55 protein-coding genes (2 of these 55 cut by a window edge) are annotated in these 57,671 nt (G+C 46.4%); all 55 read left to right on the top strand.

Annotated features, from left to right (window positions below):
• Positions 1 to 1,251, top strand: partial view of a chemotaxis-specific protein-glutamate methyltransferase CheB gene (cheB, locus tag AC6EJC_RS18020; protein WP_444955178.1) — the 3' portion only. 294 nt of this gene lie to the left of the window's left edge; 1,251 of the gene's 1,545 nt are visible here — the last part of the coding sequence; its start codon lies off the left edge, out of view; it ends in the stop codon at positions 1,249 to 1,251.
• A gap of 33 nt (positions 1,252 to 1,284) precedes the next feature.
• Complete coding sequence (locus AC6EJC_RS18015; protein WP_444955146.1) at positions 1,285 to 3,381, top strand: chemotaxis protein CheW; 2,097 nt, start codon at positions 1,285 to 1,287, stop codon at positions 3,379 to 3,381.
• Between the two features lie 62 nt (positions 3,382 to 3,443).
• On the top strand, positions 3,444 to 3,905 hold the full coding sequence (locus AC6EJC_RS18010) for a chemotaxis protein CheW (RefSeq protein WP_007430046.1): 462 nt from the start codon (positions 3,444 to 3,446) through the stop codon (positions 3,903 to 3,905).
• Positions 3,906 to 3,908: 3 nt separating this feature from the next.
• Positions 3,909 to 4,535, top strand: a complete 627-nt coding sequence (locus AC6EJC_RS18005; protein ID WP_444955145.1) for a chemotaxis protein CheC — start codon at positions 3,909 to 3,911, stop codon at positions 4,533 to 4,535.
• Entirely contained in the window at positions 4,528 to 5,025 is a 498-nt protein-coding gene (locus tag AC6EJC_RS18000; RefSeq protein WP_010346358.1) for a chemotaxis protein CheD, read from the top strand. The genes AC6EJC_RS18005 and AC6EJC_RS18000 overlap by 8 nt, the downstream gene beginning before the upstream one ends.
• A 2-nt stretch (positions 5,026 to 5,027) precedes the next feature.
• Positions 5,028 to 5,441: a hypothetical protein gene (locus tag AC6EJC_RS17995; RefSeq protein WP_444955144.1), complete on the top strand. Its 414-nt coding sequence runs from the start codon at positions 5,028 to 5,030 to the stop codon at positions 5,439 to 5,441.
• Between the two features lie 14 nt (positions 5,442 to 5,455).
• The gene (locus AC6EJC_RS17990; RefSeq protein ID WP_013309911.1) at positions 5,456 to 6,244 is read left to right on the top strand and encodes a FliA/WhiG family RNA polymerase sigma factor; all 789 of its coding nucleotides are present in this window, start codon (positions 5,456 to 5,458) and stop codon (positions 6,242 to 6,244) included.
• Between the two features lie 44 nt (positions 6,245 to 6,288).
• Complete coding sequence (locus AC6EJC_RS17985; protein ID WP_444955143.1) at positions 6,289 to 7,698, top strand: flagellar assembly protein A; 1,410 nt, start codon at positions 6,289 to 6,291, stop codon at positions 7,696 to 7,698.
• Positions 7,699 to 7,777: 79 nt separating this feature from the next.
• The gene (locus AC6EJC_RS17980; protein ID WP_444955142.1) at positions 7,778 to 8,098 is read left to right on the top strand and encodes a hypothetical protein; all 321 of its coding nucleotides are present in this window, start codon (positions 7,778 to 7,780) and stop codon (positions 8,096 to 8,098) included.
• A 41-nt stretch (positions 8,099 to 8,139) separates the two neighbouring features.
• Positions 8,140 to 8,766, top strand: coding sequence for a DUF6115 domain-containing protein (locus AC6EJC_RS17975; RefSeq protein WP_444955141.1), 627 nt, complete (start codon positions 8,140 to 8,142; stop codon positions 8,764 to 8,766).
• Positions 8,763 to 9,410: an endolytic transglycosylase MltG gene (locus AC6EJC_RS17970; RefSeq protein WP_444955140.1), complete on the top strand. Its 648-nt coding sequence runs from the start codon at positions 8,763 to 8,765 to the stop codon at positions 9,408 to 9,410. The genes AC6EJC_RS17975 and AC6EJC_RS17970 overlap by 4 nt, the downstream gene beginning before the upstream one ends.
• A 255-nt stretch (positions 9,411 to 9,665) precedes the next feature.
• The gene (gene rpsB / locus AC6EJC_RS17965; RefSeq protein ID WP_013309916.1) at positions 9,666 to 10,364 is read left to right on the top strand and encodes a 30S ribosomal protein S2; all 699 of its coding nucleotides are present in this window, start codon (positions 9,666 to 9,668) and stop codon (positions 10,362 to 10,364) included.
• 132 nt (positions 10,365 to 10,496) lie between these two features.
• Complete coding sequence (gene tsf, locus AC6EJC_RS17960; protein WP_444955139.1) at positions 10,497 to 11,147, top strand: translation elongation factor Ts; 651 nt, start codon at positions 10,497 to 10,499, stop codon at positions 11,145 to 11,147.
• 120 nt (positions 11,148 to 11,267) lie between these two features.
• The gene (pyrH, locus tag AC6EJC_RS17955; RefSeq protein ID WP_013309918.1) at positions 11,268 to 11,996 is read left to right on the top strand and encodes a UMP kinase; all 729 of its coding nucleotides are present in this window, start codon (positions 11,268 to 11,270) and stop codon (positions 11,994 to 11,996) included.
• Positions 11,996 to 12,550, top strand: coding sequence for a ribosome recycling factor (gene frr / locus AC6EJC_RS17950; protein ID WP_444955138.1), 555 nt, complete (start codon positions 11,996 to 11,998; stop codon positions 12,548 to 12,550). Before pyrH ends, frr begins: the two co-directional genes overlap by 1 nt.
• 84 nt (positions 12,551 to 12,634) lie before the next feature.
• Entirely contained in the window at positions 12,635 to 13,402 is a 768-nt protein-coding gene (gene uppS, locus AC6EJC_RS17945) for an undecaprenyl pyrophosphate synthase (protein WP_444955137.1), read from the top strand.
• 17 nt (positions 13,403 to 13,419) lie between these two features.
• Positions 13,420 to 14,211, top strand: coding sequence for a phosphatidate cytidylyltransferase (locus tag AC6EJC_RS17940; RefSeq protein ID WP_444955136.1), 792 nt, complete (start codon positions 13,420 to 13,422; stop codon positions 14,209 to 14,211).
• A gap of 150 nt (positions 14,212 to 14,361) precedes the next feature.
• The gene (locus AC6EJC_RS17935; RefSeq protein ID WP_444955135.1) at positions 14,362 to 15,501 is read left to right on the top strand and encodes a 1-deoxy-D-xylulose-5-phosphate reductoisomerase; all 1,140 of its coding nucleotides are present in this window, start codon (positions 14,362 to 14,364) and stop codon (positions 15,499 to 15,501) included.
• 108 nt (positions 15,502 to 15,609) lie between these two features.
• Positions 15,610 to 16,881, top strand: a complete 1,272-nt coding sequence (gene rseP / locus AC6EJC_RS17930) for an RIP metalloprotease RseP (protein WP_444955134.1) — start codon at positions 15,610 to 15,612, stop codon at positions 16,879 to 16,881.
• A 51-nt stretch (positions 16,882 to 16,932) separates the two neighbouring features.
• A complete protein-coding gene (gene proS, locus AC6EJC_RS17925) occupies positions 16,933 to 18,381 on the top strand; it encodes a proline--tRNA ligase (RefSeq protein WP_444955133.1) in 1,449 nt (482 codons plus the stop codon).
• 202 nt (positions 18,382 to 18,583) lie between these two features.
• A complete protein-coding gene (locus AC6EJC_RS17920) occupies positions 18,584 to 22,900 on the top strand; it encodes a PolC-type DNA polymerase III (protein WP_444955132.1) in 4,317 nt (1,438 codons plus the stop codon).
• Between the two features lie 312 nt (positions 22,901 to 23,212).
• A complete protein-coding gene (gene rimP / locus AC6EJC_RS17915) occupies positions 23,213 to 23,674 on the top strand; it encodes a ribosome maturation factor RimP (protein WP_444955131.1) in 462 nt (153 codons plus the stop codon).
• Between the two features lie 102 nt (positions 23,675 to 23,776).
• Positions 23,777 to 24,874, top strand: coding sequence for a transcription termination factor NusA (gene nusA / locus AC6EJC_RS17910; RefSeq protein ID WP_444955130.1), 1,098 nt, complete (start codon positions 23,777 to 23,779; stop codon positions 24,872 to 24,874).
• Between the two features lie 23 nt (positions 24,875 to 24,897).
• Complete coding sequence (gene rnpM, locus AC6EJC_RS17905) at positions 24,898 to 25,206, top strand: RNase P modulator RnpM (protein ID WP_007430067.1); 309 nt, start codon at positions 24,898 to 24,900, stop codon at positions 25,204 to 25,206.
• Positions 25,199 to 25,522, top strand: coding sequence for a L7Ae/L30e/S12e/Gadd45 family ribosomal protein (locus AC6EJC_RS17900; RefSeq protein WP_013309928.1), 324 nt, complete (start codon positions 25,199 to 25,201; stop codon positions 25,520 to 25,522). Before rnpM ends, AC6EJC_RS17900 begins: the two co-directional genes overlap by 8 nt.
• Complete coding sequence (gene infB, locus AC6EJC_RS17895; protein WP_444955129.1) at positions 25,515 to 28,070, top strand: translation initiation factor IF-2; 2,556 nt, start codon at positions 25,515 to 25,517, stop codon at positions 28,068 to 28,070. Before AC6EJC_RS17900 ends, infB begins: the two co-directional genes overlap by 8 nt.
• A gap of 20 nt (positions 28,071 to 28,090) precedes the next feature.
• On the top strand, positions 28,091 to 28,441 hold the full coding sequence (rbfA, locus tag AC6EJC_RS17890; RefSeq protein ID WP_010346342.1) for a 30S ribosome-binding factor RbfA: 351 nt from the start codon (positions 28,091 to 28,093) through the stop codon (positions 28,439 to 28,441).
• Between the two features lie 51 nt (positions 28,442 to 28,492).
• Positions 28,493 to 29,470 (top strand): DHH family phosphoesterase, encoded by a 978-nt coding sequence (locus AC6EJC_RS17885; RefSeq protein ID WP_103047857.1) that lies wholly within the window; start codon positions 28,493 to 28,495, stop codon positions 29,468 to 29,470.
• On the top strand, positions 29,467 to 30,402 hold the full coding sequence (truB, locus tag AC6EJC_RS17880; protein ID WP_444955128.1) for a tRNA pseudouridine(55) synthase TruB: 936 nt from the start codon (positions 29,467 to 29,469) through the stop codon (positions 30,400 to 30,402). The genes AC6EJC_RS17885 and truB overlap by 4 nt, the downstream gene beginning before the upstream one ends.
• A 58-nt stretch (positions 30,403 to 30,460) precedes the next feature.
• Positions 30,461 to 31,399: a bifunctional riboflavin kinase/FAD synthetase gene (locus AC6EJC_RS17875; RefSeq protein WP_444955127.1), complete on the top strand. Its 939-nt coding sequence runs from the start codon at positions 30,461 to 30,463 to the stop codon at positions 31,397 to 31,399.
• A gap of 131 nt (positions 31,400 to 31,530) precedes the next feature.
• Positions 31,531 to 31,800: a 30S ribosomal protein S15 gene (gene rpsO, locus AC6EJC_RS17870; protein WP_007430074.1), complete on the top strand. Its 270-nt coding sequence runs from the start codon at positions 31,531 to 31,533 to the stop codon at positions 31,798 to 31,800.
• A gap of 214 nt (positions 31,801 to 32,014) precedes the next feature.
• Entirely contained in the window at positions 32,015 to 34,117 is a 2,103-nt protein-coding gene (gene pnp / locus AC6EJC_RS17865; protein ID WP_444955126.1) for a polyribonucleotide nucleotidyltransferase, read from the top strand.
• 230 nt (positions 34,118 to 34,347) lie between these two features.
• Entirely contained in the window at positions 34,348 to 35,352 is a 1,005-nt protein-coding gene (locus AC6EJC_RS17860) for a polysaccharide deacetylase family protein (RefSeq protein WP_444955125.1), read from the top strand.
• Between the two features lie 66 nt (positions 35,353 to 35,418).
• Complete coding sequence (locus AC6EJC_RS17855; protein WP_444955124.1) at positions 35,419 to 36,684, top strand: M16 family metallopeptidase; 1,266 nt, start codon at positions 35,419 to 35,421, stop codon at positions 36,682 to 36,684.
• Positions 36,662 to 37,108 carry a dUTP diphosphatase gene (dut, locus tag AC6EJC_RS17850; RefSeq protein ID WP_444955123.1) on the top strand — a complete coding sequence of 149 codons (447 nt, stop codon included), beginning with the start codon at positions 36,662 to 36,664 and terminating at the stop codon, positions 37,106 to 37,108. The genes AC6EJC_RS17855 and dut overlap by 23 nt, the downstream gene beginning before the upstream one ends.
• 184 nt (positions 37,109 to 37,292) lie before the next feature.
• The gene (gene dpsA / locus AC6EJC_RS17845; RefSeq protein ID WP_103047852.1) at positions 37,293 to 38,192 is read left to right on the top strand and encodes a dipicolinate synthase subunit DpsA; all 900 of its coding nucleotides are present in this window, start codon (positions 37,293 to 37,295) and stop codon (positions 38,190 to 38,192) included.
• Entirely contained in the window at positions 38,189 to 38,782 is a 594-nt protein-coding gene (locus AC6EJC_RS17840) for a dipicolinate synthase subunit B (RefSeq protein ID WP_444955122.1), read from the top strand. The genes dpsA and AC6EJC_RS17840 overlap by 4 nt, the downstream gene beginning before the upstream one ends.
• A gap of 135 nt (positions 38,783 to 38,917) precedes the next feature.
• Positions 38,918 to 39,955 carry an aspartate-semialdehyde dehydrogenase gene (locus tag AC6EJC_RS17835; RefSeq protein WP_444955121.1) on the top strand — a complete coding sequence of 346 codons (1,038 nt, stop codon included), beginning with the start codon at positions 38,918 to 38,920 and terminating at the stop codon, positions 39,953 to 39,955.
• 36 nt (positions 39,956 to 39,991) lie between these two features.
• On the top strand, positions 39,992 to 41,209 hold the full coding sequence (gene dapG / locus AC6EJC_RS17830; RefSeq protein ID WP_444955177.1) for an aspartate kinase: 1,218 nt from the start codon (positions 39,992 to 39,994) through the stop codon (positions 41,207 to 41,209).
• A gap of 41 nt (positions 41,210 to 41,250) precedes the next feature.
• The gene (gene dapA / locus AC6EJC_RS17825) at positions 41,251 to 42,132 is read left to right on the top strand and encodes a 4-hydroxy-tetrahydrodipicolinate synthase (protein ID WP_444955120.1); all 882 of its coding nucleotides are present in this window, start codon (positions 41,251 to 41,253) and stop codon (positions 42,130 to 42,132) included.
• 351 nt (positions 42,133 to 42,483) lie between these two features.
• Complete coding sequence (locus tag AC6EJC_RS17820; RefSeq protein ID WP_013309942.1) at positions 42,484 to 44,163, top strand: ribonuclease J; 1,680 nt, start codon at positions 42,484 to 42,486, stop codon at positions 44,161 to 44,163.
• 229 nt (positions 44,164 to 44,392) lie between these two features.
• Positions 44,393 to 45,229, top strand: a complete 837-nt coding sequence (locus AC6EJC_RS17815) for a ClpP family protease (protein ID WP_444955119.1) — start codon at positions 44,393 to 44,395, stop codon at positions 45,227 to 45,229.
• Positions 45,226 to 45,438: a YlzJ-like family protein gene (locus AC6EJC_RS17810; RefSeq protein WP_444955118.1), complete on the top strand. Its 213-nt coding sequence runs from the start codon at positions 45,226 to 45,228 to the stop codon at positions 45,436 to 45,438. The genes AC6EJC_RS17815 and AC6EJC_RS17810 overlap by 4 nt, the downstream gene beginning before the upstream one ends.
• A gap of 103 nt (positions 45,439 to 45,541) precedes the next feature.
• The gene (locus AC6EJC_RS17805) at positions 45,542 to 48,217 is read left to right on the top strand and encodes an FtsK/SpoIIIE family DNA translocase (RefSeq protein WP_444955117.1); all 2,676 of its coding nucleotides are present in this window, start codon (positions 45,542 to 45,544) and stop codon (positions 48,215 to 48,217) included.
• A 225-nt stretch (positions 48,218 to 48,442) separates the two neighbouring features.
• Positions 48,443 to 49,279, top strand: coding sequence for a spore cortex-lytic enzyme (gene sleB, locus AC6EJC_RS17800; protein WP_444955116.1), 837 nt, complete (start codon positions 48,443 to 48,445; stop codon positions 49,277 to 49,279).
• Positions 49,280 to 49,422: 143 nt separating this feature from the next.
• Positions 49,423 to 50,703 (top strand): EF-P 5-aminopentanol modification-associated protein YfmF, encoded by a 1,281-nt coding sequence (yfmF, locus tag AC6EJC_RS17795; protein ID WP_444955115.1) that lies wholly within the window; start codon positions 49,423 to 49,425, stop codon positions 50,701 to 50,703.
• A gap of 2 nt (positions 50,704 to 50,705) precedes the next feature.
• A complete protein-coding gene (yfmH, locus tag AC6EJC_RS17790; RefSeq protein WP_444955114.1) occupies positions 50,706 to 51,986 on the top strand; it encodes an EF-P 5-aminopentanol modification-associated protein YfmH in 1,281 nt (426 codons plus the stop codon).
• Positions 51,987 to 52,006: 20 nt separating this feature from the next.
• Positions 52,007 to 52,774 carry an elongation factor P 5-aminopentanone reductase gene (ymfI, locus tag AC6EJC_RS17785; protein WP_444955176.1) on the top strand — a complete coding sequence of 256 codons (768 nt, stop codon included), beginning with the start codon at positions 52,007 to 52,009 and terminating at the stop codon, positions 52,772 to 52,774.
• A gap of 100 nt (positions 52,775 to 52,874) precedes the next feature.
• Entirely contained in the window at positions 52,875 to 53,129 is a 255-nt protein-coding gene (locus tag AC6EJC_RS17780) for a DUF3243 domain-containing protein (protein ID WP_444955113.1), read from the top strand.
• Between the two features lie 228 nt (positions 53,130 to 53,357).
• Entirely contained in the window at positions 53,358 to 54,131 is a 774-nt protein-coding gene (locus AC6EJC_RS17775) for a DUF3388 domain-containing protein (protein WP_013370747.1), read from the top strand.
• 30 nt (positions 54,132 to 54,161) lie between these two features.
• Entirely contained in the window at positions 54,162 to 55,226 is a 1,065-nt protein-coding gene (locus AC6EJC_RS17770) for a RodZ domain-containing protein (protein ID WP_444955112.1), read from the top strand.
• A gap of 84 nt (positions 55,227 to 55,310) precedes the next feature.
• Complete coding sequence (locus AC6EJC_RS17765) at positions 55,311 to 55,475, top strand: hypothetical protein (protein ID WP_444955111.1); 165 nt, start codon at positions 55,311 to 55,313, stop codon at positions 55,473 to 55,475.
• 145 nt (positions 55,476 to 55,620) lie between these two features.
• Positions 55,621 to 56,112: a YajQ family cyclic di-GMP-binding protein gene (locus AC6EJC_RS17760; protein WP_444955110.1), complete on the top strand. Its 492-nt coding sequence runs from the start codon at positions 55,621 to 55,623 to the stop codon at positions 56,110 to 56,112.
• A 210-nt stretch (positions 56,113 to 56,322) separates the two neighbouring features.
• Positions 56,323 to 56,910 carry a CDP-diacylglycerol--glycerol-3-phosphate 3-phosphatidyltransferase gene (gene pgsA, locus AC6EJC_RS17755; RefSeq protein ID WP_013309954.1) on the top strand — a complete coding sequence of 196 codons (588 nt, stop codon included), beginning with the start codon at positions 56,323 to 56,325 and terminating at the stop codon, positions 56,908 to 56,910.
• Positions 56,911 to 57,004: 94 nt separating this feature from the next.
• Positions 57,005 to 57,671: the 5' portion of a competence/damage-inducible protein A gene (locus AC6EJC_RS17750; protein ID WP_444955109.1), read on the top strand. Its footprint extends 602 nt past the window's final position; only the first 667 of its 1,269 coding nucleotides appear in the window; its start codon is at positions 57,005 to 57,007; its stop codon lies off the right edge, out of view.

The raw sequence follows: 57,671 nt of genomic DNA, 5'->3' as shown, positions 1-57,671 counted from the left end.
GCAGGAGCTTTCGATTTTATAAGAAAGCCTTCCATTGCTCATGCGCAAGATATTAAACAGGTGAGCAAGGCACTGCTGGAACAGATGCATACTGCTATGCAAGCAGTGCGCAGCCGCCTGGAGCGTAAGGAAGCTAATGAGCGCAAAGTTGCATTGGAACAAGCGAAAAAAACACCGCTGGAAAAGCCTCCAGGACAGGCTGTGATTGAGAAACGAGCGGGAAGTCAAGCTTCGACAGACAAGACTCCTGTTGTTCCGCTTGCTCCTCCACCTGCTGTATCAGCTCAGCCGAAACGAGATGCTGGCAAGTCCGTCCCGGCAGCAGCCAAGCAGGAAACTAAACGACAGCAGTCAGGAACATCAGCTACGGGTGGTCGTATAGACCAGCCAGCTGCTCAGCCAAGCAAGCCAGTGCAAGCACCTACTGCACAGAAGAAGGAAGACTTGTCTAAGGGTACGGGACGAACGCCGGGGCAACTGAACAGTTCTGATACGGCCACTGGCAAATCGCTGCACGGTAAGGATAAAGCAGGGCTGGTTAAGCCGGAGCCTCGGAAGACGGTAATTCCATCTGCTTCTTCCACTCCTGCGGCTGCTGCGCCTCCAGTAACGGCACCTACAGTTCCGGCCGAACCTAAAGGATTGTCTCTTAAAAAAGGTGTACACACGTCCAGTTTTCGAAAACTGGTGGCGGTCGGATGTTCTACAGGCGGCCCGCGGGCGCTCAAGACGCTGTTGGAGCGCATTCCTGGGGATTTTCCTGCTCCAATCGTTATCGTTCAGCATATGCCGCCCAACTTTACTCGTTCGTTGGCACAACGTCTGAATACGTTGAGTCCACTCCGAGTTGTGGAGGCTGAGCAGGGGATGACGCTGGAGACCGGAACGGCCTACATCGCTCCAGGAGGTTACCAGCTAAGAATTGTGCCAGGAGCTGGTGGTAAATACACCGTGTCGCTGAAGATGGAGGAAGCCCGCAATGGTCACCGTCCTTCTGTGGATACGATGTTCGAATCGTTGCTCTCGTTAACCTCGCTGGAACGGCATCTAGTATTGCTTACTGGAATGGGAAGCGACGGGGCCAAAATGATGAAAAAGCTTTATGATGCTGGGGTACAATCCACATTTGCTGAAAATGAGGAAACTTGTGTAGTGTACGGAATGCCCCGCTCAGCAGTAGAGTTAAAATGTGTGCGTCACCTTCTGCCAATGCAGGAGATCGCCCCCAAGCTTGTACAAGTTGTGAAATAATCGGAGTGTAACTCATGGAGGAGGTGTCTCACAATGGACATGAACCAATATTTAAACATGTTTATTGATGAGTCGAATGATCATCTGCAATCTCTTAACGAAAATATGCTTCAACTGGAAAGCAACCCAACCGATCTAGGCATCGTTCAGGTGATTTTCCGTTCTGCCCATACCCTCAAAGGAATGGCTGCTACGATGGGGTTTGAAGACCTGGCATCGCTCACTCACCAAATGGAAAACGTTCTTGATCTGGTACGTAACAACAAGCTGGCGATGCATGAATTTATATTCGACACCTTATTTAAAGGATTGGATGCTTTGGAGTCCATGGTGCAGCACATTACAGAGGGAGGCGATGGAAAAGCGGATGTCTCCTCTATTGTATCTTCACTGCAATCCATCGTGAGCGGGGATTTCCAAAAGTCCGGCACGAATGCTGTCACTGAGGAGTCTCCATCTAAAAAAGTGGACAAAAACGATAGTGCGGGGCTTGTTTTGGATCAATTCCAGTATTCTGTATTGGAGCAATCTATTTCCGAAGGACATCGTGTTCACTATATACAGGTAACAATCAGCTCAGAGAGCCAGCTGAAGGCGGCACGCGCCTTTATGGTATTTAACACACTGGAAAACTCTGGTGAAATCGTCAAGGCCTATCCATCCGTACAGGATATCGAGCAGGAGAAATTCGAACAAAGCTTCTCGTTATATTACATAACGCAGAAAGAAGTTGGGGAGCTGGAAAAGGAAATCTCGGGTATCTCTGAAATTGACACTGTCTCAGTGGTACAACTGGATCAGGAATCGCTTAAACAAATGAGCGAGGTTACTGCCGGACTGGCTGAAACTGCTGCGGTACAGGAAGCACCTGTTGCCGTGCAACCATCCGCTCCATCCCAGCCGCAGCCTCCAACTGCGGCCTCTGTCGCTAAGCCAGCTGCAGGTAAAGCGCCAGCAGCCAAGGCAGCTGCGCCTACGCATAACCGTACTATTCGCGTAGATATTGAACGTCTGGATGTACTTATGAATTTATTTAGTGAGTTGCTCATTGATCGTGTGCGGTTAGAGCAGTTGGCAAGTGAGGCTTCCAACCCTGCACTGACAGAAACGGTAGAGCACATGAGTCGTGTGAGCAGCGATTTGCAAAACGTCGTTCTTAAATTGCGAATGGTACCAGTAGATACTGTTTTCAACCGTTTCCCGCGTATGGTGCGCGACCTGGCCAAATCGCTGGATAAAAAACTGGATTTGGTTATCACTGGAGCAGAGACTGAAATGGACCGCACTGTTGTCGACGAAATTGGCGATCCTCTGGTGCATTTGCTTCGTAACTCCGTGGATCATGGCATCGAGTCGGTAGCTGACCGGATTGCAGCTGGCAAACCAGAGACAGGAACGGTTCACTTGCGTGCTTTCCATAGCGGAAATAACGTATTTATCGAGATTGAAGATGACGGGAATGGCATTAACCGCGAGAAGGTACTAAACAGTGCTATTTCCAAAGGGATTTTGACAGCAGAGCAGGCAGCCGTTATGACCGACGAGGAGGCCTATCAGGTATTGTTCGCTCCGGGCTTTAGTACAGCTGCGGTCATTTCAGACGTATCAGGACGCGGTGTCGGTTTGGATGTTGTTAAATCCAAAATTACCGCTTTGGGTGGCAATGTTACGGTTCACTCTACATTGGGCCAAGGCACTAATTTCTCTGTACAATTGCCGCTGACCCTATCCATTATTGCAGCCATGATGATACAGATCGGTTCTGAAAAATATGCGATTCCATTGACCTCGATTGTGGAGACTGCGATCGTCAAACGGACGCAAATCCGTTCTGTACATGGCAATAAAATGATTGCTTTCCGCGATTCTCATATCCCGCTTATCTCCTTGAGTCAGCTGTTTGAGGTACCGGACTTCAATGAAGATGAAGAAGAAGAGACAGAGGTCGTGGTCATCCGCAAGGGAGACCGTCTGGCAGCTCTTTCCGTACAAGACTTTTTGGGACAAAGTGAAATTGTCCTTAAAAATCTGGGCAAGTACCTTCCAAACATCCAAGGAATTTCAGGCGCCACGATTCTGGGTGACGGTCAGGTTGCTTTGATCATTGACCCGAATGTTTTCATTAAATAATGTCTTCATTAGAAATGAAAGAAATGTGAAGTTGCTGACATCAATAAGGAGGGTTTTTAGACATGGGAGAAGAAATTAAAGTTATCGTATTTAAGCTTGGTGAAGAGGAATACGGTGTTGAAGTAGAAAAAGTCCAATCTATTGAACGCATGGTGCCGATTACACGGGTTCCAAGAACCTACGATTTTGTTAAAGGCGTATTCAACATGAGAGGCGTAGTCATTCCGGTTATTGATCTTCGTGGCCGTTTTGGATTGCCTGAAGCTGAATATACCGATCAAACCCGAATCATTATCGTTGCAGTGGGCGAGATGCAAGTAGGCTTTATCGTTGATTCAGCGAATGACGTTATTGACCTGAATACAGACAACATTGAGACACCACCGGAAGTGATTGGCGGAGTTAAGGCTAAATACCTTCGCGGAGTTGCTAAAATTGGTGAAGAGCGCCTGTTGATTATGCTGAACTTGTCCGAAGTCCTGAATCGTAGCGAAATGAACCAACTGGAAGGCTTAGAGGATTAACATATGGAGAATCTTGAAAATCTCGAAGACTTCAAGTTGGATGTTTTGAAAGAAGTCGGCAACATCGGCTCGGGGAACGCTGCTACAGCGCTCTCCCGGCTTCTCAATAAACCGGTCGATATGGGTGTTCCCAAAGTACAAATGCTGCCCTTTGAGGAAATTGCCGAGAAAGTCGGCGGAAATGAACAACTTGTTGTTGCAATATTTTTTAGGGTCGAAGGGGAAGCCCCCGGCAATCTATTCTTCATATTACAGCCTCAGGCGGCAAAAGGCTTACTTTCCCGTTTGGCGAGTATCCCTTCGGATGACGAGGACAGCTTTAACGAAATGGAGCATTCAGCCCTGTCGGAGATCGGAAACATTTTAGCAGGCTCATACCTGTCTTCGCTGGCGGATTTCACACGTTTATCCATGTATCCGACGGTCCCTGCGCTAGCTTTGGACATGGCGGGAGCAATTCTCAGCTACGGACTGCTGCAGTTTGGGCAGATGGGGGATGCTGCTTTATTGATTGACACATCGTTTCTGGAAGGGCAGAATCAGATTGAGGGTCAATTTTTCCTGATTCCTGATCCAGAATCGTTCGGGAAAATCTTTAGGTCGTTAGGAGTCCCGATGAACGATGATTGAGGATAAAAGCATCATTAAAGTCGGCATGGCAGACTTAAATGTTACCAGCAACCCGAACTCGATTCGCACGACAGGACTTGGCTCTTGCGTCGGATTGACCCTCTACGATCCTCATTTGAAACTGGCAGGCATGGCACATGTGATGCTACCCTCCTCGGATATTGCACGTGAAGGGCAACTGAATATTGCCAAATACGCCGATACGGCGTTGCCGGAGTTATTTGAGCGGATGTTGAAATTGGGTGCTGAACGACGAAGACTGATTGCCAAAATGGCAGGGGGGGCGCAAATGTTCGCCTTTGCTGGTAGTGGAGACACCATGCGGATTGGTCCGCGCAATGTAGAATCATGCAAGGAAATGCTCGTAGATCTCGGCATTCCTTTGATTGCAGAGGATACGGGTGGCAATTATGGACGAACGATTGAGTTGGACTCTGAAACTGGCGTTTTGAATATTCGAAGCGTACAAAAAGGTGTAAAGGAATTATAAACATGTTATTTGGCAGCTTACGCATTAATCTTTGGTCTGGAGTAGTCGGATATATTCTGACTTTTGTGTTGTCCGTTGGCAGCAATCTGCTGACCACGAGCTTAATTCGTGGCTTGATCGCCTTCGTTTTTTGGTTCCTACTTGCATTTGTGCTGCGCTGGACACTTGGTGTTGTGGCGCGGCCAGATCTGGGGAATGCCCAAAGCCGGGCAAGCTCTCAGGTAGATGGCGTAGGGGGGAATCTGGACCTGACGACACCAGACGAAAATGAAAACCTAAATGAATTGCTGAAACCGAAACCAGAGCAGACGGACGAGGGGAATAATGGTTTCGCACCTTTAAACCCACCTAAGCTGGTTTCCAATAAGGACCCTGAAGAATTGGCCAAGGCCGTTCGTCACCTGACAGACAAATAAGGAGGGTGAAGCCGATGAACGAGCGAAAAGCCGCTCATTTAAACCATTCCGAACTATGGGAGCAATGGAAAGAACACGGTGACAAGGAAGCAAAAAAACAGTTAATTGAAAAGTATCTCCATATTGTGGAGTATGTGTCGGGCCGTCTTGCAGTAGGCTTACCTAAAAATGTATCCAAGGATGATCTGGCGAGTAACGGCGTTATGGGTTTGATTGATGCTTTAGAGAAGTTTGACTATGAGCGTGGTTTACAGTTTGAGACTTATGCTTCTTGGCGTGTTCGCGGAGCGATTTTGGATGGTCTTCGTCAAGGGGACTGGGTTCCTCGTTCAGTTAGGGAAAAAGCGAAGAAAATCGAGGATGCCTACCAGCATTTGGAACAAAGATATTTACGCACGGTAAGCGACGAAGAGATGAGCCATTATTTGGACGTCTCCGAAAAAGAGTTTCAAAATATGATCCAGGAGGTCGCCGTTATGTCGATTGTCTCACTGGAGGACCCGATCCGCGAAGAAGAGTCGGAAACACGGCTTTCCCTTTTAGTGGACGAGAAGGCGAAAAATCCAGATCATAAGGTCAATGAATTTACACTTCGTGATGCCCTTGCACAAGGCATTGATAAATTGACTGAAAAAGAGCGTATCGTTGTTTCTTTATTGTATTACGAGGATTTGTCACTCAGCGAAATTGCTGAGGTCATGTCGCTTTCTCCTTCGCGAATTTCACAGTTGCATTCCAAAGCAATATTACGTCTAAGAGCGACATTGGACAAACAACGGGATTTGCTAATGCGTAAAGATTAACGTACGGGAGGTTACAGTAACAGTTAGACGGAAGGAGCACCCTTGTGGAGAAGCAATATGCTTTGGACCAGTTTTTAAAAGTGGTTGTCTCACCTGACAAACAAACCGCCTACTTGGAGTTTGCCAAACGTGAAGAAGGCTTTGCCTGTTCTGTGGAAGAATTAGAGCGTTTTCTAAGCAACCAAAAAATATCCTACGGCTTAATTACCGATGCAATTCGCACATTTGCGGCAAGTCCGGAAGATCATTTCTTTGGAAAATTACTGATTGCTCAAGGAAAGCAGCCGATCCATGGCACAGACGGAAAAATTAATCTGGCTGATATTGTGACCGGCGAAGATGCACATAAACCGCTTGAAACCGTGGATGGACGGGTGGATTATAAAGAATTAACTCGTTTAAGGAATGTAAAACGTGGACAACTGATTGCCGAACGGGTTGATCCTCTGCCGGGTGTACCGGGTATTGCTGTAACCGGAGAAGAGATTCCTTTTCTTCCAGGTAAAGAGGCGCGTTTTAAAGTTGGAAAAAATGTAGTGATCCATCCGGAAGGCGTTGCGATGTATGCGGCTATTGACGGCTTGGTGACTACGACTGAAAAGGGCAAACTTAATGTATTTCCCGTATATGAAGTGAACGGGGACGTCGATTATAGTGTCGGTAACATTGATTTTGTTGGAACCGTCGTCATTCGTGGGAATGTCTTGACAGGTTTTCGCGTTCGGGCGGCTGGCGACATTCGTGTCATCGGCGGTGTGGAAGGCGCTGAAATTGAGGCGGAAGGTTCAGTGGAAATCAGTGGCGGTATTATCGGATACCATAAGGGATTCGTGAAAGCTGCACAAAATGTGAAATGCTCATTCATACAAGATGGTAACGTGATCGCGGGAAGCGATATACTTGTATCCCAGAGCATCATGCATTCCCAGATCAAAGCGAGTAAGAATGTACTCTGCGAGGGGACAAAAGGGCTCATCGTGGGTGGCAGTGTACAAGCTGGTCAAAAGGTAGTGGCTCGTACCATCGGTAATACGATGTCCACAGTTACCATTATCGAAGTGGGTGTGCTTCCCGAACTGCGCGATGAACTGACAGAACTCCGCGCACGTTTGAAGCAACAGATAGACAGCCAGGATAAAACGAATAAGGCCCTTACCATATTGGATCAGCTTGCTGCCGCCGGACAGCTTGCACCTGAAAGAATGGCTATGCGAATCAAGTTGACATCTACTAAAAAATCTAATGAACAGGAGCTTTTGGAAACCAAGTCCAGAATGCTTGAAATTGAACGAACATTAGAAGATACGAGCCGCGCACGTGTAGAAGTAAAAAATGTGATTTACGGTGGCTCTAAAATAGTTATCGGCAGATATACAAAATTTATTAAAGATTCAGTGGAAAGAATAGCGTTTTATTATCATGAGGGAGACATCAGCATGTCCTCCTTCGTGTAATTCGGCACACTGATAATAATTCAACATTGTATTCCTCGGAAGACAGATACGGATGCCCAATCGGAAAGGGTGTGTTCCAATGAGCTTGAAGGCTGTTGAATTGCAAATTGCTGTACCTCGCACTAGTGAAGCAGGGAAATACCAAAGTGAGTCCCAGCAGCGGCCAATGAATGACCAGGCATTGCTTGGACAAAAGACCGTGCTGGAGACGGAAAACATGCGTCAGCGAAGCAGTGCCGTAGATCAGTCTGCGGAAACATTCGTCGGTGAGCGGCAAACAGGAGAGCAGAGCAGAGATACTTCCCAGCAGAGCCGCTCCCGGTCAGGCGAGACTGAGCTGCCTAGGGAGCATCCGGCAGAGCATCCGTACAAGGGACACCATATTGATTTTTCGCTCTGATCCGACAGGTGGAGAAGCGTTATTAAAGGAGACGATGGGCAGTGGATCAACCATGGATTTATATTGTTCTGCTGGGCACCGCAGCTGTTGTCTACGCCTGGCTTCTGCCTAAGCGTCAGCCAGGCCGGGGAACAGAAGAGGCCGTCGTCCAAAAGGTCGAGGCCACATTGGAGCAATATATGGCCGATATTGAAAATGACAATGACGAGCTGATTGAGCTTGTATCTGGTATGAAGCAGGAGCACGTGGTTAAGCAGGCAGCATTACAGGAGCAAGTAGCTGAGCTTCGGAACCGTATCGTGGAGCTTGAGCGCCAGGCTGTGCTTGCTACTGTCTCTATGCAAACGGAGTCTATATCTAAGGAAATGCACTATACAGGTATTCCTCATCAGGTAGCGGCCGCATGCGGTCAATTTCACGGTTCGCAACCCGGAATGTCTGTACAGGAAGGGTATTCTGAAGCTCCCCACGTAACTGTGGAGGAGCGGACGGCATTGCAAGAGCCTGAAACTGAGCAGGAACCAGAGTCCATCCGTGATCGTTATCAAGAGTTGTTCGCGCTGCATGAGCAGGGCAAGTCCGTGGATTATATAGCCAAGCAATCAGGCATCCAGCGTGGCGAAGTACAGCTCATATTGCAACTCGCGGAACGGGAGGATGTGACGTGATCAAAAACCGTTCATTTATGTTAGGCATGGGTACTGGTCTTATAACGGGGGCACTGCTGCTGCAATTGGCAATAATCGGTCAGGGACAATCTCAGCAATCCTCAACAGACCCGAACAACATGACGCGTGAGCAATTAGTAAAGGCAGCAGCCAAATTAAATCTTGAGATCAGTGACAGTGCTGATCCGAAAATGACAGAAGAGGAATGGCGTAACAAGGTGATCAAGGAAGGCAACAAAACTCCGGTTGCACCCCAAAAGGCTAAACCGGCGCAAACGCCATCAACACCAAAGGTACCTGCAAACAGCACATCCTCGGCTGCTTCTAAACCTTCGACCAGCGCATCCGTACCACAAAGTCCGAATAAGCCGCAAACTCAAGGATCTGATACTACAACCACTCCGGTTATCCCTAAGCAGCCTGCCACCCCACAAGTGCAATATAGCATTGCATCCGGAAGCAACTTGAGAAGTGTGGCATCAGGGTTGCAGCGGGTGGGCGTCGTATCGGATGCTAGTGCATTTGAGGCTGCAGCTAAGGCTCAAAAAATCAATACCAAAATTCGTACCGGTACCTATCAGTTTGCTAAAGGTGAGGATTTCAGTTCTATCATTACTAAAATTACGAAGAAGCCGTCCAACTGACCAGACCGGGAAGTGGACGATTTTTATTTTTTCCTAACAAGTTCGATGGAAGGTGTAAAACGTCACATTTTACGTTGATCCAACTATTGTCGAAAAGTTGGTTGCAACGATGCAAGCGTTATGGTATATTAATTGACGGTGTTAAAAACGCACGTCGGTTAATTTTATAAAGGGTGCTTTCCAATGGAAAGTCTTTATGAAAAATGATGTCGGCGGAGGACACACAAAAAAACCAAACTTAGGAGGTGCGTGAAGATGGCAGTAATCTCCATGAAACAGCTTTTGGAAGCTGGGGTTCACTTTGGTCACCAAACACGTCGCTGGAACCCGAAAATGGATCGTTATATCTTCACTGAAAGAAACGGTATTTACATCATTGACTTGCAAAAGACAGTGAAAAAGGTTGAGGAAGCTTACAACTTCGTAAAAAGCATTGCAGCTGAGAATGGTACAATTCTGTTCGTAGGCACGAAGAAACAAGCACAAGATTCCGTTAAAGAAGAAGCAGCACGCGCTGGTCAATTCTACATTAACCAACGTTGGTTGGGTGGTACGCTGACTAACTTCCAAACGATTCAAAAACGTATTGATCGCTTGAAACAACTGGAAGCTTGGGAAGAAGACGGTACATTCGCTGTTCTTCCTAAAAAAGAAGTTATCATTCTTCGCAAAGAAAAAGATCGTCTTGAGAAATTCTTGGGCGGTATCAAAAATATGAAGGGCCTTCCAAGTGCTCTGTTCATTATTGATCCACGCAAAGAACGTATCGCGGTTGCTGAAGCTCGTAAATTGGGTATCCCAATCGTAGGTATCGTTGATACAAACTGCGATCCAGATGAAATCGACTATGTTATCCCAGGTAATGACGACGCGATCCGCGCTGTTAAATTGCTGACAGGTAAAATGGCTGATGCAGTTATGGAAGCAAACCAAGGCGAAGAAACTACAGCGTAATATTTCCATTAGGAATTACCTATATGAATTAAATGAAAAGGGTGGTTGGCAGGTGTATAACCTCTCACTACCCTTTTTTTAAGGAATAAAGCACGATATACCAATTGAAAATCAAATTTGGAGGGAAATAATATGGCAGTTAATGCTAGCGCAGTAAAAGAGCTTCGTGAAAAAACAGGCGCAGGAATGCTGGATTGTAAAAAAGCGCTTGAAGAAGCAAACGGTGATTTGACAAAAGCGGTTGAAGTTCTGCGTGAAAAAGGACTTGCGGCTGCAGCCAACAAAGCAGGTCGTATTGCTACTGAAGGCGTTGTTGAATCCTACATTCATGCTGGCGGCCGTATCGGCGTACTGGTAGAAGTGAACTGCGAAACAGACTTCGTAGCTAAAACAGACCAGTTCAGAGATTTTGTACGCGACATCGCAATGCATATCGCTGCATCGAACCCTCGTTATGTTCGTCGTGAAGAAGTGCCACAGGAAGAGCTCGAAAAAGAAAAAGAAATCCTGAAAGCACAAGCGTTGAACGAAGGTAAACCAGAAAAAATCGTTGAAAAAATGGTTGAAGGCCGCATCGGTAAGTTCTATGAAGAGTTCTGCTTGTTGGAACAATCTTTCATCAAAGATCCGGACAAAACGATCTCTACGCTTATCAACGAAAAAATCAGTACAATTGGCGAAAACATCTCCCTGCGTCGCTTTGTTCGTTTTGAACTGGGTGAAGGTCTGGAGAAAAAAGAAGACAACTTCTACGAAGAAGTTATGTCTCAAGTGAAACAATAATTACCAACGAACGGTAATTGCATATGAAAAAACGGGAATGGAACACATCAGTGTTCCTTTTCTTGCAACAGGACACCTATCCTGTTACATAAAGTATAAATGATATTGGAGGGTGATCATTTGGAAAAACCTGTGTTTAAGCGTGTTGTCCTGAAAGTTAGTGGAGAGTCGCTGTCAGGTCCTAACGGTTACGGTATTGACGCGGATACGATTGCGTCGATTGCTGAGCAAGTCAAGGACGTGGTGGAACTGGGAGTAGAAGTTGCTATCGTGTGCGGAGGCGGTAATATCTGGCGTGGTATTGCTGGAAGTGCCAACGGAATTGACCGGGCAACGGCAGATTACATGGGGATGCTGGCAACGGTGATGAACTCACTGGCCTTACAGGATGCTTTGGAACAAATTGAAGTGCCTACGCGTGTGCAAACATCTATCGCGATGCAACAGATTGCAGAACCTTACATCCGCCGTAGAGCTATCCGCCATCTGGAAAAAGGTCGGGTTGTTATTTTTGCGGCAGGTACAGGGAATCCATTCTTCTCGACTGATACTACGGCTGCTTTGCGAGCTGCTGAGATTGAAGCAGAAGTGATTCTGATGGCTAAAAATAAAGTGGATGGCGTATATTCCGCTGATCCGTTTAAAGATAGCACAGCCGAGAAATATGAGCAGCTTACGTATTTGGATGTGCTCAACAAAAATCTCGGTGTCATGGATTCTACAGCTTCCTCGCTGTGCATGGATAACAATATTCCGTTGATTGTCTTTGCTATTACAGAGCAAGGTAACATTAAACGTGTCGTGCTGGGTGAAAAAATTGGTACGATCGTCAAAGGGAGTGTAAATTAATGCCACAATCTGTGAAAAAGAGTGCTGAAGAGCGCATGCAAAAAGCAATCCAGGCATTGCAACGTGATCTTGCATCTTTGCGTGCAGGACGGGCAACACCAGCTTTACTGGACCGTGTGCAGGTTGAGTATTATGGAGCAATGACTCCAGTCAATCAGTTGGCGAATGTCAATACACCTGACAGTCGGACCTTGATGATTCAGCCTTGGGACAAATCTTCCTTGGCCGATATCGAGCGCGCTATCCAAAAATCCGATTTAGGTTTGACGCCTTCAAATGATGGTAACACCATTCGTCTGAGCATTCCAGCTTTGACGGAAGAGCGCAGAACTGACTTGGTGAAGCTGACGAAAAAGAACGGTGAAGAAGCGAAGATCGCTATTCGTAACATTCGTCGTGATGCAAATGATGATATCAAAAAAATGGAAAAAAGTGATATTTCCGAGGACGAATCTCGTAAACATCAGGAAGATATCCAGAAAACGACTGATAAATTTATCGCTGAAGTAGATAAAGTTTTAGCTGCAAAAGAAAAAGAAATTATGGAAGTTTAAAAGATTGGCAGCCCCTCCCTTATGGTGGGGTTTGTCTCTTTTCAAGCCTGAGGCACATTTTCAGAGAATGCTGGAGGAACTGGAATGATCAAACGGGTTCGGTCTTGGTGGAACGGGGAACAAAAACAGCAAACACCGGCCATTTCAAAAGACAATATTCCGCAGCATGTTGCTGTCATCATGGATGGGAACGGCAGATGGGCCAAACGGATTGGAATGCCGCGGATTGTAGGGCATCAAAATGGAATGAAGGCAGTGAAACGCACAGCAATTGCGGCGGATGAACTGGGCATTAAGTATTTGACTTTGTTTGCTTTTTCAACTGAAAATTGGACGCGTCCAAAGGACGAAGTTGATTTTCTAATGCGGTTGCCGCAAGAATTTTTGGCAATTGAGCTAGATGAGCTGATTGAAAAAAATGTGCAGGTGCGTATGATGGGGAACAAGGAGCATTTACCTTCTCATACCGTTGAAGCGCTGACTGAAGCGACTCGGCGAACTGAAAATAATACCGGACTTGTTCTTAATTTTGCATTAAATTATGGCAGTCGGTTGGAAATCACAGAATGCATGCAAACATTAGGCCGTCAAATTGAGGCTGGAAAGCTTAAAACGGAAGATATAACATCTGAGCTGATCGGAAACACGTTGCTTTCTAGTGGTATGCCAGACCCTGATTTATTGATTCGAACAAGCGGGGAGCTTAGACTCAGTAATTTTATGCTCTGGCAGCTTGCCTACAGTGAGTTGTGGTTTACTGATATTTATTGGCCTGAGTTTAAGAAAGAACACTTATACGAAGCGGTGATCGAATATCAGCAAAGATCACGACGGTATGGCGGACTGAAGTAAATGGAGGATGAAAGCCGTTGAGACAGAGATTAATTACCGGTATTCTGGCAGGCATATTCTTTTTGGCGATGGTCCTGTGGGGCGGCTTGGCCTACCATTTGCTTATATTGGTGATGGCCCTAATCGGATTTTATGAGTTCTCACGAATGACGCAGGTACCTCCTTTTGGAGGTACAGCAATACTTGGCTACGTAAGCATATTAGCTTTTGTATTCCCGTATCAACCTTTGGGTTTGCACTCACCATTACCCTTTGCCAGTATGCTTTGGCTGGTAATGATAGCTTTTATGATCATCACGGTAGGAACGAAAAATAAAATACCGATTCAAACGGTAGCCATACTATTTCTTGGTACCGTTTATATAGGATTTGGATTTTCGTATATTGCTGAATCACGTCATATGGAACATGGACTTTTATGGACTTTTTTGTTATTGGCTTGTATTTGGGCAAGTGATGCAGGAGCATATTTTGTAGGCAAAATGGCAGGAAAGACGAAGCTATGGCCTGCGATCAGTCCAAACAAAACGGTCGAAGGATCCATTGGCGGAATTATTTTAGCGCTGGTTATAGCTCTGGTGTTCGCTGGATTGTCAGGAGGACTGCTGCCATGGGGCAAAGCCTTCGGTATCGGTTTGTCATGTGCGGTTGTAGGGCAACTGGGCGATTTGGTACAATCTGCATACAAACGAGTGTACGGCATTAAAGATTCCGGTAATCTGCTGCCAGGGCACGGTGGTATCCTAGACCGCTGCGACAGCTGGATTGTCGTTTTTCCATTTGTCCATATGCTGATGCTGCTTCCATGAATTTTGCCTGGTGATACAGTTTATGATCAGGATTAATCTCTATGCTGCTCACACTGTGCCATTAAAAAGGATGAAACTAGTAGCATAGCTGCCTGAACAACAAACAATGAGCTCCTGATAATAGTGATTTTCAGGATAGGAAGGTGCATCATGAAAAGAATTACGGTACTTGGTTCAACCGGATCTATTGGAACCCAAACGCTGGATGTGGTGTCCATGCACCCGGATCAGTTTACTGTTGAGGCTTTAGCGGGTGGTTCTAATATAAAGTTACTTGCTGAGCAGGCGCATCTCTATCAACCCCAAAAAGTGTCTGTCGGTACTCGACAGCTGGCAGATGAAATTCGTCCTTTACTACCTTCTGGAATGGAACTGCATTGGGGAAATGAAGGACTCGTTGAGCTGGCTGCGAATACTGAGGCGGATATGGTTGTGACGGCTGTAATGGGCAGTGTCGGATTGCACTCCACGCTAGCCGCGATTGAGGCTGGAAAACAGATCGGTTTGGCCAATAAGGAAACACTGGTTACTGCTGGTCACCTGGTCACAGCGCGGGCTCGGGCGAAAGGAGTGCCGTTGCTGCCGATTGACAGTGAACATTCAGCTATTTTCCAATGCTTGAATGGTGAGCGTATGAAAGATGTGGCACATATTACCCTCACAGCATCAGGCGGTTCTTTTCGAGATTTGACAAGAGAACAGCTGCGGGAAGTTACCGTGGAAGATGCACTCAAGCATCCTAATTGGTCAATGGGGGCTAAAATTACGATTGATTCAGCAACGATGGTAAACAAAGGGCTGGAAGTCATTGAGGCGCATTGGCTGTTTGGACTTGACTATGAGCAGATTCATGTGTTGCTTCATCCAGAAAGCATTATTCATTCCTATGTTGAGTTTCAGGATACAAGCATTGTTGCTCAACTTGGGAACCCGGATATGAGAGTACCCATTCAATATGCATTGACTTACCCTGAGCGGATGAAATCCCCAGCGAAGCCGCTGTCACTTGCTGAGGTGGGCAGACTCCATTTTAAGGAAATGGATTTTAATCGTTTTCCTTGTTTAAGGCTTGCCTTCGAATGTGGTAAAATGGGTGGTACAGCACCGACCGCATTTAATGCAGCTAATGAGATTGCTGTTGCTCGTTTCCTGCGTGGAGAAATTTCTTTTCTGCATATTGAAGCGATCATTGAACATGTGCTGGAGCGACATATCAATGTGGCTGATCCCGATCTGTCTGCGATTGAAGCCTGTGACCGAGAGACTCGTAGCATAGCTGCGGGGTTGTAGGCTAATGTTGGGGTCAAGAAACGAAATGTGATTCTCTTGTGCGGGGTCGGAGAATAATGATAATCTAGGAAGACAAACTCGATCTCATTGAAAGGGGAACGGAAACGATTGGAAACGATTCAAATAGTGTTGATGACGGTGCTCATGTTTTTCGTCATAGTGACGGTGCATGAATGGGGGCATTATTATTTTGCCAAACGCGCCGGGATTCTGGTACGGGAGTTTGCGATCGGTTTCGGTCCGAAACTGTTTTCTTATAAAAGAAACGAGACGCGATTTACGCTGCGTTTGTTGCCGTTCGGTGGTTTTGCCCGCATGGCGGGAGAGGATCCGGAGGTCAATGAAATTGAGACCGGACAAACGATTGCTGTACGCGTAACGGATGGCGTCGTTAAAACCATTTATCTGGACCAACTGGATAACCGCAAGAATGTAGTGCGCGGCGAAGTGTTGGATATTGATCTGGAGCAGGCGCTAACTGTAAAATTGGATGTGGATGGCGAAGATCAGCAATACACTGTACACCCGCAAGCGATGATGGTAACCAAAGGACAATCCATTCAAATTGCACCAAAGGATCGACAGTATGGGAGTAAAACAGTAGGACAGCGTGCGATGGCTATTTTTGCTGGACCACTGATGAATTTTATTCTTGCCTTTATTCTGTTTGGTCTGCATATCCAGATGGTCGGCATACAAGTGGACAACCCGACTTATGTCCAAATTAGTGAAATTACAGCAGGTATGCCTGCTGCTGAAGCTGATTTGCATAAGGGAGATATCATCGAATCGGTGAATGGAATTGCCATTGGTTCGAATGTTGAAAACATGATCAAACTGATTGCGGATTCTCAAGACAAGCCGATGAAGTGGACGGTTCGCCGTGATAATAAGACCTTTGATCTTACTATTACACCTCGTGCAATGGAAGGACAAAAGGGTGGCAAGGTGGGCATTGTACCTGAACTCCCAAAACGCCAAGCAGGTGTGGGAGAAACGTTCAAATTTGCCGGACAATCCATGGTCAGAACGACCGATATTATTTTCCAAGGATTTAGCCAGCTCATTCAACGTTTTTCTATCAATGACCTGGGAGGCCCGGTACGTACTTTTGAAGTGACGGGACAAATTGCCAAGCAGGGTATTGAGCAGTTGACGTATTGGACTGCTATAATGAGTCTTTATCTGGGAATATTTAATCTATTGCCTATTCCGGCGCTGGATGGAAGCAGACTTGTTTTCCTTGGTGTGGAGGCGGTAAGAGGACGTCCCGTTGATCCGAGCAGGGAAGGAATGGTCCATTTCGTTGGTTTTGCTATGCTATTCCTGCTTATGATTGCGGTCACGTATAATGATATTTTACGCTTAATTAATGGTTAATTAGAGACGGACTTATATAAAACCGGTCTGTATGGGAGGACATGCATTTCTATGTCGAACGATAAACAGTTTGTCGAGGAAATTACGCCGCAGAGCGAAGATTTTTCCCGATGGTATATTGATGTTATTAAAAAAGCAGAACTGATGGATTATTCCCCGGTTCGTGGGTGTATTGTATTCCGTCCCGATGGTTTTGAAATTTGGGAGCATATCAAGGAAGCCATGGACGTGCGTTTCAGAGAAACGGGACACCGTAATGCCTATTTTCCAATGTTCATTCCCGAAAGCTTTTTTCAAAAGGAAAAAGAGCATGTCGAAGGCTTTAATCCTGAGCTACCTTGGGTAACCGAGGCTGGCGGGGAAAAACTGGAAGAGCGTCTTGCAATACGTCCAACCTCGGAAACCATGATTGGTCATATGTACTCCAAATGGATTCAATCTTATCGTGATCTGCCTGTGCTTATTAACCAATGGGCTAACGTGGTGCGTTGGGAAAAACGCACGCTGCCTTTCTTGCGTACAAGTGAATTTTTGTGGCAAGAAGGTCACACAGCACATGAAACAGAAGAAGAAGCACGCGAAGAAACGATGAAAATGCTGGAAGTTTACCGTGAGGTCATCGAGGAAGTTCTAGCTATTCCGGTTATTACTGGACAAAAAACACCTTCTGAAAAATTTGCAGGTGCGAAGGATACATTTTCACTGGAAGCGATGATGAAGGATGGACGGGCGGTACAAGCCGGGACTTCTCACTATATGGGGACTAACTTTGCCGTTGCCTTTGACATTAAATATTTGAGCCGTGAAAACAACCTGGAATTCGCGCATACGACTTCCTGGGGAACAAGTACACGTTTGATCGGTGCACTGATTATGGTCCATGGAGATGACCGTGGCCTGGCATTGCCTCCTAAAGTTGCGCCTACGCAGGTTATTATGGTTCCAATTGGACCACCTAAGAAGCGTGACGCAGTTATCGCCCGTGCAGATGAACTGTTTGCTGAGTTGAAACAAGCAGGTGTGCGTGTGAAAATGGACGACCGCAGCGATGTGAGTCCAGGCTGGAAATTTAACGAATATGAAATGCGCGGTGTACCGGTTCGCCTGGAGATCGGACCTCGTGATATGGAAAACGGTGTCTGTGTGCTCGTATCCCGTATCAGCGGTGAGAAAAAAATTGTACAGCAAGACAATCTGGTTGAAGAAGTCCACGCGATGCTCGCACAGGTACAGCAGGAAATGTTTGATCGTGCGAAGAGTTTCATGGAAGAAAACTTCTATTCCGTCGATACGCTGGATGAAATGAAGACACTTATGGAAGAAAAACGTGGCTTTACTTTGGCAGGTTGGTGTGGATCTGAAGAATGTGAAGATAAAGTTAAAGAAGTGACAGGCGCTACAAGCCGTAACATACCGTTTAAAACAACCGAGCAAAAGACCACATGTCTGTGCTGTGGCAAACCAGCCAAGCATACAGTAGTGTTCGCGCGGGCGTACTAATAAAGAAGTAGGGCAACACCATTATACTCACTTCATTCTCTTCGCCAACAGGATAGCTGTTACGGGACAATGTTCCGAAGGATCTATGTTGTTGTGAGGAGGATTGAAGAGGGCTACGAAAAGCTTTTGCGGTCGGAGATGTTTTAGACGCAGAAGCTTTTCATGTTTTCAGAATGGTAGATTTGAAATTGGGGGGAGAGCCATGGGCGGAGCTGAAGAAAAGAGAAAGCGGCTGGAACTGCTGATGAAGCAGGTTGTGATGCCAGCGGGAGTGGTTGAACCTTATTTTTTGGACGGTTGGATTGATCAGGTGGAGATTAGCCGTACCAATAAGGATTGGAATATCACCATTGCCAAGGAGACACTCGTCCCCGCTCAGGTGTATCGTACGTTCTGTATTCAAGTACAGGAAAAAATGAGTCACATCGCAAAAATTACGTTCCGTTTTCAGTATAGTGAGCAGGTTCAACCTGGTGATATCATCGGTGAATACTGGAAGCTTTTTCTAGAGTGGGTGCATCGTGAAATTCCATCTGTTAACGGTTGGATGAACCGGGCTGTGCATGAGTGGGAAGACGGACTATTATTACTGACGATGAGCGATAGTATGTCATTGGAACTGGCGCGTAAAAAGCAGATAGATCAAGCTATCATCAAATTTTACGATAAATATTTTGGGCTCTCTATGCGCATTAAAGTCCAGGTGGGTGAAAGTAACCAGGAGGCATTACAGCAATTCCAAGAGAAAAAGATGCAGGAAGAACGCGAAGTTATTCAGCAGATGATGGAAAGTATGGAATCTGAAATGCCGCCTTTGGATGAAGAAGAAGGAGACGTACGGCTTCAATTTGGTTATGACATCAAAGAACCGGCTGTTCCGATGCAAGATATTCAGGACGAAGAGAAGAAAGTCACCTTACAAGGAACAATCTTCGGTTTGGACAGTAAAGAATTGCGCAATGGCAGTACGTTGTTTACGTATTATTTGACAGACTTTAGTGATTCGCTGCAAATGAAAATGTTTGCTAAAACCAAAGAAGATCTGAAGATCCTCAGTCTGTTGGCTAACGGGAAATGGGTCAAAGTGCGGGGTCGAGTTGAATATGATCGCTTTATGCAAATTCCCGAGCTGGTTATGATTCCTTCCGATCTAGTTGAAGTACAGGCTCCACCCACACGTAAGGATAATGCAGAGGAAAAACGGGTTGAGTTCCATCTGCACACAAAGATGAGCGCAATGGATGCTGTAAGTTCCATCGACCAATATGTCAAAACAGCTGCTAAATGGGGGCACAAGGCAATTGCAGTTACCGATCACGGTGGTGTGCAATGCTATCCCGATGCAGCAAAAGCAGCAAAGAAAAACGGAATTAAAATGATCTACGGTATTGAGGCTAATGTGGTTAATGATGCGGTTGAGGTTGTAATGCAGTCCCAGCCATTAAATTTGAAAACAGCGACTTATGTCGTTTTTGATATTGAAACCACCGGTTTGTCGGTTACACAGAATAAAATTATTGAGATTGCGGCTGTTAAAATGCATGAAGGCAAAGAAGTTGATCGTTATGCTACCTTTGTCAATCCGCATGAGCGTATACCATACAATATCCAGCAACTGACCAACATTAACGATGAAATGGTCAAGGATGCGCCGGATGTAGAACCTGTTATGAAGGAGTTTGTAGCTTTTGCTGGCGATGCTGTATTGGTTGCCCATAATGCGCGATTTGATGTCGGCTTTATCCAGGCCACCCTTCGAAATATGGGTTTGCCTGAAATGACCAATCCGGTACTGGATACATTGGAACTGGCCCGTTTACTGTTTCCAACAATGAAAAATCACCGTCTGAATACACTGACGGCCAAATATAAAGTTGCACTCGAAAGCCATCACCGAGCCATTGACGATACGGTCGCATTGACTGAAGTGCTATATGGCTTGCTGAATGATGCGGAACAAATTAAGGGTATAAAAATGCTTGACCGTCTGAATGATTATGTAGGTAAGGATTTATCGACCGTTCGTCCTTTTCACTGCTGTATTTATGCTCTCAATCCGATTGGTAAAAAAAATCTGTACAAGCTGGTTTCGATGTCTCATACCGAATATTTCAAGCGTGTGCCTTGTATTCCTAAATCAAAATTGTCAGAAATGAGAGACGGGTTGCTTATTATTTCTGGCTGCGAAAAAGGAGAGTTCTTCGAGGCTGTGTTGAACAAGTCCGAGGAAGAAGCCGAGGAAATTGCACAGTTTTATGATGTGTTGGAGATTCAACCTTTGACGATGTATATGCATCTGGTGGAAAAGCAACTGGTAAGTGGTCCTGATGCTCTGAAAACGGCCATACGCAAAGTATGCGAAATTGGACGGCGACTGGATAAGCCCGTAATTGCCACAGGCAATGTTCACTATTTGGAAACGCGCGATAAGCTGTACCGTGATATTACGATACACGGCATTACGGGATTTAGTCCGCTAAAAGATATCCGTAAGCCAGATGCCCATCTGCGCACAACGGATGAAATGCTGGCAGAATTCGAGTTTTTGGGTGAGGAAAAAGCCTATGAAGTCGTTGTGACGAATACCAGCGAGCTGGCGGAGCGGTTTGAAGAGCTGGAGCTGTTCCCAGACAAGCTGTTTACGCCACTGCTGGATGGGGCGGACGAGGAAATACGCAATACATGCTATGAGACGGCTCAATCCATTTATGGTGAGCCACTACCCGAGGTGGTCGTAGCCCGTCTTGAAAAAGAGCTGGAGCCGATTATTAAATACGGTTTCTCTGCCAACTATCTCATTTCCGAGCGTCTGGTTAAAAAGTCTAATCAGGATGGATACCTGGTAGGTTCACGGGGTTCTGTTGGATCTTCTGTGGTCGCTACTTTCCTCGGTATTTCTGAGGTTAATCCACTGCCTGCCCATTATATTTGCGTTAATCCTGAATGCAGACATAGTGAATGGATCTTGGACGGCAGTGTGCCGAGTGGATTCGACTTGCCAGACAAAAACTGTCCAAATTGCGGTGGGAAGCTCAAGGGTGAGGGACAGGATATTCCATTTGAAACGTTTCTCGGCTTTAAAGGAGATAAAGTTCCCGATATTGACTTGAACTTCTCTGGCGAATATCAGCCTGTCGCACATAACTACACGAAAGTGCTGTTTGGTGAAAAAAGTGTATTCCGTGCAGGCACTATCGGTACGGTTGCCGAGAAAACAGCCTTTGGCTTTGCGAAGAAATATGAAGAGGCTCATCATAAAAAATGGCGTGGGGCTGAGCTGAACAGGCTGGCTTCGGGCTGTACGGGGGTAAAACGCAGTACCGGGCAACATCCAGGCGGAATTGTCGTTGTTCCCGATTATATTGAGGTCGAGGATATTACGCCGGTACAGTACCCGGCCGATGATACGAGCTCGGAATGGAAAACAACGCATTTTGATTATCACGCTTTTGATGCGAATCTACTCAAACTCGATATTCTGGGTCATGATGATCCGACCATGATGAGAATGCTTCAGGATTTGACCGGTGTCGATCCTACGACCATTCCAATGAATGATCCTAAGGTGATGAGCATGTTCAACTCCACGGAGGCGCTCGGTGTAACACCCCAGCAAATCCGAACGCCTGTTGCAACCTATGGTGTACCGGAGATGGGGACGAAGTTCGTACGCCAAATGCTAGTAGAGTCGCAGCCAAGTTCTTTTGCAGATTTACTGCAAATATCCGGACTGTCACATGGCACAGGCGTATGGCTAGGGAATGCACAGGAACTGATTAAGAATAATACCTGCAACATCAAGACCGTAATTGGTTGCCGTGATGATATCATGCTGTTTCTCATTTACAAGGCGGGGATGGACGCAGGACTGGCCTTTAAAATTACGGAGAGCGTACGTAAAGGTAAAGGGCTTAGTGCCGAATGGATTGAGGAAATGAAAAAATGCAAGGTGCCACAGTGGTACATTGATTCCTGTCTGAAAATCCAGTACATGTTTCCGAAGGCGCATGCTGCAGCCTATGTTATTTCAGCAGTGCGCACAGCGTTCTTTAAGCTGTATTATCCGATTGAATATTATGCGACTTACTTTTCAGTACGTGCAGCCGATTTTGATATTGAGCTGTGTTGCCAGGGATATGATGCAATCGCGCGGAAGATTGTCGAAATCGAGCAGCTCGGGTTTCAGGCACCGCCCAAAGAAAAAGGGATGCTTCCGATCCTGGAAATGGCTCTGGAAATGACGGCTCGCGGGTTTAGTTTTAAATCCATCGATTTGTACCGTTCCGAAGCTACACGCTTCAAGGTGGACGGAGATTCACTCATTCCGCCGTTCGGAGCCCTTCAGGGAATTGGAGACAATGCAGCACGTAACATCGCAGCCTCCCGTGAACAGGGTGAATTTTTGTCTGTCGAGGATTTTCAACAAAAATCGAAGGCTAGTAAAACCATTGTCGAAATGTTGTCCCAGATGGGGTGCTTTCGAGGTCTGCCAGAGAGTAATCAGCTGTCTCTGTTTTAATCTGAACCACAGTAGTCAAGCTCTGGCACTTGTCACATAACTATGGTTATGTTATAATTTTTTTGGTAATCATGGAGATAAAACCGTTGCTAAAAGAGTGGGGAAACCCACTCTTTACTGTTTGATATACAGTTACAACGTGAAAAGGTTATTTTTGGGCACGAAACCGGTAAGCCGGTTTATTTGCAGTGAGCCCGAAATGAACATTACATCAAATGAAAATGAAAATGCCGGTGATGGAGAAGCATTGTCCATGGCAATCGGGCGTCTTTTTTTCACCACAGGAAAGTTCACTTTTGGAGGTTATAATCTTTGAGCACACCAAAGATCAAATCAGTAGTAGAAGAAATGGCCCAACCTTACCTCGATGAGCATGGTTTTGAACTGGTCGATGTCGAGTATGTCAAAGAGGGCAGCAATTGGTTTCTTCGCGTTTTTGTAGACAAAGACGGAGGAATTGATCTGGACGACTGTAGTATGATCAGTGAATATCTGGGTCAAAAGTTGGATGAAAATGACCCTGTTTCTACAGCATATTTTCTGGAAGTGTCTTCACCAGGCGCCGAGAGACCGTTGAAAAAAGCGGAGGACGTTGCTAAAGCGGTAGGCAAAAACGTATTCGTTACTACATACGAGCCGATCAACGGCCTGAAGGAATTCGAAGGTCGTTTGCTTTCTTTTGAAGATGGGGAACTCACCGTTCAAAGCGGACAAAAGAAGCATGCTATACCTTATGACAAGGTAGCTGGTGCAAGGCTCGCGATCATATTTTAATTCAGATTTGACTGTTGCCGTTTGACATGTACTACATGTTTTTTTGCCTCGTGTGCCGACCAGTACGCAGGTGCCATCATTTGAAAGGGGGAGCAGTAATCCATGAGTATGGATTTTATTGAAGCAATGAACGAGTTGGAAAGAGAAAAGGGGATCAGCAAGGATGTGCTGTTTGAGGCCATTGAAGCAGCCTTGATTTCCAGTTACAAACGGAATTTCAACACAGCACAAAACGTGCGTGTTGATATGAACCGCAACTCGGGAGTCATTAAGGTATATGCCCGCAAGCTGATCGTTGAGGAGGTATTGGATCCTCGCACCGAGATTTCGTTGCCTGCGGCCCGTGAGATTAACCCGCATTTTCAGTTGGAAGATATCGCTGAAATTGAAGTCACACCACGTGATTTTGGACGGATTGCTGCACAAACAGCGAAGCAGGTCGTAACCCAGCGCATCCGCGAAGCGGAACGGGGACTGATCTACAACAAGTTTGTGGACAAGGAAGAAGATATTGTAACAGGAACTGTACAGCGCCAAGACCCACGTAATATTTATATCGATCTTGGCAAGGTGGAAGCGGTTCTCCCGTTGGGCGAACTGATGCCTAATGAGAAATTCAGTCATCTGGATCGGATTAAGGCTTATATTACCAAGGTAGAGAACACAACCAAAGGACCGCAAATTATGCTGTCCCGATCACATCCGGGTCTGCTTAAGCGTTTGTTCGAACTCGAAGTGCCTGAAATTTTTGACGGTGTTGTAGAGATTCGTTCCGTAGCGCGTGAAGCAGGCTTCCGTTCTAAAATCGCGGTTCATTCCCGTAACGACGAGGTTGATCCGGTCGGCTCTTGTGTGGGGCCGAGAGGAACAAGGGTACAGACCATTGTAAACGAGCTGCGTGGCGAAAAAATCGATATTGTACGCTATTCCGATAATGTTGATGAGTACGTGGCTAATGCGCTGAGTCCTTCCAAGGTGCTTGAAGTTCAGGTATTTGAAGAAGAGAAAATGGCGCGTGTTATTGTGCCTGATTATCAGCTTTCTCTAGCTATTGGTATCAAAGGGCAAAATGCTCGTCTTGCTGCTAAGCTTACTGGCTGGAAAATTGATATTAAGAGTGAAACACAGGCGGAGGAAGAACTCGGCAGACCGAGAACATCCACCGATGAAATGCATCAGGATTCCGTTTCTGTAGATTAAGCGGGGTGTAGGGGGGTTAATGCATGAAACAGAGAAAGATACCTTTGCGCAAATGTGTGGCCTGTCATGAAATGATGCCAAAGAAGCAGTTGATCCGTGTCGTCAAAACCCCTGAAGACGAAGTGTTGATTGACTTGACTGGCAAAAAGTCGGGACGCGGCGCTTACTTGTGCGGCAAAGCCGCCTGCTTCAAGCTGGCTCAAAAGAGCAAGGCACTGGATCGAGCATTGAAGCACTCGGTCCATCCTGATATTTATGAGCAGCTAAGTCGTGATTTTGCTGCCGTCGAGGAAGAATTCCTGGCGGCACAAGGCAGCGTGCAGGATGAATAAGGCGCTGTCTGGATTGGGTCTTGCCATGAGAGCTGGCAAGCTGCTAACAGGTGATGAGATCGTTTATAAAGCGATCAGGTCTTCAGAAGCCAAGCTGGTCATTCTTGCGAAAGATGCTTCAATGAATACTCAAAAGAAATTCCGCGACAAATGCGGGACGTACAAAATCCCCTTATTGATAGGATTTGACCGGGAAAGCTTGGGAAGCAGTATCGGCAAACCTGAACGGGTTGTGCTGGCTGTGACGGATCAAGGATTCGCGAAATTGATCAAGAAACATGCGGGGATAATGTCGGAGGTGGAGTATATTGAGTAAACAAGAAAGCAAAGACAAAGTGCGGGTATACGAATACGCCAAATCGTTGAACATGAGCAGCAAAGAAATTATCACCATTCTTAAACGGCTGGATATTCCCGTGAACAACCATATGAGCGTCATGGAACACGATGCCGTAGGTAAAGTGGAAAATTTTTTTAAGAATATTAAATCCAATGCTGCGGCCAAGCAAGGCGGAGCAGGCACGGCGCAAGTAAGCTCGAATCAGGCCGGTTCAAGCCAGAATAGTAATCATTCAACTGAGCAAACCAAAAATCAACAGGAAAAGCAGGTAAGTATGAATAGGACAAACAACAACCAAAACAGTAACCGAAGCAGCGCTCCAAAAGCGCAAAGTAGTCAGCAGGGCGGTCAAAACCGCAGTCAACAAAGTACTAGTAGACCAAGTGGTCAACAAAGCACCCAGAACCGCAGTAATGGTCAACAACAGGGAGGACAGCAGCGTCCCGGCGGCAACACAGGTTCGCGTCCTCAAGGTAACCAAAGCACTAACTCACGTCCTCAGGGAAGTAGTCAGGGCGGTACGGCAGTAAGAACGTCCTCTTCCACAGGAAGCAACAATGCGAACCGTAGTGGCGGCAACCGTACAGGTAGTAACTCCAACAACAGTGGTAACCGTTCCGGTCAAGGACGTTTTGACGATAACCGTCAAGGCGGCGGACGCGGTGGTAACGGTGGTCGTGGAGGCAATAATCGCGGTGGAAGCAATCGTGGTGGGAAATTCAACAATCGTGGTAAAGGTCAACAACAGGAGCGTCGCGAGAAAATCGACAACACGCCTAAGAAAATTATTGTGCGTGGTGAGATGACCGTAGGCGAAACAGCCAAGCTTCTTCACAAGGATGCGTCAGAAGTCATCAAAAAGCTGATTATGCTCGGAACAATGGCGACCATTAACCAGGAACTGGATATGGATACCATTCTCTTGCTTGCCGGAGACTTTGGCGTCGAGGTAGAAGTGAAAATTCCGGTCGAAGAAGATCGTTTTGAAACTGTGGAAGAAAATGATGATCCTGCGGATCTGAAAACACGTCCACCTGTTGTAACGATTATGGGTCACGTCGATCATGGTAAAACGACTTTGCTGGATGCCATTCGCTCCACTAATGTAACTGGTGGCGAAGCTGGCGGTATTACACAGCATATTGGTGCATACCAAGTTGAAATCAACAGCAAAAAAATCACTTTCTTGGATACGCCGGGTCACGAAGCCTTTACCGCTATGCGTGCACGTGGTGCTCAAGTGACAGATATGACGATTATCGTGGTTGCAGCTGACGACGGTGTTATGCCACAGACGGTCGAAGCTATTAACCATGCGAAAGCGGCAGGTCTGCCAATTATCGTAGCTGTGAACAAGATCGACAAACCGGATGCCAACCCGGATAAAGTGAAGCAAGAACTCACTGAATATGAATTGGTACCTGAAGAGTGGGGCGGCGATACGATTTTCGTCAACGTTTCCGCGAAACAAAGAATGGGTCTGGAAGACCTTCTCGAAATGATTCTGCTCGTAGCTGAAGTGAATGAGTACAAAGCGAACCCAGACAAACGGGCACGTGGTACCATCATCGAGGCCGAGCTGGATAAAGGTCGTGGTTCTGTAGCCCGTATCCTCGTTCAGAACGGTACACTGAAAGTCGGCGATGCTTTCGTAGCGGGTAACTGCTTCGGACGTGTTCGTGCCATGGTCAACGATAAAGGTCGTCGTCTTAAGGAAGCAGGTCCTTCCACTCCAGTTGAAATTACTGGTTTGACAGAAGTTCCACTTGCTGGCGATCCGTTCATGGTGTTCGAGGATGAGCGCAAAGCCCGTGCTATTGCTGACAGACGTGCGATTACCCAACGTCAATCTGACCTGGGCAGTAATACCCGCGTAACGCTGGATGACCTGTTCCAACACATCAAGGATGGTGAGATGAAGGATCTGAACGTCATAATTAAAGGTGACGTGCAAGGTTCCGTCGAAGCGCTGAAAGGTTCCTTGAACAAGATTGAAGTCGAAGGTGTGCGCGTTAAAATTCTTCACAGTGGTGCAGGAGCAATCACCGAATCCGATATTATTTTGGCCGCAGCTTCCAATGCCATTGTCATTGGTTTTAATGTTCGTCCGGATAACCAGGCGAAATCTACAGCGGAAGCTGAAAAAGTGGACATTCGTCTACACCGCGTCATTTACAATGTCATTGAAGAAATAGAGCAAGCCATGAAGGGCATGCTGGATCCTGAGTATAAAGAAAATGTGATCGGGCACGCTGAAGTCCGTAACGTATTCAAAGTTACAAAAGTCGGTACGATCGCTGGTTGTATGGTGACGTCCGGTAAAATTACCCGTTCAGCAGAAGCACGCCTGATTCGTGACGGCATCGTCATTTTTGAAGGTAAAATCGACTCACTGAAACGCTTTAAGGACGACGCAAAAGAAGTTGCCCAAGGTTACGAATGCGGTATTACCCTTGATGGCTATAATGATGTTAAGGAACTCGACATTATTGAAGCGTTCGTCATGGAAACAGTGGAGCGCTAACGGCAGAGAGGTGAGCATCCATGGCTAAAATACGTACAGGTCGGGTTGGCGAGCAGATCAAGAAGGAGCTAAGCCAACTCATACAAACCGAATTAAAAGACCCCCGCATCGGTTTTATCACGGTAACGGGTGTCGATCTCACAAACGATTTGTCCCAAGCGAAAATATACTTGAGCGTACTTGGGGATGAAGAACAAAAAAATTCTTCCCTGAAAGCATTAGACAAAGCGAACGGTTATCTTCGTTCTGAACTTGGCAAACGGATACGGCTGCGCCATATTCCTGAGTTGATTTTCAAAATTGACGAATCTATTGCTTACGGCAGTCGAATTGAAAAGCTGCTGAGTGATATCGACAAGGATGAAAAATAAAACTTTTAGTTTGTCTGAAGGAACCATGAACTGAATGTAAAGGAGAAGGCAATGCATACCTATGAACAGGCGCTTCAACAAGCGAAGGAATTTATTCTGGAGCATGATGATTACCTGATCGTATCGCATGTACAGCCGGACGGAGACGCAGTCAGCTCCACCGTAACGGTGGGCTGGCTTCTCTCATGTCTGGGGAAAAAATTTACCATGCTGAATGAGGGACCTATTCCGAAGCGTATGGATTTTTTATGGCATGCCGATGAGATTATGGATATGAGCCAGCAACCGCCAGAACGTAAATACAACCGGATCATTTGTGTAGATTGTGCGGATTACCGTCGTGTTGGTTTGACAGAGCAGTTTTTTACGGAAGATGCCATTATCCTGAATATTGATCATCATCCTACGAATGATGCTTATGGTACGGTTAATGTGATTAAGTCGGATGCTGCGGCAACAGCGGAAATTCTTTTTGATCTACTGGAAGAATTTGCAGTAACCTGGGACGTTGAAGTAGCAACGGCTGTATATACAGGGTTGCTGACGGATACAGGAGGCTTCCGCTACTCCAACACTTCACCGAAAGTGATGTCTACGGTATCACAGTTACTTGCTTACGGTGTAGATGGTCCATCTTTGTCCGAGAAATTGCTTGAGGAAATGACCTTTCCCCAAATGAAGGTGCTGACAAAAGCATTGCAAACGCTCACGATGTCGGAGGATGGTAAAGTCGCTTGGGTCGTTGTAACACCTGACGATATGACGGAATGTGGCTCTGTAAATGAGGACTTGGAAGGCATTGTGAATTATCCAAGAAATATTCGTGGGGTTGAAGTAGGCATTTTCTTTAAAGTTATTAATGATCAAGCGGTCAAGGCCAGCTTGAGATCGGCAGGGAATGTTGATGTAGCTGCGTTGGCTCAATCATTTGGGGGCGGTGGACATGTGCGTGCGGCTGGCTGCCGGCTAGAGGGTAAGCTGGAAGATATCATTGAGACAGTTGTAGGGCGGGTGAAGTCTGAGCTATGAACCCGATGAAGAAGGAACAGGCAACTTGGGAAGGCGTTCTACCTGTCTATAAACCTGCTGGATTTACCTCTCATGATGTGGTGGCCAAGGCTCGCCGTTTATTGGGTATGAAGCGAATCGGACACACCGGAACGCTTGATCCGCAGGTAACCGGTGTGCTGCCCTTGTGTCTGGGACGTGCTACCCGAGTGGTGGAATACATGCAGGAGCGGCCCAAGGAATACCGGGCTACATTGCGATTAGGTATTGCCACTGATACCGAAGACCTGACTGGGACAATCACGGAAGAGAGTGAACGTCCAGTAGAGGTGACGGAAGTGGAAGCCAAAGCGGTTCTGGAGCGTTTTGTCGGTACAATTTCCCAGGTGCCACCAATGTACTCTGCGCTCAAAGTAGATGGAAAACGTCTATACGAGCTGGCCCGAGAAGGCAAAACCGTGGAACGTAAAAGCCGTGAAGTAAACATTTATGAGCTGGAAATGACAGGATTCACGGAGACGGGATCGTATGTGGATATATCCTTCCGTGCCTTATGTTCCAAAGGCACGTATATCCGTACACTATGTGTTGATATTGGCCGTGAATTGGGATATCCTTCAACGATGGTTAAGCTGGAGCGAACTATGTCTGCGGGAATTCCTGCGGAACGTTGCCTGACGTTCGAAGAGATAGAACGCTTCGTAGCGGATGGCAGTCTTGGAGAGCGACTTATTGCAACCGATCAGGCGATTGACTATATGCCTGAGCATATAGTGGCTGAAGCCAAGGTAGCTGCGGCTCTGCAAGGCCAACGCCTGTCGCTGAGTATGATTTCACCACCTGTGACGGACAGCCAGCCCTTCCGATTGTATAAAGAGGATAAAACGTTTTTAGGGATATATGGGCGGGATGAATCAGGTGCGATCGCCCCAATTAAAGTTTTTTTACCTTGAATTGTGCTATAATTTTGACGAAGTTAGTCAAATGATGTGAAATGCAGGTGAATTAATAATGATTACCGTATCGTTATCTTATCCATTGAGTGATGAGCTTTTGCAGCAGTGGGGACGTCCACAGGTCACGGCGATCGGTCAGTTCGATGGTCTTCATCTGGGACACGCAAGCGTGATATGCAAGGCCGTTGCGCTGGCTCGTGAACAGAAAGTGCCGGTATCTGTCATGACATTTCACCCTCACCCGAAGGAAGTCATGAAAAAAGGCGATTATGAAGGCTATTTAACACCGCTTGCGGACAAGCAGACTATTCTGGCCGATATGGGTGTGGATGTACTTTATATTTTGAGTTTTAATGAAGAATTTTCCAAGGTTAGCCCTGAGGCGTTCATGACTGACGTGCTGCTTCCATTGCAAATTCGAACGGCGGTAGTAGGCTTTGATTTTCGGTTTGGCCACCGGGGAGCCGGGCATGAGGATACACTTCGGAAACTGGGAGGAGAGCTGATGTCTGTCCACACTGTACCACCGTTCGAACTGGATGGGGACAAGGTGAGTAGCTCCGGCATTCGCCGTGCTCTACAGACCGGGGATCTAGCGCATGCCTCTCGTTGGTTGGGACGTCCTTATCGTATCCAAGGTACTGTAATGGATGGAGAGAAGCGCGGGCGCACTATCGGTTTTCCGACCGCTAATCTCAAACTGGATGATACTTACGTGATTCCGGTCAAGGGTGTATACGCTGTACGGGCTTTCGTAGGCCATCGTTGGATAAACGGTGTAATGAATGTAGGGGTTAAACCTACTTTTCATGAAGGTGTGCTGAATCCGTCGTTTGAAGTACATTTATTTGATTTTAATCAGCAAATTTATGGGGAGTCTGTGCTCGTTGAGCTTCACCATTACATCCGCCCTGAACGCAAATTCTCTTCGGTGGATGAGCTGATCAGTCAAATTGGTAATGACGCACAAACGGCTAAAAAGCTGTTAGGCTAATTATTTACATAAGACAGGCGCTGTGTTATACTGACTTATGTTGTGTAAACAACGATGAACCTTAGCTTGGTTGTCCGCTTTCACCGGCGGCTACGAGGCTAATGGCGATTATAATGAAGGAGGTGAACAGGATGGCATTGACTCAAGAGCGTAAACAGCAATTGATCGAGGAGTACAAAACTCATGAATCCGATACAGGATCACCTGAGGTACAAATCGCTATCCTTACTGAAAACATCGTCAACTTGCAAAGTCACTTTCGTTCGCACAAGAAAGACCATCACTCCCGCCGCGGGTTGTTGAAAATGGTCGGTCAGCGTCGTAAACTTTTGGCTTACCTGAAGAAGACTGATGTTAAACGTTACAGTGCGTTGATCGAGCGTCTCGGACTGCGTCGTTAATTTTCAGACATGTAATGAGAAAAGAAGCCTGGTTGTTCACCGCTTGTCCCTGCTAAGGCGACGGCGGACAGCAGCCGGGTTCTTTTTTGAAATGAGGAATCTTTTTTTGAATTACATATCTTAATTTGCCTTCGAGCATCTTATGAATAAGACCTGCGCAGGAAATACTGGATATGTATAGAACTTTTACAATGAAATGAAATGGAGGGATACCATGGAGCAACGCGTAGAAATGCAGCTCGGCGGGAGAAAGCTGGTGCTGGAAACAGGACGTCTTGCGAAACAAGCCAATGCGGCAGTTAAAGTGAGCTACGGAGAAACAGTTGTGCTTTGTACCGTGACCGCTTCCCGTGAACCGAAAGATTTGGATTTTTTTCCGCTGACCGTAAACTATGAGGAAAGATTGTATGCTGTGGGGAAAATTCCTGGTGGATTTATTAAACGTGAAGGACGTCCGAGTCAAAAAGCGATTTTGTCCAGCCGTTTGACAGACCGTCCAATTCGCCCATTGTTCCCGGAAGGTTTCCGGAATGATGTACAGGTGTTAAACCTGGTTATGAGTGTCGATCAGGATTGCGAACCTGAAATTGCAGCGATGATCGGAACCTCGGCAGCACTTAGTATTTCGGATGTGCCTTTTAATGGACCAATTGGCGGAGTTGCTGTAGGACGTGTAGACGGGCAATTTGTGATTAACCCGGATATTGCACAGCAGAATGCAAGCGATCTATACCTGGTTGTAGCCGGAACGAAAGATGCCATCATGATGGTAGAAGCCGAAGGCAACGAGATTCCAGAGGAAGTTATGCTGGAAGCTATTATGTTCGGTCATGATGAGATTAAGAACATTGTGGCAGTTATTGAACAATTGGTGCAAGTAGCAGGTAAAGAGAAAATGCAGGTCAAGCTGCATGCTGTTGATGAAAAAGTGAACAGTGAAGTACGTGCTTATGCAGCTGAGCGTTTAATGGAAGCTGTTAAAATTGCAGAAAAACATGCCCGTCAAGAGGCGATTGATGCAGTCAACGAAGAGACAGTTGCCCATTTTGAAGCACAATACATAGAGACACCTGAGCTTTTGAGCGACGTGAGCGAAGTTCTCTATGATATCGTTAAGGAAGAAGTCCGTCGTCTGATCACGCATGATAAAGTGCGTCCTGATGGTCGTAAGCTTGATGAAATTCGTCCGATTGAAAGCGATACTAACATTTTGCCGCGTACGCATGGTTCGGGCTTATTTACACGCGGTCAAACGCAAGCGCTTAGCATTTGTACACTCGGTGCATTGGGTGATGTACAAATTTTGGACGGTATTGATCTGGAAGAAACGAAACGCTTCATGCATCATTACAATTTCCCGCCATTCAGCGTAGGTGAGGCTCGTCCTTTGCGTGCACCGGGTCGTCGTGAAATCGGTCATGGTGCTCTTGGTGAGCGTGCACTTTCCAAAGTAATTCCTTCCGAAACTGAATTTCCATACACCATTCGTCTGGTTTCCGAGGTACTGGAATCGAATGGTTCGACCTCACAAGCTAGTATTTGTGCAAGCACACTGGCTATGATGGATGCAGGTGTACCGATTAAAGCTCCGGTTGCAGGTGTAGCCATGGGATTGATCAAGGATGGAGATCATGTTTCCGTATTGACTGATATCCAAGGCATGGAAGATCACCTGGGCGATATGGACTTTAAAGTTGCTGGTACAGCGGAAGGCGTAACTGCCATTCAAATGGATATTAAAATTGACGGTATTGACCGCCAGATTTTACAGGATGCGCTAAAGCAAGCTAAAGAAGGACGTTTGTTCATTCTTAGCAAAATGATGGAAGCGATCCAGAAGCCGCGTGAGCAGTTGTCTCCGTATGCTCCAAAAATTATGACGATGCACATTAACCCGGACAAAATCCGTGATGTTATTGGAGCTGGTGGTAAAATCATCAACAAAATCATCGAAGAAACCGGCGTAAAAATCGATATTGAACAAGATGGTCGAGTGTTCATCGCTTCCACAAATCAAGAGATGAATGAAAAGGCGCGTTCCATTATTGAAGGTATCGTAAAGGAAGTCGTGGTCGGTGAGATTTACATCGGTACAGTGAAACGGATCGAGAAATTCGGTGCATTTGTTGAAATTTTACCGGGCAAAGATGGTCTGGTTCATATTTCTCAACTGTCTACTGAGCGTGTAGCAAAGGTTGAAGATGTAATTGCTATTGGGGATACAATTACGGTGAAAGTAACCGAAATTGATCAACAAGGCCGTGTCAATCTGTCCCGCAAGGCTGTTCTGACTGCAGAAGCGCCTGCAAAATCCTAGGTACCTGCATGTTGCAGACTAGAAAGGCAGGAGTAACTCTTCGTATTTACAGAACAAGGGATTTGAATAGCATTATTTAAGCTTTTGGAAAGAGGCAGAGCTACGTTTCTGGCTCTTTTTTCATACATATGCACAAGCTGCATCAAAGTGGGTTGCTAGAAGCTGCTGCGTCATAGTTCTTGTCCTCCCCGCATACAATGTGGACAAACGGGCGGGAGGATGAAGGAATCATGAGTAGGGCAAAAAGAGCAGTGTGGGTGGTAGCCAGTTTAGCCATCACACTGGTAATCGGGCAGTTTAGCGGGGTTCGTGATTACGCTAGTCAATTACGCGATGGAGACGCTACAGGAGTTAGAGAGCCTGAGGCTGCAACAGCGATGGCAATAGCGGCTTTACCCGATAATGCGCTTATGCAGCGACTAAGGACAGAAGCAGCCCGTCAGCGGCGGGAACCAGTTGATGCCAAGATCGACAGGGTGTGGAAGGCTATTCCAGGCTATAACGGACTGGAGGTCGATTTGGATGCTACCTATCGCAAAGCCATTGCAGCTCCGGATCGGCCCATTCAATATGTATATCGGCAATTAGCACCCAAAATACATTTAAATCAGCTTGGTAATGTTCCAATTTACAGGGGGAATCCTGAAAAGCCAATGGTATCCTTCATGATCAATGTAGCATGGGGAAATGAGTATATCGTGCCTATACTGACTACGCTGGATCAGGAAAAGGTCAAGGCCACGTTTTTTCTTGATGGAAGTTGGCTGAAAAAAAATCCTGAACTCGCCAAGGAGATTCAAAAAAGAGGACATGAGATTTCGAATCATGCCTACTCTCATCCGAATATGAGCCGTTTGAGTCGAGCCAGAGCCACACAAGAAATAGAAAAGACGGAATTGCTTCTTCAAGAAACTTTGGGTGTCAAAAATAACTGGTTTGCCCCTCCATCAGGCGATTTTAATCAGCAAACGGTGGATATAGCGGCAGAACGTGGGCTCAAAACAGTGCTGTGGACATTGGACACCGTAGATTGGAAACATCCGTCACCGGAATCGGTGATTAATAAAATCAGCAGCAAGGTTGAATCAGGCTCCCTGATATTGATGCACCCAACAGATTCCTCAACGGCTGCTCTCAAAGGCATGATCCATGCCATTCGTAGTAAGGGACTTGTGCCCGGAACTGTCAGTCAGACGCTTTCCCCTGATCGGCAGCTACCCGCTCCGGTTGAGTGAACGTCTTTTTTCTGTTAGGATTGAACATTATGGCGAAGTATGCAATTCAGTTTAGGAGGGCCAATCGTGGAAAGAATTCAACTCAAAAACGGCCTAAGAGTGGTCATTGAAAAAATTCCAACCGTGCGTTCAGTTTCTTTCGGCATCTGGGTTAAAACCGGCTCTCGGAATGAAACACCAGACAATAGCGGTATTTCTCATTTTATTGAACACATGCTTTTCAAAGGAACAGAGCGTTTTAACGCTAAGGAAATCGCTGAGCAATTCGACGCCATCGGAGGAAATGTTAATGCTTTCACTTCGAAGGAATATACATGCTATTATGCCAAAGTGTTGGATGAGCATCTACCGATCGCAGTTGACGTGCTGTCTGATATGTTTTTTAATTCCAAACTGGATCGGGAAGAACTGGCTAGAGAGAAGAATGTGATTTTGGAGGAAATCTCCATGTACGAGGACACACCGGATGATATGGTGCACGATCTTGTATCTCGGGCGGCCTATGGTGAGCATCCACTGGCTTATCCGATTCTCGGAACCGAAGGGCACCTGCTTGCTATGGATAGCTCACATCTCAGCCATTATATGAAGGAGCATTATACAATCGATAATACAGTTATCAGTGTTGCTGGTAATGTTGACGATCGCCTTGTAGAATTGCTGGAGCGACATTTTGGACATTTTGATAATCATGGAACCGCTTCGCCACTGACAGTACCTGCGTTTAACGGTGAGCTGTTGTACCATGAGAAAGCAACGGAGCAAAATCATATTTGTTTATCCCTGCCTGGATTTGCAACTGGCGACGATCTCCAGTATGCTATGGTTTTGCTGAATAACGCGATCGGCGGCGGTATGAGCTCACGTTTGTTTCAAGAAATTCGGGAAAAGCGCGGGCTGGCTTATTCGGTCTATTCCTATCATAGCTCCCATGCGGACAGTGGTACGTTCACGATTTATGCAGGTACGGCTCCTAAGCAGACAAAGGACGTGCTGGATTTGACGCTAGAGCTGTTACGAGATGTGGCTGTCAACGGTTTGGACGCTAATGAGCTTCGTAAAGGCAAGGAACAGTTAAAAGGAAGTTTGATTTTAAGCCTTGAAAGTACAGGTAGCCGGATGAATCGTCTTGGAAAAAATGAATTAATGCTTGGTCAGCATTATACGCTGGATCAAATGATCGAACATATCGAGCAAGTGACGGCTGATGATGTGAACAAAGTGCTGGACCGGATGTTCTCGGAGCCGTTTGCCCTGTCGATGGTCGGAGCGAGTGATTCAGCGGTTAAGGATATGAGGAGGGACTATTTTGTTAACTTACGTGGAAATTAATAGACTCGGGGGCAATGAAGATATTGAGCTGCCCCGCAAAATGTCAGAGCTTGCATCAGGGTTTGACTTGTATGCAGCAGTACAGGAAAATCTGGTACTGGAACCCGGCAAACGTTGCCTCGTTCCAACTGGATTTGCAATAGCTATGCCAGCGGGATTGGAGGCACAAATCCGTCCGCGAAGTGGACTAGCTCTTAAGCATGGTATTACTTGTCTCAATACACCGGGAACGATTGATGCGGATTATCGTGGGGAGATTAAGGTACTTCTTATTAATTTGGGCGAGGAATCGTTCACGATTACGCGCAATGAGCGAATTGCACAAATGGTATTTCAGGTTGTACCTGAGGTAGAGCTGAAACAAGTAGACCAATTATCTGAAACAGTGCGTGGTGCTGGAGGCTTTGGCCATACAGGACGCTGAGGCTATGGTTGGTTTGCGATGCACGAATGTATATTTTGTAAAAACTTCAATTTACTTACTTAAGAGTAAGCATGCAAATAAAGGTCGCCTCATAAAGGGGCGGCTTTTTTTTGTGTTTTTTCACCCCTCTCCGGGCACTCGCATAGACTAAAAGCATATCGTGTCTCGGAAAGGAGTGATCCGGATGCTAACAGGAATACGCGTCGTTGTTTTGGGTGGCGATGCGAGGCAGCTTGAGGTAATCCGCAAATGTGTGGACATGGATGCTACCGTCAGTGTGGTCGGTTTTGACAAGCTTGAAGTACCACTCAAAGGAGTGACACTAGAACCAATGTCTGTCAAGCTGCTGGAATCGTCAGACGCACTGATTTTGCCGGTGGTGGGATGCGATGAGGAAGGCAACGTAAATGCACTTTTCGGAGCACAGAAGCTCCAGTTTCTAAATGAGCATGCTGCTGCTCTTCCACCGCATTGCGTTGTATATACAGGGATGGCGCGGACGTACTTAAAAGAAATTTGTACCAGACATGAGTTAAAGCTGGTAGAGCTGCTGGAGAGAGATGATGTGGCCATATACAACTCTATACCTACGGCCGAAGGCGCACTGATGATGGCCATTCAGCATACTGATTTTACGATTCACGGTGCAGATTGTATGGTTCTAGGCATGGGACGGACTGGATTTACCATGGCAAGGGCACTACAGGGGTTGGGAGCCAGAGTGAAGGTTGGAGTACGGCGGGCAGAGGATGCAGCGAGAGCCGTGGAAATGGGTTGGAAGCCTTTTATGACAAGGGATTTAGCGCATGAGACAAAGGGAGTTGACTTGATTTTTAATACGATACCCTCTATGATTATCACAGCGCAAATCCTGTCTAAATTGCCATTGAGCACCGTGATTATAGATCTTGCTTCCGCCCCGGGCGGATGTGATTTCCGTTATGCGGAAAAGCGTGGAATCAAGGCTATGCTTGCCCCTGGTCTTCCCGGTATTGTTGCTCCCAAAACTGCTGGTGCCATTATAGCGAATACGCTGGTGCAGTTGTTAATGGAAGATAATCCTGATCGGGGGGATGCACAATGAGTTGGCAAGGGAAAACAGTAGGTTATGCAATTACAGGCTCACATTGCACATTTGAAGAGGTAATGCCTGTTATACAGCGCTTTGTTGATGAGGGGGCAAAGGTCGTTCCCATTATATCCAATACAGTACTGACAACAGATACTCGCTTTGGTACTTCGCAAAGTTGGCAAAAACAGTTGAAAGATATAACGGGGAATGATATCATTTCTACAATTGTGGAGGCTGAGCCACTGGGTCCCTCCCAAATACTCGATGTGCTGGTGATTGCACCCTTGACGGGGAATTCGATGAGCAAGTTAGCGAATGCGATGACAGACAGTCCGGTTTTGATGGCTGCCAAGGCGCAATTACGCAACGGTCGTCCACTTCTTTTAGCCATATCTACTAATGATGGACTTGGTCTAAATGCTGCCAATATCGCCAAGTTATTAGTAGCCAAAAACATCTTTTTTGTGCCGTTCGGACAGGACAATCCAGTTAAAAAGCCCAACTCGCTTGTAGCTAACATGGAGCTGATTCCGGAGGCTGCTTATGAAGCACTGCAGGGCAAACAGCTTCAGCCGATGATTGTGGAACGCAAGATCCCGTGAAGTACTATAGTTAACTGCTGAGCATCCCTCGCCTAGAAGATGATTCGATAATGTATCGGGTCTAATTTCTTGTTGGCGGTGGATGCTTTCAGAATAAAAAAATGGTTTTTTAGTCGAGAAGGGGAGATACACCAGATGAGCAATAGAAAGTTTAATGTAGCTGTCGTTGGAGCGACAGGCGCTGTAGGAGAACAGATCGTAAATCTGCTGGAAAAACGGGATTTTCCTGTGGACAAAGTCAAATTTCTTTCTTCGCCTCGTTCTGCCGGCACGTTAATTAGCTTTAAAGGTCAGCAAATTCCAGTAGAGATTGCTACCCCCGACAGCTTTGAAGGAATCGACATTGCTTTGTTTAGTGCAGGTGGAGACGTAAGTAAGGAACTGGCACCGCATGCTGTTCGTCATGGGGCAGTTTGCATTGACAACACAAACGCATTCCGAATGGATCCGACAGCTCCTCTTGTAGTACCTGAGGTGAACAGCGACAAAATTGCCGAGCATCAGGGAATTATTGCCAACCCGAACTGTTCCACCATCCAGATGGTAGCTGCTTTGAAACCATTATATGATCGGTATGGCATTTCTCGTATCATAGTATCCACATATCAGGCGGTATCCGGGGCTGGAACCCGTGCTATTGATGAATTGAATCGTCAAAGTGCAGCGATTCTTAGCGGTGATGAAGTTCAGCCTGATCTGTTGCCGGTAGGCTCGTTGCCAGTAAAGCATCAAATTGCTTTCAATGCTATCCCGCAAATCGATAAATTCCAGGACAATGGTTATACACTAGAAGAAATGAAAATGGTACGTGAAACGAAAAAAATACTGGGTGACGAATCTGTGGACGTAACAGCAACGTGTGTGCGTATTCCTGTTGTATACGGTCACTCGGAATCTGTCTATGTAGAGCTTAAAAAAGATTATGATCTAGAAGAAATCCGCAATCTGCTTGCTTCAGCACCGGGAGTAACGGTAGTGGACGATCCTGCTGCACAGCTTTATCCGCTGGCATCCGAAGCTGCAGGAAAACCTGACGTATTCGTAGGGCGTGTACGCCGTGATTTGGGCAACAGCCGTGGATTGAATTTGTGGGTCGTATCCGACAATCTGCTCAAAGGAGCGGCATGGAACGCGGTGCAAATCGCGGAAATTATTGCTGCAAATGCGGAGTAACGTTCCTAAAGCAGGGAGTAATATGGGGGAAGAATGATGGGTATTTTAGTACAAAAGTTTGGGGGAACCTCGCTGTCCACACCTGAAGCTCGTCAACTTGTGCTGGGACATGTGAAGCGGGAGCTGAAACAAAATGTTCAACTGGTTGTTGTCGTGTCGGCCATGGGGAGGAAAGGAGAGCCTTATGCCACGGACACGCTGCTCGATTGGGCGGCGTCTAACGGCGACAGTCTTCCGAAGCGCGAACGGGATTTACTGCTGTGCTGTGGTGAAATCATTTCTGCCGCTACATTATGCAGCCTGATGGAAAAGGAAGGCATTCCTGCTACGGTGCTGACTGGGGCACAGGCAGGCTTTATTACGGATGATCAATACGGCAATGCTCGTATTTTGGATATAAAGCCAGACCGTATTGTGGAAGAGCTGAATCAGGGCCGAGTTGTCATTGTGACAGGTTTTCAGGGACAGACAGCAGACGGTGATATGACTACCTTGGGCCGGGGAGGCAGCGATACTTCAGCTACTGCTTTGGGTGCTGCTCTACATGCGGATATGATTGATATTTATACGGATGTGAACGGCATATTGACCGCTGATCCGCGCATTGTGGAAAATGCGAAGCCGCTTGCACATGTTAGCTATACGGAAATTTGTAATATGGCTCATCAGGGGGCAAAGGTTATCCATCCTCGTGCTGTTGAAATCGCCATGCAGGCTAATATCCCGGTCCGTGTTCGCTCTACCTTCTCCGAAGGAGAAGGTACGCTGGTCACCCACCCGGAAGGCTTTAAGGACGTGCAGGCAGACATCGTAGACCGTTTCGTGACCGGTATTGCGTATGTCGGTAAGGTCACTCAAATTACTGTTGAGTTAAAGCCGGGTTTGGAGCACTTGCAATTACAAGTATTCAAATCTATGGCAGAACATGGAATCAGCGTCGATTTCATTAACGTAACTCCATCGGGAGCGGTTTATACCGTGTTCGATAATGATGGAAGCAAAGCGGTTGAAGTATTGAACGGCTTGGGCCTAGAGCCTAAGATTCTGGCCGGGTGTGCTAAAGTTTCGGTCATAGGCGGTGGTATCAACGGGGTACCGGGCATTATGGCGACGATTGTGGAGGCATTGGCAGAGTCAGAGGTACAGATCCTTCAATCGGCAGATTCCAACACGACGATCTGGGTACTTGTTAAAAAAGAAGATATGGTGCAGGCTGTACGCGCATTGCATAATAAATTTGAACTCCATCAATAGGCGCATTTCCGTGCTCGGACTTGCAAAAAAAAGGAGGCAGCATGGTGAACTTCGGCAGACTGATTACCGCAATGGTGACACCTTTTGATCAGCAAGGAGAGATTGACTGGACTGCATTGTCCTCGTTGATTGATTACTTAATAGAAGAACAACGTTCAGAGTCACTTGTTGTATCTGGAACAACAGGGGAGTCTCCTACCCTGAGCGATGATGAAAAAATCAAGTTGTTTGCATTTGTTGTAGAAAAAGCGGCTGGACGATGTAAAATTATTGCCGGGACTGGAAGCAACAATACGCGTCACTCCATTCATCTGACCCGTGCTGCGGAGCAGGCAGGAGCAGACGGTGTGCTACTGGTAGTGCCATATTATAATAAACCGAATCAGGAAGGGATGTATCAGCATTTCGAGAGTATTGCAAACTCAACATCCCTCCCAGCTATACTGTATAATGTTCCAAGCCGTACCGGAGCGAGTCTAACAGCTGAAACGACGTTGCGCCTTGCACAAATTCCGAACATTGTGGGAACCAAAGAATGTGCATCCCTTGCGCAGGTCACACAGATTGCAGCGGCAGCGCCAGAAGGTTTTCTGGTTTATTCTGGGGATGATGCCTCCGGGCTGCCTGCTATGGCTGTAGGTGCTTACGGTATTATCAGCGTAGCGAGTCATGTGGTAGGTGCAGAAATGAAGCAGATGATCGATTCACTTGTAGGGGGACATGCGCAGGAGGCAGCAAAGCTGCATCAGCAGTTGTTCCCGATTTTCAAGGGTTTGTTTGGCTGTCCTCATCCTCTGCCTAATCCGGTGGCAGTAAAATATGCATTGGAATTACGGGGGGTTAAGGTCGGTTCGGTTCGGTTGCCGCTTATTCCTCCTACTGAGGACGAAGCGGAATTTATTAAGAAATTATTTACCCGCTAAAGACAAATAGGGATGTAAGCTATTAATTAATACTAAGGAGTAACCTTGTTAAAGGCAGTCGATAGGTGCTCAACTGACAGGGTTTATGGGCTGACAAGGTCCTCCGGCATGAAGGGCGTTCTTATAGGACGTCCTTTTTTGCTATGCTTCTAACCATGATGTAGATAAAACGACAGATACATAATGGTTTCAGACGGCAATGGGAAACCTAGTGTAACGAACAGGATGACTTGTTTTTTCGTATTTTAATCATGTATAATGAGGTCAAGTGACTGGGTGCGGTATTTTTTTGAAAATTAAATAAACAAATCAAGGTACGACGTCCAACTACCATAGGAGGTTTAGATTCATTTGTCTAAAAAAACAAACAACGATAAATTGATGATTTTCGCTTTGGGCGGCGTCGGTGAAATCGGGAAAAATATGTATGTCGTTCAATACGGCAATGACATTGTCGTGGTGGATTCCGGACTGAAATTCCCGGAAGAGGACATGCTTGGCATCGATATCGTTATTCCTGATATTTCCTACCTTACAGAGAACCGCGACAAAGTAAGAGGCATTGTGCTGACTCATGGTCACGAGGACCATATTGGCGGTTTGCCTTACGTGTTGAAACATTTGAATGTACCAGTATATGGTACCAAATTGACGCTGGGATTGGTGGAAAACAAGCTGAAGGAAGCGAATCTGCTTGGTGAAACCAAACGTATTTTGATCAATGCTGATTCCGAAATCAAGCTGGGTTCGACGCTGAAAGCAACATTCTTCAGAACAAACCATAGTATTCCGGATTCTGTAGGTGTATGCATTGATACTCCTGAAGGCGCTGTTGTTCATACAGGCGACTTTAAATTTGATCATACTCCGGTGAACGGACAATATGCAGATTTGCAGCGTATGGCTGAAATTGGCACACGTGGCGTACTGGCTCTTTTGTCAGACAGTACCAATGCTGAAAAACCGGGCTTTACACCTTCGGAAAAGAGCGTTGGCATTGTCCTGGAAGACATTTTCCGCAAGTCGAGACAGCGTGTGGTCGTAGCCACTTTTGCTTCTAACGTGCATCGTATTCAACAGGTAATTAATGCTGCTGAAGCAACGGGACGTAAAGTAACGGTTATTGGTCGCAGTATGGTTAATGTCGTAGGTATTGCCTCGGATTTGGGCTATTTGGAAATTCCAGATGGAATGCTGATTGAGCCTGAAGAAGTTGGCAAAATGTCAGCGGATCGCGTAGTTATTCTCTGCACAGGCAGTCAGGGTGAACCGATGTCCGCTTTGACAAGAATGGCTCGTTCTACACATCGGAAGGTAGACATTCTTCCTGGGGACTCGGTCATCATCGCAGCTACTCCGGTACCGGGTAATGAAAAATATGTTGGACGCACAATTGATGAACTGTTCCGTCTGGGTGCCAATGTATATTACAGCGCAGCTAATCCTGGTATCCACGTTTCTGGACACGGAAGCCAGGAAGAACTCAAGCTGATGCTGAATCTGATGAAACCAAAATTCTTCTTGCCAATTCACGGTGAGTTCAGAATGCAACGTCGTCACGCTCTTCTTGCTGAAGGAGTAGGTATAGAGCCTGAAAATATCTTCATCACGGATATTGGTGAAGTCATTGAAATTCAGAATGGCGGAGCACGCAGAGCTGGTAAAGTTACAGCAGGTAACGTGCTGATCGACGGACTAGGCGTAGGGGATGTAGGGAATATCGTATTGCGCGACCGAAAATTGCTGTCACAGGACGGCATTTTGGTGGTGGTTGTCACGCTGAGCAAGCAAGACGGCACGATTAAGTCGGGCCCGGATATCATTTCCCGCGGTTTTGTATATGTCCGTGAATCGGAAGGTTTGCTGGATGAAGCGAATCGTATTGTCTCAAGTACACTGCATAAGCTCATGAGTGAAAATGTAAATGAATGGGCTTCCCTCAAGACAAATGTCAAGGATGCGCTAGGTCGCTTCTTGTATGAGCAAACTCGTCGCAGACCGATGATCCTGCCAATTATAATGGAAGTGTGATTCAATTGAAATTTGTTCAAAAACCTGAATTAAAAACTTAAGTCACAGGCACACAGTCGCCTCTCTTCCCGCAGGAAATATTGGACGGTTTCCGCGGGGAGAGGGGCTTTTTTGATTTTTCGGGGCGAGGAAAGGCATGGAGGTGGGTATAAAATATTCCATTCCCACCCCATACTATAGGGTGAATACGGGTCATATAGATGCGTAATACGAAAGGAAGATCACCCATATGGAACAATACAGCAACATATCCTCTGGCAACGAGGAAACGGAAGCGCCAGATCAACCCGAAGTTGGGCAAAGACCCGCTTTACCTGCTATGGAGGCTTTGCAGCAGCTGGGTCAAACCTCCATGCCCGGAAGCGAGTCTAATATTTTTTGCATGACGATTATCGGTCAGATTGAAGGGCATCTCATTTTACCGCCTCAAAACAAAACGACAAAATATGAGCACATTATTCCCCAACTGGTAGCGGCAGAGCAAAATCCTCATATCGAAGGATTAATGATTTTGCTGAATACAGTTGGTGGTGATGTAGAGGCAGGACTGGCTATTGCTGAAATGATCGCTTCCATGAGTAAACCAACGGTGACTATCGTCATTGGCGGAGGGCATAGCATCGGCGTGCCTATTGCCGTGTCATCCACTTATTCCTATATTGCAGAGAGTGCGACGATGACTATTCACCCCATTCGTATGAGCGGCCTGGTCATCGGAGTCCCGCAAACGTTTGAATATATGGAAAAAATGCAGGAGCGTGTCGTGCGCTTCGTCGTTTCCCATTCCCGTATCACAGAAGAGCGATTCAAGGAACTGATGTTCAAAACCGGTGAATTAAACCGCGATATTGGTACAGCAGTTGGTGGAGCCGATGCAGTAAAATATGGATTGATGGATGCGGTTGGTGGCATTGGAGAGGCCCTGAGACAGTTGAACACCATCATTGAGACACGTCGTCAGCAAAACGGGATGGTAGGGACTCAGCAGCAGGCTCCAATTACTCCTTTTTCACCCAATGCTACAGGTAGCCCTACAGGGACACTTCCAGGGGAGCTACCGCAATGACCTTATATACTGTAATGCCAATGGAAATGGTGTGGGAGGGTATGTGGAAGGAGCCAGAGGGACTTGCAGAGGTTCGGGTAGACGGTCTACTTATGCAGGTGCAGCCGCTTGAAAGTCGTCGGGGAATCATTGTACGGTTGTTGGACTGTCCGTTGGAAGCCTACCTGAATCCACGTTATGGACCAGGTCAAGTCATCGAGTGGTCGTAGAAGGTGTCGAATAGTACAGAAATAAGTCGTTTGCTGCTGAAAAAGAACATATGTGCGGATACCGGATGACGTGGTATAATATTCTTCTGGGGGGTGACCTTGTATGTCCAGAAGAAGAAAAAGAAAAAAGAAAGCCGTATTTGGCGGAGTTCTAAAATTTGAAATTTACGGCATTGTGCTAATTACATTGGCGGTCATTGCCTTGTCGGGTGAAGCGGCGGTCGGTCGGTCGCTATCCAAGATGTTTGGGCTCGTACTGGGGAAATTCTATTTTGTTATCCCCCTGATTGGCATTTATTATGGTCTGATGGTGATGATTCACCGCAAGTGGCCGAACCAGTGGAACTCGCGTAAAACGGGTTTGCTGCTGTTGGTATTTGCCTTTACACTTATGAGTTCTATTTCATCTATGGAGCAGCGTTTGGGGCCGATCAACGCGCTTCAGCCGGGCGGAGTAATGAGCCAGATACATATAGATATGCGTGAGCAGTTGCTGTCACCTGACCAGCAAGGCCATACCTCAATGCTGAACAAGGATATTAGCGGGGGCTACGTCGGCGCATTGCAGCTTACCGTTCTGTTGTGGCTGTTTGGTCTCACAGGAGCTAAGCTGATCATGATTGTCATGTTCGTCATTTGTTTCATGCTGATGACCCAACTGTCCTATGTGGATTTAGTGCGGATTGTAAAGACTAAGCTACTGACAGCCGGGGGGAGCATGCGAAAAAAATGGACTGGTAAAGCTACTCCGCTTTCGGCATCTAGCAAAGGTAGTGGAAATAGAAAAATCAAGTCCGAGCCCATTCCTGCCTATGAGGAGGATATGGATGACGACTTTGATGAAATGCAGCCTCCAGCACGCAAGCAGCCGATTTTCTTTCAGTTGTTTGGTCTCAAAAATTCAGATAAAGCGGACAAGGAAGAGCATTCCGTCCATACGGATGAGGATGGTCATGATCTTCCATATGAAGCTGAGGACGCGCAGGCCCGGTGGAGAAACGGCAACGGTGAAGAGCTGTCTGACATGGTCGAACACGCTGAGCAGGAAGCTTCCATTCCAGTAAAAAGATCGCCGATTATTAGGGATTTCTTCGAACAAGTGAAGCATGAGGAAAAAAGAACTGAAGCTGAATTTGAAGAGTCCCTGACAGGGGGAGAGCAGACAGATTCCATTATTGATGAACCGCTGGATGATGATTTTGTGGATACCACTGCGAATACTGATATGGATCATTCGGCAACCATCCAGGGGACATCAGAAGGTGCTCAGGGACTAGCTCAGACGATGGCAACTGGGGTGGCAGGCGAAGGTGCTGAAGGTACCAATACAGCTATTCCGGCTCCGCCGCCGCCTAAACCGTACAAGCTCCCATCGTTTCGTTTGCTTGCTAAACCGCAAAACGTAGGCAAAGGTACGGGGCAAAAGGATTACATGCAAACGGCACGCAAGCTGGAGGCAACGCTGGAAAGCTTCGGTGTTCGGGCAAAGGTGCTGGAGGTTGTTCGTGGTCCTGCAGTGACACGGTATGAAATCCAGCCGGACATTGGTGTGAAGGTCAGCCGGATTGTGAGTCTGACGGATGACATTGCGCTTGCGCTTGCTGCAAAGGATATCCGTATGGAGGCACCAATTCCCGGCAAGTCAGCCATAGGGATTGAGGTCCCGAATAATGAAGTTTCCATCGTAACGATGCGTGAGGTAATGGAGACGACTGTTTTTCAGGAATCGGTTTCCAATTTGTCTATTGCGTTCGGACGTGATATTGCAGGGCAGACGATTGTCGGTAATTTAGCCAAGATGCCCCATCTGCTTGTAGCTGGGGCAACGGGTTCGGGTAAATCGGTGTGTATCAATGGGATCATCACGAGTATTTTGTACAAAGCAAAGCCAGATGAGGTCAAATTTCTGATGGTCGATCCCAAAATGGTGGAGTTGAACGTGTACAACGGAATCCCGCATTTATTGGCTCCGGTCGTGACCGATCCCAAGCGCGCCTCGCTTGCATTGAAGAAAATTGTAGTTGAAATGGAAAAAAGGTACGAGTTGTTTTCCAAATCAGGAACCCGCAATATTGAGGGCTATAATAATCTGATGAAAGATAACCCGGATGCATTTCTGCCTTACATCGTCGTTATTGTGGACGAGCTGGCAGATTTGATGATGGTAGCTGCCGGAGATGTGGAGGATGCGATTGCACGACTTGCCCAAATGGCGCGTGCAGCAGGCATCCACCTTATCATTGCAACGCAAAGACCTTCGGTTGACGTAATTACCGGGGTTATTAAAGCCAATATTCCTTCACGTATTGCTTTCGGCGTTTCCTCGCAGGTGGATTCCCGTACCATACTGGACATGGGCGGAGCCGAGAAGCTGCTCGGACGTGGTGATATGCTGTTCATGCCGATGGGAGCTTCCAAACCAGTCCGCGTTCAGGGGGCGTTCATGAGTGATCAGGAAGTGGAGAACATTGTTAACTATGTACGTGAACAGGGTGAAGCGCAGTATGATGAAACGCTAGTGCCGGAGGTAGAAGAGGTATCGGCTGATGCGGATGAAATGCTGGATGAGCTGTATGATCAGGCTGTCAACATCATTTTAGAGGCTAAACAAGCTTCCGTTTCTCTCCTTCAGCGTCGTATGCGTATCGGTTATACACGTGCTGCCCGACTGATCGACTCCATGGAAGCTCGCGGAGTCATCGGCCCTTACGAGGGAAGCAAGCCCCGTGAGGTACTTATCTCAATGGAGCAATATCAGCAAAATAAAGTTAGCTCCTGAGCATTATCTTTTATCCAGACTACATTAAAACGCTGTTTATACGCCTGGTGGTTGTTCAAATATGACAACCCCGTGCGCACAAACAGCGTTTTTTTGTGATGTTTTTTCAGGTGTGGCGACTGTCTGCTGAAAGAAGATTAAAAGGGTGAATAGCTTCTAGTGGAGCTTGTCATAATAAACGTAGCCATCCTGTTAATCCCACAAAAGAAAGGTAGAGCGCAGCATATGAAAAAGACAATGGTCTGGATTTGCACGGGTATCCTCGTAGCCTCGGCTATTACGTACACAGGGCTTTTTAAAAACGTGTTCGCACAGCAGCAAGCAGAGCCGCTGAGTACACAGCAGGAAGCACAAGCAACACAGCCTTCCCAGCCGACATTCAGTTCCGGTGCAGTAGATTTTGGTTCTCACGGTCAGGATGTATATGAATTACAATCGCGCTTAAAGCTGCTGGGCTTTTTCGGCGGCAAAGTTGACAGCCATTTTGGGAGCAGTACGTTGAAGGCTGTCAAAGGTTTTCAAAAGGAATTTGGTATTAAACCCGATGGAGTGGTCGGAGCGAAAACAAAGTTGAAGCTGGTGAACGCCACTCCTCACTGGAAGCCGACGGAAACTCCTTTACATCGTAAAAATCAAGGTTCAACAGACAATAACGATAAAGCGGATCAAAATGGTGAAACGATGGGATCGGCCAATACGATGGGACTCTCTGAAAATGATCTTAAAATTATGGCCAATGCGGTCTATGGTGAGTCTCGTGGCGAGCCGTTTGAAGGACAGGTTGCTGTAGCGGCGGTCATTTTGAACCGGGTCAAATCGCCCAGCTTTCCCAATACACCTTCGGGGGTCATTTTTCAGCCTGGGGCTTTTACAGCCGTGGCAGACGGTCAGATCTGGTTAACGCCAAATGAGAATGCACAAAAAGCAGTACGTCAGGCGTTAAATGGCTGGGATCCAAGTGGAGGGTGTCTGTATTATTTTAATCCAAGAACAGCCACTTCCAAATGGATTTGGACCCGTCCGCAAGTGAAAACCATCGGGGAACATATTTTCTGCATGTAAAACGCCGAAGCAGCCGGGAGCTTGTCTCCGGTTGCTTCTTGGCTTTTGCATGGTTAGAATAAAGATTGGTACACTTTACCTCTTTACAGGAGGATACTAATCAAAGGCTAGACGCAAATTGACGTCACAAAGGAGTTTTGGACTTGAACAAAACAGGTTTCGAGCGTGGCACACGCAGACAACTAAGAATTCATGTACTGCCGACCAAGCGCTTCAAGACGTTTGCCATATCATTATATGTAGGTACTCCGCTACGTGAGGAAACCGTAACCCGAGTGGGTCTGGTACCTTTTGTTCTGCGACGGGGTACAGAATCGTATCCGCAAACTACACAATTCAGAGAACAGTTAGAGCAATTGTATGGCGCGGGTTTCGGATTCGATGTATATAAACGTGGAGATTATCAGATCGTGCAATTTCGCATGGATACGATTAATGACAGCTTTGTAAACAGTCCGGATAGTTTGCTGGATCGTTCGTTTGCTTTTCTCGGGGAAGTACTGACGAAGCCTGCATTGGAGAACAGTGCATTTCAAACGGGATATGTCCAGCAGGAACGAGAAAATGTGCGTAAGAAGCTTGAATCTATAGTTAACGATAAAATACGTTATGCTGGTGAACGCTGCATGGAGGAAATGTGCAAAGATGAGCCTTATCGTCTGCATCCTCTTGGTCAACGATCCGATCTGGATAGCATAGATGCACAGAGTTTGTATCAGGCCTATGGAGAATGGCTGAATAATGCCAGCATGGATTTATACGTTGTGGGAGATACGACGCTGGAAGAAGTTGAGAAGTTTGTTGATCGCTATTTTCAATTGAACCGTTCAGCGGAAACGGGGTATGTTCCCGAACAGCCCAAGTCGGTAGAGCGTGATGTTCAAACCGTAGTAGAGCGTCTTGATGTAAATCAGGGCAAGCTCAACATGGGATTGCGCACCTCTATTACGTATGGAGACGATCGTTATGCTTCCGCTCTGATGTACAATGGCATTTTGGGCGGGTATCCGCATTCAAAGCTGTTCGTCAATGTGAGGGAGAAGGAAAGTTTGGCGTATTACGCTTCATCTCGGTATGACGGACATAAGGGTATTGGCACGATTCAATCTGGTATCGAAATTCCGAATTATGAAAAAGCGGTTACTATTATCCGCAAGCAACTGGAAGATACGCAAAATGGAGCGATTACCGAGCTGGAAATGACCCAAACGCAGGCGATGATTCGCAACTTGCTAAAGGAGATGCAGGATTCCGCTTTTGAAATGATTGCCTATGATTTTAACAGACAGCTTTCCGGCAAAGAGCGGACGGTAGATGAGCTGCTGAGCCAGGTGGAGGCAGTCAAGGTGCAGGATGTTCAGGATGCCGCCCGGACGTTCCGACTGGACACTATTTATTTCTTGAGAGACCAGAAGGGGGAATAGCGGTGGAGCATATACCTTATGAGCATTTGCAGGAAACGCTGTACTATGAAGTAATGGATAACGGCTTACACGTCTATGTGTTGCCCAAACCGGGTTTTCAGAAAACATACGCCACATTTGCGACTAAATACGGCTCGGTTGATAATCATTTCCGCGTAGAAGGTCAACAGCCAGTCAAGGTGCCGGATGGCATAGCTCATTTTTTGGAGCATAAAATGTTTGAAGAGCCCGAAGGCGATATTTTTGCTACCTTTTCCTCTAATGGGGCATCGGCGAACGCATTTACGAGCTTTGATCAGACGGTATATCTGTTTTCGGCAACCGAACGTATTCAAGAAAATTTGACCACACTGGTCAATTTTGTGCAGCATCCTTACTTTACTGATGAAAATGTAGAGAAGGAAAAAGGCATTATCGGCCAGGAAATCAACATGTATGAGGATAACCCGGATTGGCGGAGTTACTTTGGTCTGATTGAGGCGTTGTACAAGGTCCATCCGGTGCATATTGATATTGCAGGTACTGTTCAATCCATAAGTACGATTACAAAGGAAACGCTGTACAGTTGCTATGAAGCTTTTTACCATCCGAGCAATATGATTCTTTTTGTAGTGGGCGGAGTGGATCCAGCTGAAGTAATAGAGCTGGTACGTAACAATCAGGCGAAAAAGGACTATAAGCCGCAGGGAGAGATCGAGCGAATTTTCGATGATGAACCCACTACAGTTGCAGAACCGCGGCGTGAGGTGAAGCTGGCGGTTTCTCTGCCAAAGCTACTGTTTGGATTCAAGGAGGCCGAAGTAGGTCTGACGGGTGAAGAATTGCTCCGTCATGATCTGGAAACCAAGTTGATGCTTGATCTCCTGTTTGGTTCCAGTACACAGCTATATCAAAAGCTCTACGATGAGGATCTGATTTCGGACAGTTTTGGTCATGAGTACAACAGTACGCAGCAGTATGCATTCTCTGCGATTGGTGGGGATACCAAAGACCCGGATCGGCTGTTGGCGCGGATACGTGAAGAGGTAGAGTCCATTCAAAAGCAGGGTTTTGCTTCAGAACATTTTGAACGGGCGCGCAAAAAGAAAATCGGTGGTTATCTGCGTACACTCAATTCACCCGAAAATATTGCGCATGAATTTACAAGACATCGATTCCGGGGCAGTGATTTTTTCCAACTGCTTCCGGTTTATGAAAGTATCACACTTGAGGATGTAAACCGCCGTCTAAAAGATCATATCCAGTGGGATCAACTGGCAATATCACTGGTGGTGAGTCCGTAATGTCCAGGGAGAGGGAACCGATGACCACCGAGGGCGGAGAATTAAAAGCTATTGGCGATACGACCGTGCTGATTACTGGAGCGAGTGGTGGAATTGGTGCGGCTATTGCCGAGCGTTTTGCAGCTGTAGGGATGAATGTAGTCATTCACTACATGAATTCCCATGAAAAAGCAAATGAAGTTGCCCGTCGTTGCATGGTTTATTCAGGCAAGGTAATGACCGTGTCAGCGGATCTGCGGAGCAAGGAGCAGATTGAACGCATGCGGGAAAAGCTGGATAATCACGGGATGAAGCCGGATATTCTTGTGAACAACGCCGGATTATCTCATTATGGGCTGCTGACAGATGTTTCGGAAGAGGAATGGGACGAAGTGATGGCCGTGAATGTTAAGGGAACCTTTCTGTGTACGCAGGTTTTTATGCCACATATGATTTCCCAACGCTATGGTCGTATTGTGAATGTTTCATCCGTGTGGGGGATATGTGGCGCTTCGTGCGAGGTATTGTATTCCACTACCAAGGGAGGCATTAACGCTTTCACTAAAGCTCTGGCTCAAGAGGTTGCACCTTCCGGGGTGACAGTGAATGCTGTAGCTCCGGGTGCAGTGGATACTTCGATGCTGGATCATTTGGATGAAGGCGAAATTACCAGTTTGGAAGAAGAAATCCCTGCCGGACGGTTGGCTCGGCCTGATGAAATTTCGTCTCTAGTTTATTTTCTCGCGCTTCCTGAGTCAGGTTATATTAACGGCCAGATCATAAGTCCTAACGGGGGATGGGTGACTTAAAAAACAGCGCTTGGAGGAATCCACCAGTATAGTAAGCGTCTGAGAAGAGCATATTACAACTGTTGATTTTAAATCTGAATCATCTAAGGAGGATTTAAGTATGTCAACAGTTGTTCAGAATTTTGATGTTTGGAAAAAGTTCCTCGGTCAGCGTGTAGAGCAAGCGGAGAAGTTGGGAATCAGTCAGGATACCATTTCAGAGCTTGCTTATGAAATCGGTGATTTTCTGGATGAGAAGGTCGATCCAGCCAACCACTCCAACCGCGCACTGAAAGAACTGTGGGGAGTTGCCGATGAGGACGAACGTCACACCATCGCCCGACTAATGGTCAAATTAGCCAAGAGCAACGTATAAGTAGGAACCAACATGAAAAGCTCCCTTTTGGGGGGCTTTTCTGTAATGGTTACAGAGCTGTTCTTGTAATTCCATTGTAATTTATATATCATAAACGTGATTGAGGCTTACAACACAATGTAGCCTTTTGATTTTCAATAATTGGTTTTGTCGATTGATGTTATTTTATGTTACAATAATGCTTTGATTTGGAATTGTTGACGGTTTGAATGTGAATGAGGTGCTAACGTGACGGAAGAAACGAAACAGTGGTACATGGAGTACAAGATACATAAAAATCGACCCGGACTGCTGGGGGACATTGCTTCCATGCTTGGTATTCTGGGGGTTAATATACTGACGATCAACGGTGTTGAAGGCGAAAGACGGGGGATGTTGCTCGAAACGGACGATGACGAGAAGATACGCATTCTTGGAGATACGTTAAAAAAAGCAAGCAACATTACAGTCACGGCCTTACGTGCTCCGAGACTGGTCGATATATTGGCAGTAAGACACGGTCGTTACATCGATCGGGATTCGGATGATCGTAAAACATTCCGCTTTACACGCGATGAGCTTGGGTTGCTGGTCGATTTTTTGGGTGAAGTATTAAAGAGGGACGGCAATCAGGTGATCGGTCTTCGCGGGATGCCACGTGTGGGTAAGACGGAATCCATTATTGCCAGTAGCGTATGCGCAATGAAGCGTTGGACTTTTGTGTCTTCGACGTTACTACGACAGACGGTGCGCAGCCAGCTCTCTGAAGAAGAAATGAACCCAAACAATGTGTTTATTATTGACGGCATTGTGAGTACTATTCGATCAAATGAAAGACATTATCACCTGCTTCAGGAAATCATGAGCATGCCAAGTACCAAAGTGATTGAGCATCCTGATGTATTTGTGCGTGAATCGGGATACAGCTTTGACGATTTCAATATCATTATTGAACTTCGCAATAATCCGGCTGAGGAAATTATTTATGATACCTTTACAGCCAGTTATACAGAAGATCTTTAAATAAGCGTAATTACACAAGGAGATGATGACATGTCAGAACTGGGTCAGCAATTAAAGGAGGCCCGGCTGCAAAAAGGATTGAGCCTTGACGATGTTCAGGAAATGACGAAGATACGCAAACGTTATCTGGAAGCCATTGAGACGGGCGATTACAAAGTGCTGCCGGGAAGCTTTTATGTCAGAGCTTTTATTAAAACATACGCCGAAACGGTCGGGTTGAACCCCGATGAGATTCTGGAAGGGCATCAAAGCAATGTGCCTGAACCTGAGCCGGAAGCAGTTATGGAGCCTGTTACACAGAAACGCTCCAGCCGTCCCGCCACCATTGGGAATCTTAAATGGTTGCCTACAGCGTTAATGTGGCTTTTTTTAGTTCTCATTGTTGGGGTTATTTATGCTTATTGGGTGAGCAACAATCCTTCAACTCCAAAAACAGCAGAAAATACAACGCCGATTACAACACCAAGCACAACACCAAGCACGTCTACTCCTGATACAACTACGACACAGCCGAATAATGGTCAAACGACGGCTCCAAATGGTGCTGGCGGGCAGACCCCTGATGCGGGACAAACCGGGCAAACCCAGCCAGGTGGTACGGGAAGTACGGATGCTACTACTCCAGATACTGGCCAACAGCCGGATACGACTACGCCACAACAAGGTGTAACTGTGGCACAGGACGGTAAGCAAGGCAAGACGACGATTTTCAAAGTCTCCAGTGCAACGGGAGCCACGGTCAAGGTTGATATTAAAGCTACGGGTGAAAGCTGGCTTGAGGTGTACAAGGGAAAAAATTCCCGTGGAGAAAAGCTGAGCTACGGTATGACTAAAAGCGGAGATGCCATGTCTTTCGATATCGGTCCAGAAGGTTTATATATCAAATCAGGACGATCTTCTGCCACAGATATTTCCGTAGCCGGCCAACCGATAACCGATAATAAATCGACTACTCGCGTACTGATACAGCAAGGAGAAGCTTCTTCGACCGGAACGAGTGCCGGAGTGACGGGTTCACCTGCGGATTCTATGACAGATAGTAGTACGGATTCAGCGCAAAGTGGTACAGATTCTACAACTACTGATGGTGAATAAGCGCCTTGGTGCGAGGAAATACTAATGACTGTAATTCTTGGAAAGGCAGTCATTTCATTTTCCGCAAAGTGAGGTGTATACGTTATGACCGTCAGCTGGATTGTGACTGGGCTCGGTATAATTGTCAGTTTACTGGGCTATTATCTGACACCGAATGCATGGGGCTATGGCATACTGGGCTTTGGTCTTGCTCACATTGTGCTTGGACTTTTGGATATGTTCCGAAATCCAACACGAAGCCACAATTAAATATGTTGACCATAAATGAAAATAAAGGCGTTTTTGTCAGGAGAACTGGCAAGAACGCCTTTTTAGTAAACGGATTATTGGATTTTTGTAAATGACTAGCCTATAATTAGATATTGAACTTTGTTGTGGAAAGGAAAGTGAAACGATGGCTTCAGAAAATTCATTTGATATCGTCTCCAAATTGGATATGCAGGAGTTAACGAATGCGGTTCATCAGACGGAGCGTGAAATTGAAACACGATTTGATTTCAAGGGGAGCAAAAGTAGCCTCAAGCTTGAGAAGGAAGCTCTTACGATTGCATCGGAAGACGAATACAAGCTGAATGCGGTGATTGATATTTTGCAATCTAAAATGGCCAAACGAGGTCTATCCCTTAAAAATGTGGAGTATGGCAAATTGGAACCAGCTTCTTTAGGTTCAGTGCGTCAGCGGCTTTCACTTAAGCAGGGGATTGATCAGGATAATGCCAAAAAAATTAACATTCTTATTCGGGACTCCAAGCTAAAAGTTAAAAGTCAGATTCAAGGTGATCAAATCCGAGTGACTGGAAAAAATAGAGATGATTTACAGGCGATTATTCAATTGCTGCGTAAAGCTGATTTGCCATTGGAGCTTCAATTTACAAACATGAAATAAAGCCGTTTTCCCTCATACATTTTGTAGGAAAAAACGTTGCTTGATGTGCGGCAGGTTATTTTGACATGCGTTTTGCGCCATATTATACTTGTAACGAAAATGCAGACTATCCAGGTGTATAGCGCTCGTCGAAAGCGATTTACATAGGATTGCATTCAATCCGAAAACTGCCATTTGTAATCAAGTACGATAATCAGGGGAGAGTGTGTTGTGAATTTACCCAACAGAATTACAATAACGCGGATTTGCCTTATCCCGGTGATGATGCTGGCTTTGCTGGTGGACTTTGATTTTTATCCGCCGCCAATTGAGATCGGAGCTTTCAAGCTGCCGTATAATCAGCTGATTGCGGCTATCATTTTCCTTGTAGCAGCCAGCACGGATGGTCTTGACGGATATTTGGCCCGTAAAAATAATATGGTCACCAATTTGGGCAAGCTGTTGGACCCCCTTGCTGATAAGCTTTTGGTAACCGCTATTTTGGTTTCCCTGGTAGAAATGGGAAAAATCGATTCGTGGATTGTCGTTGTGATTGTCAGCCGTGAGTTTGCGGTTACTGGTCTGCGTCAGATCGCCTTACTGGATGGCTCTGTGGTTGCTGCAAGCAATTGGGGCAAATTAAAGACAATCATCCAGATTGTTGCTATTGTAGCGCTGCTCATTAATAATTTCCCATTTGTTTTTCTCGGTATTCCGTTCGATTTAATAGCGATATGGGCGGCTGTGTTGATCACCATTTATTCGGGTATTGATTACTTTGTAAAAAATATCCATTTGCTGAGCTCCTCCAAAGTTTAACAGGATAAATTTTATGGAAATAGCAATAGGAACTAACTTATTGCTGTTTCTTTACATAATTCCCACAATATTCGCAGTACAGGAGGAAGAATAGATGAAAGCTGAAATAATTGCAGTAGGAACAGAGTTATTGCTTGGACAAATAGTGAACACAAATGCTCAATATTTGTCACAAGAGTTGGCTACAATCGGAATCGATGTATATTTTCAGACTGTAGTCGGCGATAACATGGATCGACTTCAGGAAGCGGTACGACTTGCTCAGAAGCGTGCGGATATTATTTTGTTTTCCGGCGGTCTGGGACCGACTCAGGATGATTTGACAAAAGATGCGATAGCGGCAGTACTTGGGAGAAAATTGCACATAGATCGTCTTGCAATGGACAAGCTAGATCAGTTTTTCCGTAACCGCGGGGTAGAAATGACCGAGAATAACCGCCGGCAGGCGCTTTCTATTGAAGGCGCTACTCCGCTTGAAAATGAGACAGGGCTAGCTGTGGGCGACGCAATTGCACAGGATGGTAAATTTTATGTAGTTTTGCCTGGACCGCCTAAGGAGCTTAAACCCATGTTTGCAAACCATGCAAAGCCTTGGTTGCTTCAGCAGGCATTGAGCGGTGAGGAGATGCCGATCTATTCGAAAATGCTAAAATTCGCAGGGATCGGTGAGTCAGCTCTTGAAACTCGATTGTTAGATCTGATCCAATCCCAGACGGACCCCACAATTGCTCCTTATGCCAAGGAAGGGGAAGTCACGATCC

This window comes from Paenibacillus sp. TY11 (genome assembly GCF_059772165.1).
The sequence above is the reverse complement of the archived record's forward strand: the minus strand, read 5'-3'. Positions and strand labels throughout refer to the sequence as shown.

What these genes read in the sequence shown, in the direction of transcription:
- AC6EJC_RS18015 (WP_444955146.1), top strand. Translation starts at nt 1,285, where the DNA reads ATGGACATGAACCAATATTTAAACATGTTTATTGATGAGTCGAATGAT.
- AC6EJC_RS18010 (WP_007430046.1), top strand. Translation starts at nt 3,444, where the DNA reads ATGGGAGAAGAAATTAAAGTTATCGTATTTAAGCTTGGTGAAGAGGAA.
- AC6EJC_RS18005 (WP_444955145.1), top strand. Translation starts at nt 3,909, where the DNA reads ATGGAGAATCTTGAAAATCTCGAAGACTTCAAGTTGGATGTTTTGAAA.
- AC6EJC_RS18000 (WP_010346358.1), top strand. Translation starts at nt 4,528, where the DNA reads ATGATTGAGGATAAAAGCATCATTAAAGTCGGCATGGCAGACTTAAAT.
- AC6EJC_RS17995 (WP_444955144.1), top strand. Translation starts at nt 5,028, where the DNA reads ATGTTATTTGGCAGCTTACGCATTAATCTTTGGTCTGGAGTAGTCGGA.
- AC6EJC_RS17990 (WP_013309911.1), top strand. Translation starts at nt 5,456, where the DNA reads ATGAACGAGCGAAAAGCCGCTCATTTAAACCATTCCGAACTATGGGAG.
- AC6EJC_RS17980 (WP_444955142.1), top strand. Translation starts at nt 7,778, where the DNA reads ATGAGCTTGAAGGCTGTTGAATTGCAAATTGCTGTACCTCGCACTAGT.
- rpsB (WP_013309916.1), top strand. Translation starts at nt 9,666, where the DNA reads ATGGCAGTAATCTCCATGAAACAGCTTTTGGAAGCTGGGGTTCACTTT.
- tsf (WP_444955139.1), top strand. Translation starts at nt 10,497, where the DNA reads ATGGCAGTTAATGCTAGCGCAGTAAAAGAGCTTCGTGAAAAAACAGGC.
- frr (WP_444955138.1), top strand. Translation starts at nt 11,996, where the DNA reads ATGCCACAATCTGTGAAAAAGAGTGCTGAAGAGCGCATGCAAAAAGCA.
- uppS (WP_444955137.1), top strand. Translation starts at nt 12,635, where the DNA reads ATGATCAAACGGGTTCGGTCTTGGTGGAACGGGGAACAAAAACAGCAA.
- AC6EJC_RS17935 (WP_444955135.1), top strand. Translation starts at nt 14,362, where the DNA reads ATGAAAAGAATTACGGTACTTGGTTCAACCGGATCTATTGGAACCCAA.
- proS (WP_444955133.1), top strand. Translation starts at nt 16,933, where the DNA reads ATGTCGAACGATAAACAGTTTGTCGAGGAAATTACGCCGCAGAGCGAA.
- AC6EJC_RS17920 (WP_444955132.1), top strand. Translation starts at nt 18,584, where the DNA reads ATGGGCGGAGCTGAAGAAAAGAGAAAGCGGCTGGAACTGCTGATGAAG.
- nusA (WP_444955130.1), top strand. Translation starts at nt 23,777, where the DNA reads ATGAGTATGGATTTTATTGAAGCAATGAACGAGTTGGAAAGAGAAAAG.
- rnpM (WP_007430067.1), top strand. Translation starts at nt 24,898, where the DNA reads ATGAAACAGAGAAAGATACCTTTGCGCAAATGTGTGGCCTGTCATGAA.
- AC6EJC_RS17900 (WP_013309928.1), top strand. Translation starts at nt 25,199, where the DNA reads ATGAATAAGGCGCTGTCTGGATTGGGTCTTGCCATGAGAGCTGGCAAG.
- rbfA (WP_010346342.1), top strand. Translation starts at nt 28,091, where the DNA reads ATGGCTAAAATACGTACAGGTCGGGTTGGCGAGCAGATCAAGAAGGAG.
- AC6EJC_RS17885 (WP_103047857.1), top strand. Translation starts at nt 28,493, where the DNA reads ATGCATACCTATGAACAGGCGCTTCAACAAGCGAAGGAATTTATTCTG.
- truB (WP_444955128.1), top strand. Translation starts at nt 29,467, where the DNA reads ATGAACCCGATGAAGAAGGAACAGGCAACTTGGGAAGGCGTTCTACCT.
- AC6EJC_RS17875 (WP_444955127.1), top strand. Translation starts at nt 30,461, where the DNA reads ATGATTACCGTATCGTTATCTTATCCATTGAGTGATGAGCTTTTGCAG.
- rpsO (WP_007430074.1), top strand. Translation starts at nt 31,531, where the DNA reads ATGGCATTGACTCAAGAGCGTAAACAGCAATTGATCGAGGAGTACAAA.
- pnp (WP_444955126.1), top strand. Translation starts at nt 32,015, where the DNA reads ATGGAGCAACGCGTAGAAATGCAGCTCGGCGGGAGAAAGCTGGTGCTG.
- AC6EJC_RS17860 (WP_444955125.1), top strand. Translation starts at nt 34,348, where the DNA reads ATGAGTAGGGCAAAAAGAGCAGTGTGGGTGGTAGCCAGTTTAGCCATC.
- dpsA (WP_103047852.1), top strand. Translation starts at nt 37,293, where the DNA reads ATGCTAACAGGAATACGCGTCGTTGTTTTGGGTGGCGATGCGAGGCAG.
- AC6EJC_RS17840 (WP_444955122.1), top strand. Translation starts at nt 38,189, where the DNA reads ATGAGTTGGCAAGGGAAAACAGTAGGTTATGCAATTACAGGCTCACAT.
- AC6EJC_RS17835 (WP_444955121.1), top strand. Translation starts at nt 38,918, where the DNA reads ATGAGCAATAGAAAGTTTAATGTAGCTGTCGTTGGAGCGACAGGCGCT.
- dapG (WP_444955177.1), top strand. Translation starts at nt 39,992, where the DNA reads ATGGGTATTTTAGTACAAAAGTTTGGGGGAACCTCGCTGTCCACACCT.
- dapA (WP_444955120.1), top strand. Translation starts at nt 41,251, where the DNA reads ATGGTGAACTTCGGCAGACTGATTACCGCAATGGTGACACCTTTTGAT.
- AC6EJC_RS17815 (WP_444955119.1), top strand. Translation starts at nt 44,393, where the DNA reads ATGGAACAATACAGCAACATATCCTCTGGCAACGAGGAAACGGAAGCG.
- AC6EJC_RS17810 (WP_444955118.1), top strand. Translation starts at nt 45,226, where the DNA reads ATGACCTTATATACTGTAATGCCAATGGAAATGGTGTGGGAGGGTATG.
- AC6EJC_RS17805 (WP_444955117.1), top strand. Translation starts at nt 45,542, where the DNA reads ATGTCCAGAAGAAGAAAAAGAAAAAAGAAAGCCGTATTTGGCGGAGTT.
- sleB (WP_444955116.1), top strand. Translation starts at nt 48,443, where the DNA reads ATGAAAAAGACAATGGTCTGGATTTGCACGGGTATCCTCGTAGCCTCG.
- ymfI (WP_444955176.1), top strand. Translation starts at nt 52,007, where the DNA reads ATGACCACCGAGGGCGGAGAATTAAAAGCTATTGGCGATACGACCGTG.
- AC6EJC_RS17780 (WP_444955113.1), top strand. Translation starts at nt 52,875, where the DNA reads ATGTCAACAGTTGTTCAGAATTTTGATGTTTGGAAAAAGTTCCTCGGT.
- AC6EJC_RS17770 (WP_444955112.1), top strand. Translation starts at nt 54,162, where the DNA reads ATGTCAGAACTGGGTCAGCAATTAAAGGAGGCCCGGCTGCAAAAAGGA.
- AC6EJC_RS17765 (WP_444955111.1), top strand. Translation starts at nt 55,311, where the DNA reads ATGACCGTCAGCTGGATTGTGACTGGGCTCGGTATAATTGTCAGTTTA.
- AC6EJC_RS17760 (WP_444955110.1), top strand. Translation starts at nt 55,621, where the DNA reads ATGGCTTCAGAAAATTCATTTGATATCGTCTCCAAATTGGATATGCAG.